The sequence below is a fragment of the Yimella sp. RIT 621 genome (genome assembly GCF_004146205.1).
Taxonomy (GTDB): domain Bacteria; phylum Actinomycetota; class Actinomycetes; order Actinomycetales; family Dermatophilaceae; genus Yimella; species Yimella lutea.
Window position 1 is genome coordinate 226,314 of the sequence record NZ_SEIP01000001.1, and the last position, 54,843, is coordinate 281,156.

Annotated in this window: 61 protein-coding genes (2 of these 61 running past the window's edge); 29 read left to right on the forward strand and 32 right to left on the reverse strand. The window is 67.0% G+C overall.

Annotated features, from left to right (window positions below; all coding sequences use genetic code 11):
- On the forward strand, positions 1-1,134 hold the 3' portion of the coding sequence (gene pknB, locus EU513_RS01150) for a Stk1 family PASTA domain-containing Ser/Thr kinase (protein ID WP_240795864.1). Its footprint begins 813 nt before the window's first position; 1,134 of the gene's 1,947 nt are visible here — the last part of the coding sequence; the start codon falls outside the window, past its left edge; the stop codon is at positions 1,132-1,134.
- A gap of 64 nt (positions 1,135-1,198) precedes the next feature.
- Here pknB and EU513_RS01155 read toward each other — a convergent pair whose 3' ends face one another.
- Together EU513_RS01155 and EU513_RS01160 are read right to left on the reverse strand one after the other, a co-directional pair.
- Entirely contained in the window at positions 1,199-2,527 is a 1,329-nt protein-coding gene (locus EU513_RS01155; protein ID WP_129624149.1) for a class II 3-deoxy-7-phosphoheptulonate synthase, read from the reverse strand.
- Positions 2,528-2,623: 96 nt separating this feature from the next.
- Positions 2,624-3,565, reverse strand: a complete 942-nt coding sequence (locus EU513_RS01160; RefSeq protein WP_275578536.1) for a 1-acyl-sn-glycerol-3-phosphate acyltransferase — start codon at positions 3,563-3,565, stop codon at positions 2,624-2,626.
- A 46-nt stretch (positions 3,566-3,611) separates the two neighbouring features.
- Here EU513_RS01160 and EU513_RS01165 point away from each other — a divergent pair, with 46 nt between their 5' ends.
- Positions 3,612-4,361: a carboxylesterase gene (locus tag EU513_RS01165; protein ID WP_129624009.1), complete on the forward strand. Its 750-nt coding sequence runs from the start codon at positions 3,612-3,614 to the stop codon at positions 4,359-4,361.
- On the forward strand, positions 4,358-4,801 hold the full coding sequence (locus EU513_RS01170; RefSeq protein WP_129624010.1) for a hypothetical protein: 444 nt from the start codon (positions 4,358-4,360) through the stop codon (positions 4,799-4,801). The genes EU513_RS01165 and EU513_RS01170 overlap by 4 nt, the downstream gene beginning before the upstream one ends.
- Positions 4,802-4,804: 3 nt before the next feature.
- Here EU513_RS01170 and EU513_RS01175 read toward each other — a convergent pair whose 3' ends face one another.
- The 8 genes from EU513_RS01175 to EU513_RS01210 are packed head-to-tail and all read right to left on the reverse strand — an operon-like array spanning position 4,805 to position 10,498.
- Positions 4,805-5,497 (reverse strand): endonuclease/exonuclease/phosphatase family protein, encoded by a 693-nt coding sequence (locus EU513_RS01175; protein WP_129624011.1) that lies wholly within the window; start codon positions 5,495-5,497, stop codon positions 4,805-4,807.
- Positions 5,494-6,492, reverse strand: a complete 999-nt coding sequence (locus EU513_RS01180; RefSeq protein WP_240795865.1) for an ROK family glucokinase — start codon at positions 6,490-6,492, stop codon at positions 5,494-5,496. The genes EU513_RS01175 and EU513_RS01180 overlap by 4 nt, the downstream gene beginning before the upstream one ends.
- Complete coding sequence (locus EU513_RS01185; protein ID WP_240795866.1) at positions 6,489-7,448, reverse strand: ROK family glucokinase; 960 nt, start codon at positions 7,446-7,448, stop codon at positions 6,489-6,491. Before EU513_RS01185 ends, EU513_RS01180 begins: the two co-directional genes overlap by 4 nt.
- Positions 7,449-7,453: 5 nt before the next feature.
- Positions 7,454-7,936, reverse strand: coding sequence for a hypothetical protein (locus EU513_RS01190; RefSeq protein ID WP_129624013.1), 483 nt, complete (start codon positions 7,934-7,936; stop codon positions 7,454-7,456).
- Positions 7,933-8,934, reverse strand: coding sequence for a hypothetical protein (locus EU513_RS01195; protein ID WP_129624014.1), 1,002 nt, complete (start codon positions 8,932-8,934; stop codon positions 7,933-7,935). The genes EU513_RS01190 and EU513_RS01195 overlap by 4 nt, the downstream gene beginning before the upstream one ends.
- Positions 8,931-9,374, reverse strand: coding sequence for an SRPBCC family protein (locus EU513_RS01200; RefSeq protein WP_129624015.1), 444 nt, complete (start codon positions 9,372-9,374; stop codon positions 8,931-8,933). The genes EU513_RS01195 and EU513_RS01200 overlap by 4 nt, the downstream gene beginning before the upstream one ends.
- A gap of 9 nt (positions 9,375-9,383) precedes the next feature.
- Complete coding sequence (locus EU513_RS01205) at positions 9,384-10,220, reverse strand: hypothetical protein (RefSeq protein WP_129624016.1); 837 nt, start codon at positions 10,218-10,220, stop codon at positions 9,384-9,386.
- A 41-nt stretch (positions 10,221-10,261) separates the two neighbouring features.
- The gene (locus EU513_RS01210; RefSeq protein WP_129624017.1) at positions 10,262-10,498 is read right to left on the reverse strand and encodes a hypothetical protein; all 237 of its coding nucleotides are present in this window, start codon (positions 10,496-10,498) and stop codon (positions 10,262-10,264) included.
- Between the two features lie 211 nt (positions 10,499-10,709).
- Between EU513_RS01210 and EU513_RS01215 the strand changes: the two genes are divergently transcribed.
- The gene (locus EU513_RS01215; protein WP_129624018.1) at positions 10,710-12,449 is read left to right on the forward strand and encodes a DEDD exonuclease domain-containing protein; all 1,740 of its coding nucleotides are present in this window, start codon (positions 10,710-10,712) and stop codon (positions 12,447-12,449) included.
- Complete coding sequence (locus tag EU513_RS01220; RefSeq protein ID WP_129624019.1) at positions 12,446-12,727, forward strand: Lrp/AsnC family transcriptional regulator; 282 nt, start codon at positions 12,446-12,448, stop codon at positions 12,725-12,727. The genes EU513_RS01215 and EU513_RS01220 overlap by 4 nt, the downstream gene beginning before the upstream one ends.
- A 44-nt stretch (positions 12,728-12,771) precedes the next feature.
- Here EU513_RS01220 and trpD read toward each other — a convergent pair whose 3' ends face one another.
- Together trpD and EU513_RS01230 are read right to left on the reverse strand one after the other, a co-directional pair.
- Positions 12,772-13,830 carry an anthranilate phosphoribosyltransferase gene (gene trpD / locus EU513_RS01225; RefSeq protein ID WP_129624020.1) on the reverse strand — a complete coding sequence of 353 codons (1,059 nt, stop codon included), beginning with the start codon at positions 13,828-13,830 and terminating at the stop codon, positions 12,772-12,774.
- A 4-nt stretch (positions 13,831-13,834) separates the two neighbouring features.
- Positions 13,835-14,278, reverse strand: coding sequence for a response regulator transcription factor (locus EU513_RS01230; RefSeq protein WP_129624021.1), 444 nt, complete (start codon positions 14,276-14,278; stop codon positions 13,835-13,837).
- Between the two features lie 284 nt (positions 14,279-14,562).
- On the opposite strand from EU513_RS01230, the gene EU513_RS01235 reads away from it, so the two are divergent.
- From EU513_RS01235 to EU513_RS01260, 6 genes are read left to right on the forward strand one after another with little or no spacing between them, the layout of a single operon-like run.
- On the forward strand, positions 14,563-15,141 hold the full coding sequence (locus EU513_RS01235; protein WP_129624152.1) for a heme-copper oxidase subunit III: 579 nt from the start codon (positions 14,563-14,565) through the stop codon (positions 15,139-15,141).
- A 46-nt stretch (positions 15,142-15,187) separates the two neighbouring features.
- Positions 15,188-15,976 carry a c-type cytochrome gene (locus EU513_RS01240; protein ID WP_129624022.1) on the forward strand — a complete coding sequence of 263 codons (789 nt, stop codon included), beginning with the start codon at positions 15,188-15,190 and terminating at the stop codon, positions 15,974-15,976.
- Positions 15,976-17,085: a ubiquinol-cytochrome c reductase iron-sulfur subunit gene (locus EU513_RS01245; RefSeq protein WP_129624023.1), complete on the forward strand. Its 1,110-nt coding sequence runs from the start codon at positions 15,976-15,978 to the stop codon at positions 17,083-17,085. Before EU513_RS01240 ends, EU513_RS01245 begins: the two co-directional genes overlap by 1 nt.
- Entirely contained in the window at positions 17,082-18,893 is a 1,812-nt protein-coding gene (locus tag EU513_RS01250; RefSeq protein ID WP_129624024.1) for a ubiquinol-cytochrome c reductase cytochrome b subunit, read from the forward strand. The genes EU513_RS01245 and EU513_RS01250 overlap by 4 nt, the downstream gene beginning before the upstream one ends.
- A 47-nt stretch (positions 18,894-18,940) precedes the next feature.
- Positions 18,941-19,738, forward strand: coding sequence for a 2-phosphosulfolactate phosphatase (locus EU513_RS01255; RefSeq protein ID WP_129624025.1), 798 nt, complete (start codon positions 18,941-18,943; stop codon positions 19,736-19,738).
- Positions 19,735-20,103: a metallopeptidase family protein gene (locus tag EU513_RS01260; protein WP_129624026.1), complete on the forward strand. Its 369-nt coding sequence runs from the start codon at positions 19,735-19,737 to the stop codon at positions 20,101-20,103. Before EU513_RS01255 ends, EU513_RS01260 begins: the two co-directional genes overlap by 4 nt.
- Before the next feature lie 65 nt (positions 20,104-20,168).
- Here EU513_RS01260 and EU513_RS01265 read toward each other — a convergent pair whose 3' ends face one another.
- From EU513_RS01265 to EU513_RS01285, 5 genes are all read right to left on the reverse strand, one after another.
- A complete protein-coding gene (locus tag EU513_RS01265) occupies positions 20,169-20,582 on the reverse strand; it encodes a cytochrome c oxidase subunit 4 (protein ID WP_129624027.1) in 414 nt (137 codons plus the stop codon).
- The gene (gene ctaD / locus EU513_RS01270; RefSeq protein ID WP_129624028.1) at positions 20,579-22,306 is read right to left on the reverse strand and encodes a cytochrome c oxidase subunit I; all 1,728 of its coding nucleotides are present in this window, start codon (positions 22,304-22,306) and stop codon (positions 20,579-20,581) included. The genes EU513_RS01265 and ctaD overlap by 4 nt, the downstream gene beginning before the upstream one ends.
- On the reverse strand, positions 22,306-23,232 hold the full coding sequence (gene coxB / locus EU513_RS01275; protein ID WP_370447328.1) for a cytochrome c oxidase subunit II: 927 nt from the start codon (positions 23,230-23,232) through the stop codon (positions 22,306-22,308). Before coxB ends, ctaD begins: the two co-directional genes overlap by 1 nt.
- Before the next feature lie 125 nt (positions 23,233-23,357).
- On the reverse strand, positions 23,358-24,035 hold the full coding sequence (gene aat / locus EU513_RS01280; RefSeq protein WP_129624029.1) for a leucyl/phenylalanyl-tRNA--protein transferase: 678 nt from the start codon (positions 24,033-24,035) through the stop codon (positions 23,358-23,360).
- A gap of 19 nt (positions 24,036-24,054) precedes the next feature.
- Positions 24,055-25,035 carry a carbohydrate kinase family protein gene (locus EU513_RS01285; RefSeq protein WP_129624030.1) on the reverse strand — a complete coding sequence of 327 codons (981 nt, stop codon included), beginning with the start codon at positions 25,033-25,035 and terminating at the stop codon, positions 24,055-24,057.
- A 76-nt stretch (positions 25,036-25,111) separates the two neighbouring features.
- Between EU513_RS01285 and EU513_RS01290 the strand changes: the two genes are divergently transcribed.
- Positions 25,112-26,605 (forward strand): serine hydrolase, encoded by a 1,494-nt coding sequence (locus EU513_RS01290; protein ID WP_129624031.1) that lies wholly within the window; start codon positions 25,112-25,114, stop codon positions 26,603-26,605.
- Positions 26,606-26,669: 64 nt separating this feature from the next.
- On the opposite strand, the gene erpA is transcribed toward EU513_RS01290, so the two are convergent.
- From erpA to EU513_RS01315, 5 genes are all read right to left on the reverse strand, one after another.
- A complete protein-coding gene (gene erpA, locus EU513_RS01295) occupies positions 26,670-27,047 on the reverse strand; it encodes an iron-sulfur cluster insertion protein ErpA (protein WP_129624032.1) in 378 nt (125 codons plus the stop codon).
- Between the two features lie 122 nt (positions 27,048-27,169).
- Positions 27,170-28,249 carry a glycerate kinase gene (locus EU513_RS01300; protein ID WP_129624033.1) on the reverse strand — a complete coding sequence of 360 codons (1,080 nt, stop codon included), beginning with the start codon at positions 28,247-28,249 and terminating at the stop codon, positions 27,170-27,172.
- Positions 28,250-28,295: 46 nt separating this feature from the next.
- On the reverse strand, positions 28,296-28,985 hold the full coding sequence (locus EU513_RS01305; RefSeq protein WP_168990091.1) for a M50 family metallopeptidase: 690 nt from the start codon (positions 28,983-28,985) through the stop codon (positions 28,296-28,298).
- Between the two features lie 63 nt (positions 28,986-29,048).
- Positions 29,049-30,137 carry a glutathione S-transferase family protein gene (locus EU513_RS01310; protein WP_129624035.1) on the reverse strand — a complete coding sequence of 363 codons (1,089 nt, stop codon included), beginning with the start codon at positions 30,135-30,137 and terminating at the stop codon, positions 29,049-29,051.
- A complete protein-coding gene (locus tag EU513_RS01315; RefSeq protein ID WP_255407400.1) occupies positions 30,130-31,482 on the reverse strand; it encodes a dipeptidase in 1,353 nt (450 codons plus the stop codon). The genes EU513_RS01310 and EU513_RS01315 overlap by 8 nt, the downstream gene beginning before the upstream one ends.
- A 111-nt stretch (positions 31,483-31,593) precedes the next feature.
- Here EU513_RS01315 and EU513_RS01320 point away from each other — a divergent pair, with 111 nt between their 5' ends.
- Both EU513_RS01320 and EU513_RS01325 read left to right on the forward strand, forming a co-directional pair.
- Positions 31,594-32,190 (forward strand): DUF3043 domain-containing protein, encoded by a 597-nt coding sequence (locus EU513_RS01320; protein ID WP_239702018.1) that lies wholly within the window; start codon positions 31,594-31,596, stop codon positions 32,188-32,190.
- Positions 32,191-32,266: 76 nt separating this feature from the next.
- The gene (locus EU513_RS01325) at positions 32,267-33,094 is read left to right on the forward strand and encodes an NAD(P)-dependent oxidoreductase (RefSeq protein ID WP_129624036.1); all 828 of its coding nucleotides are present in this window, start codon (positions 32,267-32,269) and stop codon (positions 33,092-33,094) included.
- 74 nt (positions 33,095-33,168) lie between these two features.
- Here the strand turns inward: EU513_RS01325 and EU513_RS01330 are convergent, their stop codons facing one another.
- The gene (locus EU513_RS01330; RefSeq protein WP_129624037.1) at positions 33,169-33,357 is read right to left on the reverse strand and encodes a hypothetical protein; all 189 of its coding nucleotides are present in this window, start codon (positions 33,355-33,357) and stop codon (positions 33,169-33,171) included.
- A 98-nt stretch (positions 33,358-33,455) separates the two neighbouring features.
- Here EU513_RS01330 and EU513_RS01335 point away from each other — a divergent pair, with 98 nt between their 5' ends.
- Positions 33,456-34,085, forward strand: a complete 630-nt coding sequence (locus tag EU513_RS01335) for a DUF937 domain-containing protein (protein ID WP_129624038.1) — start codon at positions 33,456-33,458, stop codon at positions 34,083-34,085.
- A 59-nt stretch (positions 34,086-34,144) separates the two neighbouring features.
- Here the strand turns inward: EU513_RS01335 and EU513_RS01340 are convergent, their stop codons facing one another.
- On the reverse strand, positions 34,145-35,293 hold the full coding sequence (locus EU513_RS01340; protein ID WP_129624039.1) for an NADP-dependent malic enzyme: 1,149 nt from the start codon (positions 35,291-35,293) through the stop codon (positions 34,145-34,147).
- Positions 35,294-35,588: 295 nt separating this feature from the next.
- On the opposite strand from EU513_RS01340, the gene EU513_RS01345 reads away from it, so the two are divergent.
- Positions 35,589-36,137, forward strand: coding sequence for a bifunctional adenosylcobinamide kinase/adenosylcobinamide-phosphate guanylyltransferase (locus tag EU513_RS01345; RefSeq protein WP_129624040.1), 549 nt, complete (start codon positions 35,589-35,591; stop codon positions 36,135-36,137).
- Between the two features lie 60 nt (positions 36,138-36,197).
- Here the strand turns inward: EU513_RS01345 and gcvT are convergent, their stop codons facing one another.
- Positions 36,198-37,304, reverse strand: a complete 1,107-nt coding sequence (gcvT, locus tag EU513_RS01350; protein WP_129624041.1) for a glycine cleavage system aminomethyltransferase GcvT — start codon at positions 37,302-37,304, stop codon at positions 36,198-36,200.
- A gap of 103 nt (positions 37,305-37,407) precedes the next feature.
- On the opposite strand from gcvT, the gene EU513_RS01355 reads away from it, so the two are divergent.
- Complete coding sequence (locus EU513_RS01355; RefSeq protein WP_129624042.1) at positions 37,408-38,904, forward strand: leucyl aminopeptidase; 1,497 nt, start codon at positions 37,408-37,410, stop codon at positions 38,902-38,904.
- A gap of 82 nt (positions 38,905-38,986) precedes the next feature.
- Here the strand turns inward: EU513_RS01355 and EU513_RS01360 are convergent, their stop codons facing one another.
- A complete protein-coding gene (locus EU513_RS01360) occupies positions 38,987-39,172 on the reverse strand; it encodes a DUF5302 domain-containing protein (protein WP_129624043.1) in 186 nt (61 codons plus the stop codon).
- Between the two features lie 205 nt (positions 39,173-39,377).
- On the opposite strand from EU513_RS01360, the gene lpdA reads away from it, so the two are divergent.
- A complete protein-coding gene (lpdA, locus tag EU513_RS01365; protein ID WP_129624044.1) occupies positions 39,378-40,757 on the forward strand; it encodes a dihydrolipoyl dehydrogenase in 1,380 nt (459 codons plus the stop codon).
- 44 nt (positions 40,758-40,801) lie between these two features.
- Complete coding sequence (sucB, locus tag EU513_RS01370; protein WP_129624045.1) at positions 40,802-42,751, forward strand: 2-oxoglutarate dehydrogenase, E2 component, dihydrolipoamide succinyltransferase; 1,950 nt, start codon at positions 40,802-40,804, stop codon at positions 42,749-42,751.
- A gap of 64 nt (positions 42,752-42,815) precedes the next feature.
- Here sucB and EU513_RS01375 read toward each other — a convergent pair whose 3' ends face one another.
- Positions 42,816-44,330, reverse strand: a complete 1,515-nt coding sequence (locus EU513_RS01375; RefSeq protein ID WP_129624046.1) for a serine/threonine-protein kinase — start codon at positions 44,328-44,330, stop codon at positions 42,816-42,818.
- A gap of 78 nt (positions 44,331-44,408) precedes the next feature.
- Here EU513_RS01375 and EU513_RS01380 point away from each other — a divergent pair, with 78 nt between their 5' ends.
- Together EU513_RS01380 and EU513_RS01385 are read left to right on the forward strand one after the other, a co-directional pair.
- Positions 44,409-44,624 (forward strand): hypothetical protein, encoded by a 216-nt coding sequence (locus EU513_RS01380; protein WP_129624047.1) that lies wholly within the window; start codon positions 44,409-44,411, stop codon positions 44,622-44,624.
- Positions 44,625-44,981: 357 nt separating this feature from the next.
- A complete protein-coding gene (locus EU513_RS01385; protein WP_240795868.1) occupies positions 44,982-45,488 on the forward strand; it encodes a DUF664 domain-containing protein in 507 nt (168 codons plus the stop codon).
- A 195-nt stretch (positions 45,489-45,683) separates the two neighbouring features.
- On the opposite strand, the gene EU513_RS01390 is transcribed toward EU513_RS01385, so the two are convergent.
- The gene (locus EU513_RS01390; RefSeq protein ID WP_129624048.1) at positions 45,684-46,700 is read right to left on the reverse strand and encodes a Gfo/Idh/MocA family protein; all 1,017 of its coding nucleotides are present in this window, start codon (positions 46,698-46,700) and stop codon (positions 45,684-45,686) included.
- A 33-nt stretch (positions 46,701-46,733) separates the two neighbouring features.
- Between EU513_RS01390 and EU513_RS01395 the strand changes: the two genes are divergently transcribed.
- From EU513_RS01395 to EU513_RS01410, 4 genes are all read left to right on the forward strand, one after another.
- On the forward strand, positions 46,734-46,883 hold the full coding sequence (locus EU513_RS01395) for a helix-turn-helix domain-containing protein (protein ID WP_129624049.1): 150 nt from the start codon (positions 46,734-46,736) through the stop codon (positions 46,881-46,883).
- 43 nt (positions 46,884-46,926) lie between these two features.
- The gene (lipB, locus tag EU513_RS01400; RefSeq protein WP_255407402.1) at positions 46,927-47,634 is read left to right on the forward strand and encodes a lipoyl(octanoyl) transferase LipB; all 708 of its coding nucleotides are present in this window, start codon (positions 46,927-46,929) and stop codon (positions 47,632-47,634) included.
- 145 nt (positions 47,635-47,779) lie between these two features.
- Complete coding sequence (gene lipA, locus EU513_RS01405) at positions 47,780-48,805, forward strand: lipoyl synthase (RefSeq protein WP_129624051.1); 1,026 nt, start codon at positions 47,780-47,782, stop codon at positions 48,803-48,805.
- A 5-nt stretch (positions 48,806-48,810) separates the two neighbouring features.
- Positions 48,811-49,578 (forward strand): DUF4191 domain-containing protein, encoded by a 768-nt coding sequence (locus EU513_RS01410; RefSeq protein WP_129624052.1) that lies wholly within the window; start codon positions 48,811-48,813, stop codon positions 49,576-49,578.
- Positions 49,579-49,681: 103 nt separating this feature from the next.
- Here the strand turns inward: EU513_RS01410 and EU513_RS01415 are convergent, their stop codons facing one another.
- Positions 49,682-50,152: an RDD family protein gene (locus EU513_RS01415; protein WP_129624053.1), complete on the reverse strand. Its 471-nt coding sequence runs from the start codon at positions 50,150-50,152 to the stop codon at positions 49,682-49,684.
- A gap of 170 nt (positions 50,153-50,322) precedes the next feature.
- On the opposite strand from EU513_RS01415, the gene glnA reads away from it, so the two are divergent.
- Complete coding sequence (gene glnA / locus EU513_RS01420; protein ID WP_129624054.1) at positions 50,323-51,747, forward strand: type I glutamate--ammonia ligase; 1,425 nt, start codon at positions 50,323-50,325, stop codon at positions 51,745-51,747.
- A gap of 334 nt (positions 51,748-52,081) precedes the next feature.
- Here glnA and EU513_RS01425 read toward each other — a convergent pair whose 3' ends face one another.
- Entirely contained in the window at positions 52,082-52,885 is an 804-nt protein-coding gene (locus EU513_RS01425; protein WP_129624055.1) for a DUF1206 domain-containing protein, read from the reverse strand.
- A gap of 52 nt (positions 52,886-52,937) precedes the next feature.
- On the opposite strand from EU513_RS01425, the gene EU513_RS01430 reads away from it, so the two are divergent.
- Both EU513_RS01430 and EU513_RS01435 read left to right on the forward strand, forming a co-directional pair.
- The gene (locus EU513_RS01430) at positions 52,938-53,372 is read left to right on the forward strand and encodes an HIT family protein (protein ID WP_129624056.1); all 435 of its coding nucleotides are present in this window, start codon (positions 52,938-52,940) and stop codon (positions 53,370-53,372) included.
- Between the two features lie 64 nt (positions 53,373-53,436).
- Positions 53,437-53,700 (forward strand): DUF4031 domain-containing protein, encoded by a 264-nt coding sequence (locus tag EU513_RS01435; protein ID WP_129624057.1) that lies wholly within the window; start codon positions 53,437-53,439, stop codon positions 53,698-53,700.
- Between the two features lie 9 nt (positions 53,701-53,709).
- Here the strand turns inward: EU513_RS01435 and EU513_RS16615 are convergent, their stop codons facing one another.
- Complete coding sequence (locus EU513_RS16615) at positions 53,710-54,078, reverse strand: hypothetical protein (RefSeq protein WP_129624058.1); 369 nt, start codon at positions 54,076-54,078, stop codon at positions 53,710-53,712.
- A 105-nt stretch (positions 54,079-54,183) separates the two neighbouring features.
- Here EU513_RS16615 and EU513_RS01445 point away from each other — a divergent pair, with 105 nt between their 5' ends.
- Entirely contained in the window at positions 54,184-54,642 is a 459-nt protein-coding gene (locus EU513_RS01445) for an SRPBCC family protein (RefSeq protein ID WP_129624059.1), read from the forward strand.
- Between the two features lie 93 nt (positions 54,643-54,735).
- Here the strand turns inward: EU513_RS01445 and EU513_RS01450 are convergent, their stop codons facing one another.
- Positions 54,736-54,843: the end of a S9 family peptidase gene (locus EU513_RS01450; protein ID WP_129624060.1), read on the reverse strand. The gene runs 2,004 nt beyond the window's last position; the window shows 108 of its 2,112 coding nt (coding positions 2,005-2,112); the start codon falls outside the window, past its right edge — the gene reads right to left on this strand; the stop codon is at positions 54,736-54,738.

Genomic DNA, 54,843 nt, shown 5'->3' on the forward strand with positions numbered 1-54,843 from the left:
CTGGTCGCGCTGCGGACGGTGCGACGCGGGCTCGAGTCCGGACACACCGATCACACCGATCACGGCGACCGGCGCACCCGTGCGCTCCCCTCGGACACCGAGACCACCGAGACCACCGAGACCACCGATGCACAGGTCGACCACGAGCCGGTGGACGCCGGCAGGTCGCACACCACTGCCATCCACAGCAAGACCAACCCGCTCGACACCCGCGGCTATCAGGCGGGTGAGAACTCCCGGCGTCCTCGACGCGGTCTCTCGCTGGTCGTCCTGTTCCTATTGGCGTTGCTGCTGCTCGGCGCAGCCGCCGCTTGGGCCTTCACGTCCGGCCCGTTGGGGTCGACAAAGGTGCCGACGGTGAACGGGTTGGCCCAGGGCTCGGCGGTCGAACGGATCAGCAAGGCTGATCTCAAGGCACGCGTCCGACAGACCTTCAGCGAGAGCGTCGCCCAAGGCAAGGTCATCAGGGCCGAACCGGGCGCCGGGTCTGAGCAGCGCAAGAACTCCACCGTCACCCTCACCGTTTCCAAGGGGCCCGAGCGGTTCAGTGCCCCGAAACTTGCGGGGTCGAAGCAGGCTGCAGCGCGGGCGGCGATCACGAAGGCGCAGTTGGGCGTGGGCACCGTGACGCAGGCCTTCCACGAGAGCGTCCCGACCGGCTCGGTCATTTCGTCTACCCCGGCACCTGGCACCGCGCTCAAGAAGGGTGCCAAGGTCAATTTCGTCGTGAGCAAGGGCAAGCAGCCGGTGCCGGTCCCGAACGTTGCCGGTCAACCTCGAGCTGAGGCTGAAGGTTCGTTGACCAGTCTCGGGTTGAAGGTGGCCTACGGCACGGAGGAGTTCTCGGAAACGGTCGCCAAGGGTTCGGTCATCCGCAGCACTCCCGCGAGCGGCGCGAACCTGTACAAGGGCGACTCGGTCGAACTGATCGTCTCCAAGGGGCCGGAGATGGTCCAGGTCCCCAGAGTCATCGACATGAAGAGCGGCGCCGCCAAGACTCTCCTGGAGTCACAGGGATTCACCGTCGAACTCGACCGGTTCTTCGGCGGGCTCTTCGACACCGTCCGGGATCAAAGCCTGCGCCCCGGCACCTCGGTGAAGAAGGGCAGCACGATCACCCTGTCGATCGTCTGACGCGTCAGCCGCAACAGAAAGGGACCGGTTCACCTGTGAACCGGTCCCTTTCTGTTGCTGATCGTCAGCGGCTGCGCTGCGCGAGCATCTCGGCGACCAGGAAGGACAACTCCAGGCTCTGTTGGTGGTTGAGTCGCGGGTCGCACGCGGTCTCGTACCGCTTCTCCAGGTCGGCGTCCAGAATCTGTTCCGAACCGCCGAGGCACTCGGTCACGTCGTTGCCGGTGAGCTCGACGTGCACGCCACCGGGGATCGTGCCGAGCGCGGCGTGCACCTCGAAGAAGCCGCGCACCTCATCGACGATCTGGTCGAACTCACGCGTCTTGTAGCCACTGGGCGACTCGAAGGTGTTGCCGTGCATCGGGTCGCAGACCCAGACGACCTGGGCACCCGACTCGGTCACCCGCCGAACCAGGTTCGGCAACTTCTCGCGGACGACACCGGCGCCCATCCGGGTGATGAACGTCAGGCGGCCGGGAGTGCGCTGCGGGTCGAGACGGTCGATCATCCGCAGCACGTCGTCGGGGTCGGCGTTCGGGCCGAGCTTGACGCCGATCGGGTTGTGGATGCGGGACACGAAGTCGATGTGTGCGCCGTCGAGGTCGCGGGTGCGCTCGCCCACCCAGACGAAGTGGCCCGAGACCGCGTACGGGTTGCCGGTCCGCGAGTCGATCCGCGTCAACGGCTGTTCGTAATCGAGCAGCAACGCCTCGTGGCTGGCGAAGAACTCCACGGTGCGGGCGTTCATCGCATCGAAGTCGGCGCCGCACGCCTTCATGAACTTCATCGCACGGTCGATGTCGCGGGCCGTCGACTCGTAGCGGGCGTACGCCGAGTTGGCGATGAACCCGCGGTTCCACTCGTGCACGTGACGCAGGTCGGCGAAACCGCCGGTGGTGAAGGCTCGCACCAGGTTCAGCGTCGAGGCACTGGTGTGGTAGGCGCGCAGCAGTCGCTGGGGGTCGGGGGTGCGGGATTCCTCGGTGAACGCGAAGTCGTTGACCATGTCGCCGCGGTACGCCGGGAGGGTGACGTCGCCCCGGGTCTCGGTGTCCTTGCTGCGCGGCTTGGCGTACTGGCCGGCGATGCGACCGAGCTTCACGACCGGGGTGCTCGCGCCATAGGTGAGGACTGCGGCCATCTGCAGGATCGTCTTGATGCGGTCGCGGATGTTCGCTGCGGTCGCCGCGGAGAACATCTCGGCGCAGTCGCCTCCCTGCAACACGAAGGCCTCACCTTTCGCGGCCGCGGCAAGGCGATCGCGCAGCACGTCGCACTCCCCCGCAAACACCAGCGGCGGCAGCGAAGCCAGCTCGGAGCGCACATACTCGACGGCATGACGGTCGGGCCAGGTGGGCTGCTGCATGGCAGGCAGCTGCGGCCACTCGGGCATCTCGTTCAGGGCGTCGGGGTTCAGTGCGGTGGTACTCACCCGGCAAGCGTACGCGCCGCTCACCACGTCCGAATCAGGTGCCCGATGCGCGGGACGTCAGCTCTGCGAAGGGGTGTGAGCGGCGTCACCGTCGGCGTCGTGGACAGTGCCAGCAACCGTGTCGGCGTCGGTCTCGAGGTCGATCGCGAGACCGCCCTCGGATGCCTCCGGCGAGGTCTCGTCCTTCGCGCCGGCGTCCTCGCCGGAACGTCGGGACACCTTGTTGCCGATGGCCTGGGCGGCACCGCTGCCGACGGCGACGGCCGCGCCGCCGATCTCCTTGGCCTTGGCCGCGATCCGGTCCTTGACCGTGGACGCGTACACGTCGACGTACTCCTGGCCGGACAACAGCATCAGCTCGTACATCACCTCATCGGTGATGCTGCGCAGCACGAACCGGTCGTCCTGCATGCCTTCGTAGCGCGAGAAGTCCATCGGCTTGCCGATGCGGATGCCGATCCTCATGATCTTCGGGATCTTCTTACCGGTCGGCTGCGCTTTGTCCGTGTCGATCATCGCGACCGGGATGACCGGGCACTTGGCCTCCAGAGCGAGCCGAGCGACGCCGGTCTTGCCCTTGTAGAGACGCCCATCGGGGCTGCGGGTCCCCTCGGGGTAGATGCCGAACAGTTCGCCCCGGCGTAGCACGTTGAGGCCGGACTGCAACGCCCCGCTCGACGCGGATCCGCCGGCGCGGTCGATCGGAATCTGCCCGACCCCACGGAAGAAGGCGGCCGTGAGGCGGCCCTTGATACCGGTGCCGGTGAAGTAGTCGGCCTTGGCGACGAAGGTCATCCGGCGCGGCACGACCAGCGGGAGGAAGAAGGAGTCGGAGAACGACAGGTGGTTGCTGGCGAAGATCGCCGGCCCCTTATCGGGGATGTTCTTCTCACCGTCGACCCAGGGTCGGAACAGCAGATTGAGAATAGGACCGATCAGGACCCGCTTCAAGAACCAGTACAGCACCGCGCCTCCAAGAATTGCTTCGGCCTGAACCATAACGCCCACCGCCACCACCTCGCAGGCATGCGTAAAGATGGACGTCATGCAGATCCGCGAGGGTGCCACCCCGATCGTCCACGACGGCTCCCGCACCGGCGTCCTGGTCTGCCACGGATTCACCGGCTCGCCGGCCGCGGTGCGCCCGTTGGTCGAGCATCTGGTCGACGAGGGGTTCAGCGTTCGCGCTCCCCGACTCCCCGGGCACGGCACCACGTGGCAGGACCTCGACGGCACGACCTGGACCGACTGGTACGCCGAACTCGAGGGCGCGTACGCCGAACTCACGGAACGATGCGACACCGTGGTCGCGTGTGGCCTCTCGATGGGCGCAACGCTGAGCACCCTTCTGGTGCAACGGAACCCGGAGATCGCCGGACTCGTGGTGATCAACCCGGTCATGCGCACCAAGAACCTGAAGTTCCGCCTCATCCCGGTTGCCCGACGGCTGCGCTCGACGGTCTCCGGAATCGGCGGCGACATCAAGAAGGACGGCGTCTCGCACGACGCCTACGAGCGGATGCCGCTGCGTCCGCTGCACACCCAGGCGCAGCTGTGGCACCGCGTGACCCGCGACCTGCCGCAGATCACGCAGCCGGTGTTGGTGCTGCGTTCTCGGGTAGATCACATCGTGCCTCCGGCGAGTGCGCAGCTGTTTCTCTCCCGGATCTCGAGCACCGACGTCACCGATGTCGTGCTCGAGAACAGCTACCACGTCGCAACCCTCGACAACGACGCTCCGCGCATTCATGAAGCGGTCACCGACTTCACCCGACGAGTTGCAGGAAACGCATGAGCGACGAGCGCCCCGACGAGCACCAGCACTCCGACGAGGAGGTCGACCGGCGGTTCGAGGAGATGATGACCGACTGGGACGGCCCAGCCGCCGAACCGATCGATCTCGAAGATCCGGAGCCGTCCGCACCCGCGGCGTTCACCGTCCCGACGCAGTGGCGCGCCGGCACCGGCCCCGGTTTCGTCGAGGAGCACGAGGAGGACTTCCAGCCTCCCGCTCCCCCGCCACTGCCCAAGGACGAAGGTTTCTGGGCGACGATCGCCTGCCTGGTCGGCGGGCCGCTCTGGCTGCTCTACCTGTTCTTCTTCGACCGCTACGCCGCCGGACTCTGGTGGGTCGCGGCGGTGCTCATCACGATCGCCGGAATCGTGCTGATGGTGGTTCGTCAACCCGCCAATCGCGACGAGGACGACCCCTTCGACGACGGCGCCAGGCTGTAGTCCTTACAGGGCGAGCGAACTCAGATCGAAGTCGACATAGAGCGGCAGGTGGTCTGTCGCGCGGGCGAGCTTCGCCGGATCGAGGGAGAACACCGGGCGGCTGTGCGGCAGGGACGCAGAGGCGAAGATCGCGTCGATCCGCTTGACCGGAGCTTTCGAGGGGAAAGTGAACTCGTCCAGTGTCGCCTCGTGCAGCGTCTCGCCGAACATCTTCCAGACGTCGTGCCCGGGGGTCTCGTTGAGATCGCCGCCGATGATCGCCGGGATGACGTCAGGTTGCAGCACGCTCATCACAGCCGCCGCCTGCGGTTTGCGCTCGTCCGAACGCAGCGACATGTGCAGGCTCGCGACGTGCAGCGGCGAGTGTCCGGGCAGGCTGATCGTCGCCAGCGCATACCCGCGCGGCTCGTCGCCCTTGCGGACCTCCAGGTTGCGGTGGACGCTGTCGTGCACGTGCACCCGCAGGCTGGTCAGCAACGTGGTGCTCATCCAGCCGCGCTTGCCGTTCGCCCAGGTCATTTCGACGTCGGCCGCGAACCGCGCGATCCGGTGCCCGGAGAGCGGATGCCGGGGAGCCTCCTGCACCAGCAGCACATCCGGCTCCATCAGCCGGATGATCTCCTTCAACGCGTCCGTGTCGTCCTTGAAGGCGCGGACGTTGTACGACACCACCCGCAGGGTGTGCGCTGCCCTCATGCCTCCAGTACCTCCGTGCGTGCCAGGTCGGCGGCGCCGACCAGACCGGCTTCATTGCTGAGTTCGGCTTTCACGATGCGCGCCTCGGGCCGGTAGCCACGGCCGGACAGGTGCCTGCGGAAGGATGCGCGGGCCGGGTCGAGCAGCATCGGACCGGCCGCGCTGACGCCTCCGCCGATCACGAAGGCTCCCGGGTCGAACGCGTTGGCCAGATTCGCCAGACCCACTCCCAGCCAGGTACCGATCTCGGCCAGGAGTTCCTGGGCAGTCGGGTCGCCGCCTTGCGCGGCCTCGGTGATCATCGGGCCGGTCAGTCTCGAGGCGTCGCCATCGACCATGGCGGCCATGTCGGCAGCCATCGGCGAGTTCGCTGCGATCATCGAACGGGCTTCTCGCACAAGCGCATTCCCGCTCGCGTACTGCTCCCAGCAGCCACGGTTACCGCATTCACACCGGTGTCCGTCGGGGACGACCTGCATGTGGCCGAACTCCCCCGCGATGCCGAACCGGCCACGCTGCATCTGACCGTCGGTGAGAATCGCTCCGCCGATGCCGGTGCCCAGGTTGACCATCACGACATGGGACACCTCGCGCACCGCTCCGAAGCGCCACTCGGCCCAGCAGGACGCGTTCGCGTCGTTGTCGACGAAGACCGGCAAGTCGATCCGTTGCCGCAACGCCTCACGCAGCGGCTCGTGCCGCCAGGACAGGTGCGGTGCGAACACGACCGTGGCCCGGTCCGAGGAGACGAAGCCCGCGGCGCCGATGCCGATCGCGACCGGGCGGCGCTCGGTGTGTCGCAGGAGTTCCTGGACCGCGTCGACGATGACGTCCTCGACGACGTGGGGCGCGGTCGAACGATGCGGGGTGTCCCGGCGAGTCCGGGCGATGACGGTGCCGTCGGAGTCGACGATGCCGCCGGCGACCTTCGTGCCCCCGATGTCGATCCCGATCGCGAGTTCGTCGCTCCGGCCGGGTTTCACGTTCGCGCTCACGCCTTCGCCGGCCGCACCAGGGCCGCTGCGCCGACCATGCCGGCGTCATTGCCGAGCTGGGCGATCTCGAAGGTGGCCGTCGGCCGGTGACCGCGGCCGGTCAACTGGCGGCCGAATGCCTCACGGATGGGTCCGAGAAGCAGGTCGCCGGCATCGGCCACACCGCCACCGATGACAAACCGAGCCGGGTCGAGCACCGAGGTCAACGAGGCGGCGCCTTCACCGATCCAGCGGCCGATGTCGGCCAGCAGCTCGACGGCGGCCCGATCCCCTGCTTGTGCCGCCTCGGTGACGTGTTTGCCCTCGAGTTGTCCGGCGTCCCCCCCGCACTTGTCGGCGAGGCCGCCGGCGTACGGCGAGCCACCGGCGACCAGTGCGCGGGCTTCACGCACGAGGGCGCGACCGCTGCCGTAGCTCTCCAGGCATCCGCGGTTGCCGCACCCGCAGCGAATACCGTCGGGCACCACGCGCATGTGACCGATCTCGGCGGCGATGCCGTAGGAGCCCCGGAAGAGCTCACCGTCGATGATCACGCCACCACCGACTCCGGTACCGATCGTGATCATCACCATGTCGTCGACGTCGTGACCGGCTCCGTGGACGAACTCGCCGTAGGCAGCGGCGTTCGCGTCGTTCTCGATCGTCACTTCGACGTCGACCGACTTCTCCAGTCGTTCCTTGAGCGGTTCGTCGCGCCAAGCGAGGTTGGGTGAGAACAGGACCGTGGTCCCGGACTTGTCGATGTATCCCGCACACGCCACGCCGGCCCGCTCCACGTCCTCGCCCTCGGCGAGATCGCTGATGACGTCGGCGACTGTCGCTGCGATCTCGTCCACGTTCTCCGCCGGGGAGTCGCGGCGGTCGCGCTTGAGGATCGTGCCGTCGGGGGCGATGAGTCCCCCGGCGATCTTCGTGCCGCCGATGTCGATACCGATGGTCGCTCGCGTCGAATTCACGCTGGTCATTCTGCCGAGTCACCGCCGCCGGTTCGGGGACGCGCGGCGTCCGGATCTGTGCCGGCGTCTGTCGTGACCGGAACCTTGTGCGTCCGCGGTGGCTGCTGGGCCTCGGCGGCCGACTTCTGCTCCGGCATGCCGCGCCGTTGCCGTGCCGCTTCCTGCAGGCTCCCGGCGAGCATCCCGATGACATCGGCGATGCGCTCCATCGCGTCCGGGCCGAGGCTCTCGACGAACGAACCGATGCGGCAGACCGGACATACCGCACAGACCTTGGGTGCGTGTGTCGAACTGCAGTCACAGCCACCCGTGGTCGACTTCTCGGCTGACTCCTGCCCTGGTGCTTCCTGCGTGTCCGGAGCACCGGACGACTGAGCCGACGCCTGTGCCTGTGTGTCGGCCCACGCGCCGAGCGATTCCATCAGCTTGATCGCCTCGTCGGCGACCGAGCCGGTCTCGGACGCACGTGGTTCGGACTGCTGGTTCACGAAGTTCCCTCGGGCTGCGTCGGTTCGAATGTCACCCCAAGGATGCCTTGCCGAACCGTGGCACCTGTCGCGACATGGCGCGCAAGCAGTGAGGGAAGCACGAAGGTGCGGCGCGACTCCTGCACCGCAACGGCCAACCGGGTACCTGACTGTTCGAGTTCGACCTCTGTCGGATCGACGAACGGCAAGGGCAACTCCCAGGTGACAGCACCATCTCGCGCGTCCCCCCGGACGCTCGATTCCCGGGGCGGGTCTGCCAGCTTCTCGGCCCAGTTCCGGGGCAGGTCGGACCACATCGGAATTACCGGAGGGCCATCGCACAGCACGACGTCGTCCCCCGCGGTCACGACCGCCCCCAGACGGCACTGGGCAAGAGCGAGGGCGCAGGCGTGGTGCCGCACTTTCGCAGTCGGGCTCCCGTTCCTCGCACACAGAACGGACGCCGTCGCCCGGGACATCACCAGTTCGGACAACCGAACCGCGTCTTCCGCCACCGCCGCCAGTCGACTCGCGCCTGCTTTGTCGATGGCCGATGAACCCATCGCCAGAGCGATCACCGGACGCGTGGCGCGCAACCAGCCGCTGTGCAGGGGGCCCGCCTCGGACAGCAGCCACGGCAGCCGGTGAGCCTGCAGGACGAGTCCGGACAGCTGCGCCCCGGCGTCCACCACCACCCGGTCGAAGCGCTCGAGTAGGCGCGGGAGCTGCCACAGCGCCGGGCCGCCCGTGGCAGACAGCAGCGCCAGCGCCTGGTCCACCACGAACGGATCGAGCCCCCAGGACCGGGCCGCCGACGACAACATCTCCGGAAGGTCCACCTCCGGTCGGACCATCACGGCGTCGCGGTGTGTCGTCAGCGTGTGGGCACCGAATCTCGGGTCGAGTGAAACCACACCGACGCTGAGCCCGCGCGCGGCCCAGTCGTCGGCGAGCGCAGCGGCCCAGGTCGATGAACCGGAGCCTCCGGGGCCGCCGACCAGCAGCAGCCTGGGGCTCACCCCTCGGCGCGCTTCTTCAAGCCGGCGAGGGCCGTGTCGATGATCGTGCGCTCGGCCTTGTTGCGCAGCGCACCGATGAGCGGCATCTTCAAGGCGACCGCCAGCTTGTAGGTGACGGACGTCGTGTCGCCCGACCCGGTGATGCTGTAGGTGCCGTCGAGACCTTTGAGCAGGTCGGACCGCACCAGGTGCCAGCTGACCGATCCGGTGCCGTCCTCCGTGACGTCCCAGTCGTACTCCAGCACGTAGGTGTCGCGGATCGGTGCAGCGTCGAGGGTGAACTCGACCTGTTCCGGCCACCCGAGTTCGTCCTCGGAGAGCACCTTCGCGCTCTTCACCTGGGTCGCCCACTCGGGGTAGGCGTCGAAGTCGGCGATGATGTCGAGAACCGTCGCCGCGTCGGCGGCGATGTCGATCGTGGACTGGGTGCTGTCGGCCATGCGGCCACCCTATCGACGGCCGGATGCAAGTTTCGCCAGATGCTCGGCGAACGATGCACCGAGCGCTCGCTGGGTGGCGGCGAAGGTGGCGTCGAACAGGTCGTCGAAGGGTCGCCCTCCGGCGACCGCGGAAACGACGAAACGGCGGTAGCCCACCGGATCGGTGCGCGTGAGCAGGAAGTCGCTGTAGGCGCAGGCGTGCTGGTAGGCGCGCTGGAGGTCGGCGGCGTCCGAGTCCAGCTGGGCGTCCGACGGTGGCCCGTTTGGCCGGTCACCCGCTCGAACACGACGCACGAAGGTCGGTGCGTACTGCGCGAACGACAGACCGGATGCGTGCCAGGCCGTGAGCTCGGCCGCGCCCTCGGCAACCCATCGAGCAGCCGCGGAGCGAACCCCGAGCCGGACATGAGTGAACTCGTGAGAAAGGACGAAAACCCTGGCTGCTGAGGGAGATTCGAGGAGGGATGGCGAGATGAGGACGGTGCCGTCCTCGGTGGTGGTCGCAGTGACGGATCGTGCGTTGCGGTCCCCACCGGCAGCAACGAACGCGTCGTGGTCTGCGAAGGCGCGGAGGTGCGCGCCTGCCGACGGCCAGGGCGATTGATCACCCCACAAGGACGTGACGATGCTCGCCGCCTTCTCGGCGTCGCGGCTCACTGCTGCTCGCAGTTGCGTCGGCAGTCCTTGGGCGTCGAGCACGATGCGGGCGCGGTTCGTCGAACGGGCGGAGGTCGCCGACGTCTCGAACGACTCGGATTCGACAGATCGACCGCATGACGTCAGCACGGCGACACCGACCAGGCCGGCGAACCCCGTGAGGGCACCGCGACGGTCGACTTCAGCCATGGACACATCGTCGCCGATGGCGAGATCGGTGGAGCGCCAGGTCAGCCGACCGAACGCAGGCCCGTCTCATCCACCTCCACCTCGACGCTCGCGAGGTCCGCGACGTCGACGAGTCCGAGTGAGACGAACATGTCCAGCGCTGCTCGCTCGCCGCGGTCGAGTGCGGGCTGTCGCGGGGCGGGCGGGGTGAGTGCGTACAGATGGGTGACCATGCAGTCGCCACACATCCGGTCTCGGACCGGGCAGGTACGGCAGTCGATGTGCAGTTCGTCGTGCATGTGGTCCTCCTTCGTGTTCGGTCGGATCGCTTGGTCTCCGACTCGGTTTGCACTACGCCGAAGACGCTAGGGGTGAGCACCGACAACCTGCTCGGGCCCAACCTCGGACGAGCCACGGACACGCCTCGAGCACGGCCCTCCCGACGCTGTCCACCGGCTGCGCCGCGCGTCCTACGGGTCGTTGTCGGTGGCGGCACCTAGCGTTCGGAACATGTCCACCAGACCGGTCGCAGTCCAGGCGACACTCGACGATCTCGGCACACCGCTGTCCGATGTCACCTTCGTCGTGCTCGACCTGGAGACAACCGGCGGGGCACCCGCCGGCAGGAACATCACCGAGATAGGTGCGGTGAAGGTGCGCGGCGGCATCGTGCTGGGTGAGTTCCAGACGCTGGTGCGCCCGGGCGAGCCGATCCCGCCGTTCGTGTCCGTACTGACCGGCATCAGCAATGCGATGGTCGCCGGCGCGCCCCGCATCGACGCCGTGCTCGGCCCCTTTCTGGACTTCCTCGGTGACTGCGTCGTCGTCGCCCACAATGCGCCGTACGACGTCGGTTTCCTCAAGGCCGCCTGTCGTGACACCGGCGCGGTGTGGCCGCGGCCGGCCGTGGTCGACACCGCGCACCTGGCTCGCCAACTCGTCACCGCCGACGAGGCGCCCAATCGCAAACTCGGCACGCTCGCCCATCTGTTCGGCGCCGCGACCACTCCCGATCACCGAGCGCTGCACGACGCGCGGGCAACCGTCGACGTCCTGCATGCGCTGATCGGACGGGTCGGCAATCTCGGCGTGCACACGCTCGAAGAACTCCAGACCTACAGCAAACGGGTCAGCCCGCAGCAGCGGCGCAAGCGGGTGATCGCAGACGATCTGCCGTCCGCTCCGGGTGTCTATGTGTTCAAGGACGCGAACGGTCAGGCCCTGTACGTCGGCACCTCCGTCGACATCAAGAAGCGCGTACGCAGTTACTTCACCGAGAGCGAGAAGCGCCGACGGATGCGCGAGATGGTCGGTCTGGCCGAGTCGGTCACTCCCGTCGTGTGTCAGACCGCACTCGAGGCGCAGGTGCGTGAGCTTCGGCTGATCGCGCAGCACAAGCCGCGGTTCAACCGCCGTTCGCGCTATCCGGAGCGGGCGGTGTGGGTGAAGCTGACCCAGGAACCCTTCCCGCGGCTGTCCGTCGTCTCCACGGTCCGCGCCGATGCCCGCTCTTACGTCGGCCCGTTCAACTCCAGGACCGCCGCCGAACAGGCCGTCACCGCGGTCCACGACGTCATCCCGCTGCGCCAGTGCACCAAACGGTTGTCGGCTCGGGGCGGGTTCACCGCTTGCGCGCTCTTCGATCTCGGCAAGTGCGGGGCGCCGTGCATCGGCGAGCAGTCCACCGACGAGTACGCCGACATCGCTGCCGACGCCGAACGGCTGCTGACCACCGACGCACGCCCGGTCGTCGACGTACTCACCGAACGGATGGAACGCCTCAGCGATCAGAGCCGGTACGAGGATGCGGCTGACGTGCGCGACCGGATGCTTTCGTTCGTCCGGGGCGCGGCACGCGCCCAGCGACTCGATCCGCTCGCCCGCACCCCAGAGGTCGTCGCAGCACGCCCCGGTGCGGTCGGAGGATGGGAGGTGGTCTGCGTGCGCTACGGCCGATTCGCCGGCACCACCCTCAGCCCACGCGGCGCAGATCCGATGCCCTACATCGCAGCACTGCGCGAAACAGCCGAGGTGGTCGCCGCGCCGGTGGCACCGGCTCCGGCCGCGCTCACCGAAGAAACCGAGAAGGTGCTGCACTGGCTCGAGCAGCCGGGAGTTCGGATCGTGCACACCGACGGAGTGTGGGTGTGCCCGATCAACGGGGCCGCCGGCACCAGAACCCGATTGGAGAAGCAGATGTCCTTGGCGCAGGGCACCCGCGCCGACGCCGGCGATAGGGTGGCCGGGTGATCTCAGCCATCGTTCTCATCACCGCCGACGTCCACCGCATCCCCGAGGTCGCCCAGGAGATCTCCGAGATCAAGGGCATCGCAGAGGTCTACTCGGTCACCGGCGATGTCGACCTCATCGCGGTCGCGAAGGTCGCACGCCACGAGGACTTCGCCGACGTGATCGCCGATCGCCTCAACAAGGTCGAGGGGGTACTCGACTCACGCACCCACATCGCGTTCCGCACGTACTCCTCGGACGACCTCGGAGCTGCCTTCGCACTCGGCCTCGACGAGTAGTAGCCGCAGCACCGACGTCTGGTGACGTCTGGTGACGCCTGGGGTCAGGCGTTCTGCGTGGAGTTGATCCAACGTTCCAAGGCGGCTTTGGCCGCGCCGCTGTCGATCGACCTCTCGGCGGCGCCGATGCCCCGCGAGAGGGCACCGTCCAGGTCGGAATCGGCGCCGAAGCGTCCACCGCTTCCCGACTCCACCACCGCAAGGGCGATGCCTGCATTCAGCAACACGGCGTCCCGCACCGGTCCGGTCGAGCCGTCCATGACCTCGCGCACCACCTGCGCGTTGTGCATGCCGTCGCCCCCGCGCAGCGCCTCCAGCGGTGCCCGCTGCAGGCCGTGATTCTCCGGATCGATCGAGTGCTCGCTGATCTCACCGTCGTGAATCCACCACACCGTGGACGTCGTCGACAACGTCAGTTCGTCCAGGCCGTCGTCGCCGCGGAACACTGCGGCGTTCTGCCCACGTTCGGCGAAGACTCCGGCGACCAGCGGGGCGACCCGCGGGTCGGCGACGCCGACCGCCCGGTACTTCGGGTCGGCCGGATTGGTCATCGGTCCGAGCACGTTGAACGCGGTCGTGATGCCCATTTCCCTTCGGGTCGCCGCGGCGTGACGCATGCTCGGGTGGAAGGTCTGGGCGAAGCAGAAGGTGATCCCGGCCTCGTCCGCGACCTTCTTGACCTGAGCCGGAGTCAGGTCGAGACGGACGCCGAGCGCCTCCATGACGTCGGCCGCGCCGGACGACGACGACGCAGCGCGGTTGCCGTGCTTGACGATCCTGGCGCCTGCGCCGGCGCAGACGATCGACGACATGGTCGAGATGTTCACCGTGTGTGCCCGGTCGCCACCGGTACCGACGATGTCGAGGGTGTCGCCCTCGACGCTGATCGGCTGCGCGTGCGCCACCATGACGTCGGCCAACCCCCGAAGTTCGACGACGGTCTCACCCTTGGCGCGCAACGCGACCAGGAAGCCCGCGAGCTGGGAGGGCGATGCATTGCCGGACATGATCTCGTTCATCGCCCAGGACGTCTGATCGAGCGAGAGATCGTCGCCGTCCAGCAGCGAGTTGAGGATGATCGGCCAGGTCAGCGGTGCCGTCACCGGCTCAGCCCTGTCGAGCGACGGAGGCAATCGCGTTCGCGAGGACGAGCGGATCGATGGGGTGCGGCACGGCTGCTTCCGCCTGCGACCAGGACGCGAGCCAACCGTCCGCGGCTCGACCGGTCAGCACCAGCACCTTCGGGCAGTTCACGATCTCGTTCTTCAGCTGGCGGGTGAGCCCGAGGCCACCGACCGGAGCGGCTTCACCGTCGAGAATGAGCAGGTCGTACGTCTCGCTCTCGACCGCCTCGATCACGGCCGGGGCGGTGGCGCACTCGCGCCACGCGACGATCTCCACGTCGCGAGCCGGACGGCGACCGACACCGACGCGCACTGCGTCGCGGGTCGCGCTGTCGTCGCTGTAGAGCAGGACGGTCAACTGACGCGGGCCGGAGGACTGCTCCGACCGGGCGGCTTCGGCCGCGGGAACCGGCACGTTCGAACTCATGTCGTTGATGCTACCGACCTCACGGTCGGTGCTCGTTCGCGCCCGACCACAACGAACCGCAGATCACAACCCCATCACGGCCGCATTCGCTTGTGCCGCACCAAATCCCCGCAACGGCGCGGGCACTCAACCCGCCTGATGCTCGTTGAGTCACGGGAAGTTCACGAAACCGGGGGGTCGATGGCGCACGTCGGACCCAATGGGGACATAATGGCGCCGTGGCGACAGCAACTACTGCTCACTCGAGCTCCCCCGGTACCAGCCCCGCGGTGACCCGGCCGAACATGACCGCCGTCGGAACGATGGTGTGGCTCTCCAGCGAGCTGATGTTCTTCGCCGGTCTGTTCGCGATGTACTTCACGATTCGCGCCGTTGCGCCGGATCTATGGGCCGATCGCACTGAAGCCCTGAACGTCCCCTTCGCGACGGTCAACACCCTGATCCTGGTGATCTCCTCGGTCTGGTGTCAGCTCGGCGTCTTCAAGGCCGAGGCCGGCCAGCCCGCTCGCACCGGCTCCCTGCTCCAGGTCGGCAAGTGGGGCATGCGCGAGTGGTACGCCCTCACCTACGTCTTCGGCGCGATCTTCGTGTCCGGTCAGGTGTATGAGTACTCCGAGATGTTCAGCCACGGCATCTCGATGGACTCCGACGCTTACGGCTCGATGTTCTACATGACCACCGGCTTCCACGGCGTCCACGTCGCGGCCGGTCTGGTCGCCTTCCTGCTGATCATCGGCCGCACCTTCACCACGCGCCGCTACACCCACCACCAGGCCACCGGCGCCATCGTGACCTCCTACTACTGGCACTTCGTCGACGTGGTGTGGATCGCGCTGTTCGCGACCATCTACCTGCTCCAGTGACGACTCCCCCGACCGCTCCGACCGCTCGACGACAGGACAAAGCCTCGTGAGTTCCCTCGCCGCCCGCCGCCGGCATCCCGCCGCACTCCTGGTCGTGCTTCTGCTCGGCCTGGTGCTCACCGGTGGCCTGTACGCACTGTTCGCCCCCAAGAACGCCGACGCCTCCAACGCGAGCGTCGCGTCCGCCGACCAGGTGTCCGAGGGCAAGCAGCTGTTCCTGTCCAACTGCGCCAGCTGCCACGGCATCTCCGCCGCCGGTGGCCCCAACGGCCCGTCGCTGGTCGGTGTCGGAGCCGCAGCCGTCGACTTCCAGGTGGCCACGGGCCGCATGCCGATGCAGCAGCCCGGTGTCCAGGCCGGACGAGCCACCCCGCAGTTCGACCAGAAGCAAACCAACGCGTTGGCCGCCTACGTCGCCTCCCTCGGTGACGGCCCGGCCGTTCCGAGCAAGGAGTACACCTCCGGTGGCGGCAACATCGCCAAGGGTGGCGAGCTGTTCCGCGTCAACTGCGCCATGTGCCACAACTTCGCCGGTTCCGGTGGTGCTCTGACCCGCGGTAAGTACGCGCCGCCGCTGATGAACGTCAGCGAGAAGCACATCTACGAGGCGATGCTCACCGGCCCGCAGTCGATGCCGGTCTTCAACGACACGAACCTGTCGCCGAAGGACAAGCAGGACGTCATCGCGTACCTGAAGTACATCGAGACCGAGGCATCGCCGGGCGGCCACAGCCTGGGCAACCTGGGCCCGGTCGCCGACGGCCTGTTCGCCTGGACCATCTTCATCGGCATCCTCATCGGCTTCGCCGTCTGGCTGGGCAAGAAGGCGGCGTGATGACAGACCCCACTCCGCAGGAGGATCCCGCAGTGACGAACCAAGTCGCACGGCACTCGAACGACGCGCACGGCAGCCACGGCACCGCGGTCGCGTCGCACGGGGCCGCCGACACCCCGGAAAATTTCGAGAACCCGGGACTCCCCCCGCACATCCACCGTCACGGTGACCACGACGAGAAGGCCGCGAAGCGGTCCGAACTCCAGGTCGTCACGATGTTCGGTCTGTCGATGTTGTTCACGCTGCTGTTCATCGTGAGCTACTTCGCGATCGGCCAGGACGCCACCGTCACGCTGCCGCTGAGCGGCAAGGTGGGCGCGAGTCACACCGCACTCGGCGTGACGCTCGGTCTGTCGATCCTGTTCATCGGCCTGGGCGCCATCCACTGGGCCAAGACGCTGATGTCGGACGAGGAAGTCGTCGAGGAGCGCCACCCGCTGCGCTCGGACGACGAGACCCGTGCCAGCGTCGTGAAGACCCTCGCCGACGCCGCCGAGTCCACCCACCTGACGCGTCGTCCGCTGTTGAAGATGACCATGGGCGGTGCACTCGGCCTGTTCGCACTCCCCCTCGGCCTGCAGCTGCTGGGCTCGATGGGTCCGATGCCGCGCAACGACCTCGAGGTCACCCTTTGGGGCAAGAAGCTCAACGGCAAGAACCGTCGCCTGATGCGCGACCCCGCCGGCACCGCGATCCGTCTGTCCGATGTCACTCTCGGTTCGGTGTTCCACGTGCTGCCCGAAGGCGTGAACGAGACCGAGCACCCGCTGAACGAAAAGGCCAAGTCCTCGGTCATCCTGGTCAGCCTCGACGAGAACAAGATCAAGTCGCAGAAACAGCGTGACTGGGGCATCGGGGGCGTCGTCGCCTACTCCAAGATCTGCACCCACGTCGGCTGCCCGGTCGGCCTGTACGAGCAGCAGACGCACCACCTGCTGTGCCCGTGTCACCAGTCGACCTTCGACATGACCGAGGACTGCAAGGTCATCTTCGGCCCGGCCAAGCGTCCGCTGCCACAGTTGAAGATCTCGGTCGATGACGAGGGTTACCTGGTCGCCGACGGCGACTTCGCCGACGCTGTCGGCCCGAGCTTCTGGGAGCTTGCATGAGTACCGCTGCACACCGTCCTGCGGACGCCCTGCGCACCGACGATCGCACCGACGCCCCGAAGAAGAGCGGCGGCCCGGCCGGCGCGATCGGCAACTGGGTCGACGAGCGCACCGGCGCTGCGGGGGCTGCCAAGTTCTTGATGAAGAAGGTCTTCCCGGACCACTGGTCGTTCATGCTCGGCGAGATCGCGATGTACTCGATGATCGTCGTGCTGATCACCGGCACCTTCCTGACCTTCTGGTTCGTGCCGAGCATGGGCCACACGGTCTACGACGGCTCCTACGTGCCGATGCAGGGCGTGCCGATGTCGGAGGCCTTCGCGTCCACCATCGACATCTCCATGGACGTGCGCGGTGGTCTGCTGATCCGTCAGATGCACCACTGGGGCGCGCTGATCTTCCTCGTGTCCATCATGCTGCACATGTTCCGTGTGTTCTTCACCGGAGCCTTCCGCAAGCCGCGTGAGATCAACTGGGTCATCGGTCTGCTGCTGTTCATGCTCGCGATGGTCGAGGGCTTCGCCGGCTACTCGCTGCCGGACGACCTGCTGTCCGGTACGGGTGTCCGCGCCGCCCAGGGCTTCATCCTCAGCGTCCCGGTCATCGGCACCTACATCGCCTACGGCCTGTTCGGTGGCGGCTTCCCGGGTGAGGCGATCATCCCCCGCCTGTACACCGTCCACGTGCTGCTGCTGCCGGCGCTTCTGATCGGCCTGTTCACCGCGCACATCCTGCTGGTGATGGTGCACAAGCACACCCAGTACCCCGGGCCGGGTCGCACCGAGAAGAACGTCGTCGGCTTCCCGCTGATGCCGGTCTACACGGCCAAGGCCGGTGGCTTCTTCTTCATCGTGTTCGGTGTCATCGCCCTGGTGTCCGCACTGGTGACCATGAACCCGATCTGGTTGTACGGCCCGTACGAGCCGACGCAGGTGACTGCCGGCTCGCAGCCCGACTGGTACATGGGCTTCGCCGACGGCGCGTTGCGACTGCTACCGGGCTGGCTCGAATTCAACCTGCTGGGCCACACCTACAGCTTCAACGTGATGATCGGCGCCGTGCTGCTCATCCCACTGATGTGGACCGCGATGGGTATCTACCCGTTCCTGGAGCGCTGGGTCACCGGTGACACCAAGGAGCATCACCTGCTCGACCGCCCGCGCAACAACCCGACGCGCACCGGCATCGGCATGGCGTTCATCACGTTCTACTTCATCCTGCTGTTCGCAGCCGGTAACGACCTGATGGCGATCAAGCTGCATCTGTCGATCAACGACATCACCTGGTTCTTCCGCATCATGGTGTTCCTCGGCCCGATCATCGCTTTCTGGGTGACCAAGCGGATCTGCCTGAGTCTGCAGCGTCGCGACCGCGATCTCGTCCTGCACGGACGCGAGACCGGGCGTATCGTCCGCACGGCCGACGGTCGCTTCTTCGAGGCCCACGAGCCGATCGACGAGTACAAGCGTTGGCCGCTGGTGTCGTACAAGTCCTACCGCCCGGTCGAGGCCGGTCCGGACGTCGACGCGAACGGTGTGCGCCGCAAGGGCACCAAGGGCGAGAAGCTGCGCGCCAAGCTGTCGAACTTCTACTTCAGTGACCGCATCGAGCCGGTGACCCCGGCCGAGCTCGCAGCCGAGCACCACACGCACGGCCGCGAAGCCGAACTGGAGCAGGCTGCGATCGCCGCCACCAAGAAGCCGTCCTTCGGGCACTTCTCCGGTGTCGGTACCGCGCAGGAACTCGGCGAGCACAGCGCGTACAACCGTCGCGACACCGACGACCGCGAGACCAGCGACACCCACTGATCTCGCACCCTGTCACCGAACCACACCGACGAACCGGCTGATCACCTATGAAGAATGCGGACAATCCCGCTCTCCTGCAAGGTCATTGGCCGGTTCGTTGTGTCTGGGGTGGCTCGGGCGCGCGGCACATGGCCCTCGAGGCGAAGGCACCGTTGCTCGCCGTCGTGGTGGACGTGTGCAGTTTCAGCACCTGCGTCTCGCTGGCAACCGATCGAGGCGCGGTCGTCTACCCGTACCGATGGCGCGACTCCGGTGCCGCCCGTCTGGCCGAGAAGACCGGAGCGGTGCTGGCCAGTCAACGGCATGAGCGCGGGGTCGGAGATCCGCCCGGACAATTGTCGCTGTCCCCCGCCTCGATCCTGGCCGCAGAACCCTTCAAGGCCCTGGTGCTTCCCTCCCCCAACGGCTCGACGATCAGCGCTGCCCTGGCGGAGACCGGGGCCGAGGTCGTCGTGGGCTGCCTGCGCAATGCGCGTGCAGTCTGCGAGCATGCCGCCACGCACCTGGAGAACGGCGGCGAAGTGCTGGTCGTGCCGGCCGGCGAACGCTGGCCCGACGGCACGATGCGCGTCGCCAGCGAAGATCTCTGGGGCGCCGGCGCCATCCTGTGCGGGCTGCCCGCCGAAGCTCGCTCCCCCGAAGCTGAGGTCGCCGTGGAGGCGTACCGCGCGGTGAAACGTACATTGGCCGGCCGGTTGAAGACCATCAGCAGTGGCATCGAGCTCATCTCCAGGGGTTATGGCGACGACGTCAACCTCATCGGTCAGCTGAACGCCAGTAACGGCGTCCCCAAGCTTGTCGACGGCGCCTTCCAGGCGACGCGTCAGCCACGCCAGTTGACGTGACCGTCCCGCTGTCCCGCGCGGACTTCGAGGACGCCGTCGCCGATGCCCTCGACGAGATCCCGCAGGACCTCTTCGACCGCCTGGACAACGTCGTCATCCTGATCGAGGACGAGCCGACGGACGAACAACGTGGTGAACACGCCGAGCTGCTGGGCCTGTACGTCGGTATCCCGCTGCCCCAGCGCATGGACAGCTACATGTACGGCTCCTTGCCCGACCGCATCTTCCTGTTCCAGGGCCCGCTCACCCGGCACAGCCGTGACCGGGCCGACCTCATCGAACAGATCCGCGTCACCACGCTGCACGAGATCGGCCACTACTTCGGCATCGACGACGACCGTCTGCACGAACTCGGCTGGGGCTGAGCATCACCGCACGCGAGAGCCCCGGCCGAGTGGGCCGGGGCTCGTCGTGTTGTCTTGTGCGTGCGTCAGACGGAGTCCTCACCGCGGAAGAACTCGAAGGTCCAACCGATCGCACCGATGACCAGGACCGGCATCGAGATGATGACGATCCACCAACCGACGGCGGCACCGAACATCACCAGCGCGCACCCGAAAGCCAGGATCAGCGGCCACCACGAGTGCGGCGCGAAGAAGCCGAAGTCACCTTCGACGTCCGAGATCTCGCCGTCGGGGTCGTCGTCCGGACGCGGGTCGCTCTTCTTGCCGGAAAGGGAGAAGAAGAAGCCGCACATGAAACACAGACCGGCGGTCAGCAGCAGGCCGGCAACCCCGACCGGCTCGATACCTCGAGCGTCCCGCATGGTGAAGAAGGTGTAAATCGCGAACACCAGCAGGATGAAAATGCCGATCCCGTAGAAGAGCCTTGCTTCGGTCTTCATCGCACGTCACCTTCCCGTCCGGCGGAGATGTCAGCCAGAACCTTCTTCGATGCCGAGACGGACGGCGGTGCCGCCTCGGGGTGGTTGAGGTCGAACGCCGGACGCTCCGAGCGGATCCGCGGGATGCGGTCGAAGTTGTGACGTGGCGGCGGGCAGGAGGTCGCCCACTCCAGCGAGGCGCCGTAGCCCCACGGGTCGTCGGTCTCCACCATCGGAGCGGTGCGCCAGGTCTTCCACACGTTGTAGAAGAACGGCAGCATCGAGACGCCCAGGATCATCGAACCGACGGTCGAAACCTGGTTCATGAACTGGAAGCCGTCCTCCGGCAGGTAGTCGGCGTACCGGCGCGGCATGCCGTCGACACCCAGCCAGTGCTGGATGAGGAAGGTCATGTGGAAGCCGATGAACAGCAACCAGAAGTGGATCTTGCCGAGGGTCTCGTCCAGCATCCGACCGGTGAACTTGGGCCACCAGAAGTAGAAGCCGGCGAACATCGCGAACACGACGGTGCCGAAGATCACGTAGTGGAAGTGCGCGACCACGAAGTAGGAGTCGGTCAGCGAGAAGTCCAGGGCCGGGCTGGCCAGGATGACACCGGTTAGACCGCCGAACAAGAAGGTCACCAGGAAGCCGAGCGCCCACAACATCGGAGTCTCGAAGGTGATCGATCCGCCCCACATGGTGCCGATCCAGTTGAAGAACTTCACACCGGTCGGGACGGCGATGAGCATCGTCATCACCGCGAAGAACGGCAACAGCACCTGCCCGGTCGCGTACATGTGGTGGGCCCAGACGCTCACCGACAGAGCGGCGATGGCGACGGTGGCCATGACCAGACCCTTGTAGCCGAAGATCGGCTTACGGCTGAACACCGGCAGGATCTCGGAGATGATACCGAAGAACGGCAGGGCGATGATGTAGACCTCTGGATGCCCGAAGAACCAGAACATGTGTTGCCAGAGCATCGCTCCACCCGTTTCAGGGTCGAAGACATGTGCACCGAACACCCGGTCCATGCCGAGGCCGAACATTGCGGCGGCCAGCACCGGGAACACGATCAGCGCCAGGATCGAGGTGATCAGCACCGTCCAGGTGAACATCGGCATGCGGAACATCGTCATACCGGGCGCACGCATGCACACGATCGTGGTGATGAAGTTGACCGAACCGAGGATCGTGCCGAAACCACCGAGGCCGAGGCCGAAAACCCAGAGGTTTCCGCCGAGACCGGGGCTGAAGGTGGAGTTGCTCAGCGGGGCGTACGCGAACCAACCGAAGGCGGCCGCACCCTGCGGGGTCAGGAAGCCGAACGCGGCGATGAGTCCACCGAACAGGTACAGCCAGTAGGCGAACATGTTCAGGCGCGGGAACGCGACGTCCGGAGAACCGATCTGCAGCGGCACCAGCGCGTTGGCGAAGCCGGCGAACAGCGGCGTCGCGAACAACAGCAGCATGATCGTGCCGTGCATGGTGAACAACTGGTTGAACTGCTCGGGGTTGTCGACGACCGACAGACCCGGCGCCCACAACTCTGCGCGGATCATCAGGGCGAGCACGCCACCGAGAAGGAAGAACAGGAAGGAGGAGATGAAGTAGAGGTTGCCGATGACCTTGTGGTCGGTGGAGGTGATCCACTTGACCACGGTGCGGCCGGGGTGACGCTGCGGCGGACCCTTGGGGGTGTCGCCTCCGAGCTGGGCTCCGACCGGAGTGGTGGTTGCCATTACTTGGTTCCTTCCACGACGTCCTGCTGGTCGAACCCGGCGGGCAGGTACTGCTGCTCACCCGGTGCGAAGGTCGAGCCCTTGCGCGCCATCGAGTTGGACAGGAATCCGTTGTAGCCACGGTCCTTGAGCGACTGGATGTGCTTGTTGTAGTCGGCCTCGCTGACGACCTTCACGTTGAAGAGCATCTGCGAGTGGTAGGCGCCGCAGAGTTCGGCGCACTTGCCCTTGTAGGTGCCGATTTCGGACGGGGTGACCTGGAACTTGTTCACCCGGCCCGGAATCATGTCCATCTTCTGCAGGAACTGGATCACCCAGAAGGTGTGAATGACGTCGCGAGCAGTCAGCACGAACTCGACCCGCTTGTTCACGGGGAGGTAGAGCGTCGGGATCGTCGTCTCCGCGCCCGGCTTGCCGTCCATGACGGCCTGGGTGCCCACGTCGTATGCCTTCTCGTCGACGTAGTTGAAGTCCCAGCTCCACTGCTTGCCGACGACATTGACCGTCACGTCGGGCTTCTTGGAGGTGTCGAGCATCTTGTTCTCGATCTCGACCGTCTTGCCGAACAGCACCGCGACCATCAGGATCGGCACGACCGTGAAGAGGATCTCGATCGGCACGTGGTAGGCGATCTGCGGCGGAAGACCGGTGTCGGTCTTCTTACGGCGGTAGCGCGCCATGCACCAGAACATCAGCGCCCACACGAAAACACCGACGCCCATGGCCCACGCCCAGGTCGCGACCCAGAAGTCGGTGATCTCCGGTGAGAGCTCGGTGACGCCCTTGGGCAGGAAGCCCCGCTCTTGGTATTCGGTGCAGCCGCTGAGCAGCAGCGCTGCGCCACCGAGGCAGACCGCGCGGATCATGTGCGTCCGCGTCCGCTGACGTGAAGACCCCACGGAGGGGTTTGTCTTGGTTCCAGGCACGCTGAAACCATATCCCAACCTCGTTCGTTTGCGCGGCCAGGGTGGGCCGGTCGGCCTGTCCTGTCACCGGATCGATGCGTATCCGGCACGTCCTGCTTGGGACGCTCCCGCGGGAATCGGTGCGATCAGACGAAACCGGCGGGCGGACGCTGCAAGAGCGCTGTCTCGAGCAACGCCCGGTACCGCTCACGAGACACCGATCGGACGCCCTGCCTGGCTAGGTGCGGCGTCTGCCACTGCACGTCGAAGAGGCGGTTCTCCCCCGCGTCGTCGAACACCAGATCGACCGCCGCCCAGAGCGCGACCTTGCTGCCGTCGGTGACCCGATGGAACATCGACTCCCCGGAGAACAGCCCGCCGACGGACACCCCGTACAACCCGCCGACCAGGTCGCCGTGCTTCGACCAGACCTCGATCGAGTGCGCCCGACCGAGTGCGTGCAGACGTCCGTAGGCCTGCGCGATGGTGTCGGTGATCCAGGCGCCCGAGCGGGAGGGGTCGGCGCAGCCGGCGACGACCTCGTCGAACGCGGCGTCGACGGTGATCTCGAACTGCGGCCGGCTTCGGCGCAGTGACCGGGACACATGGTGGTCGCCGTGCAGCAGGACGCCGCGCGGGCTGGGTGACCACCAACCCATCGGCGGTGCGCCCCCCTCACTCATACCCATCGGGAAGAACCCGTGCCGGTAGGCGTCCACCAACGTGGCAGGGGCGAGATCCGCACCACCGATGACAAAGTCACCGGAGTGCGGCGGGATGTCGACCTCGAAGTCGTACCGCGAGGGCGGGAGTTCTGCCGGCATCGGACTGACCAGGCCCGGCTCAAGCCTTCTTCAGGTGCGCCTCGATGTCGGCGTGGGCGTCGGCGCCGTACGCCTGCTCGAAACGGTCGAGGAACTCGGCGTGCTTCAGCTCGTACTCCTGGGTGCCGACGGTCTCCACAACGTAGGTGGCGAGCATCGAGCCCACCTGAGCACACCGCTCGAGGGGGAGTTCCCAGGCCAGACCGCACAGGAAACCGGCGCGGAAGGCGTCCCCGACACCGGTCGGATCGGCCTTGGTGCGCTCCCCCGCGACACCGACCTCGATGGGCTCTTCGCCGTGACGCAGCACGACGGCGCCGTCCTTGCCCTGGGTCATCACCTGTACGCCGACCCGACCGAGCACCTCGTCCGCGCTCCAGCCGGTCTTCTGCTGGACCAATTGCGCCTCGTACTCGTTGGTGAACAGGTAGGCGGCGCCGTCGATGAGTTCGCGGATCAGCGGTCCGTCACCGAACGCGAGTTGCTGCGAGGGGTCGGCGACGAAGTCGATGCCGCGGTTGCGGCACTCGCTGGTGTGGCGGCGCATCGCCTCGGGGTCGTTGGGGCCGATGAGCACCAGGTCGAGGCCACCGAGGCGAGCCGCCACGGGCGCCAGTTCGATCTCGCGCGCCTCGGTCATCGCGCCGGCGTAGAAGGTCGCCATCTGGGCCATGTCGTTGTCGGTGGTGCACACGAACCTCGCCGTGTGCTTGGTCTCGGACGTGTGCACCGACTCGCAGTCGACGTCATGGCGCTCGAGCCACGACCGGTAGTCGGCGAAGTCCTCGCCCACCGCACCGACCAGGGCCGGACGCACACCGAGGTTGCCCATACCGAATGCGATGTTCGCCGCCACGCCACCGCGGCGGATCTGCAGGTCCTGCGCCAGGAAGCTCACCGAGATCTTGTCGAGCTGCTCGACCACCAGCGAGTCGGCGAAGCGGCCGTCGAAGGTCATCAGGTGGTCGGTGGCAATGGAACCGGTGACGGCGATCTTCATGGGCTGCAACCTACCGGCCGGCCCATTCGTGATGAGAATCCGGGCGTGGACAGGCTGGTCTGGATAGCGTGGGCGCGTGACTCACGCGATTGCCTTCCCCACCGCACCACCGGCGTCCGTCGGGGTCGACGCCGCCGGGATCCACAGGTTCGTGGACGCCACCGAACGGGCCGGTTGCGACCTGCACTCGCTGATGATCGCGCGTGAAGGAAAGTTGATCGCGCAGGGCCACTGGTCGCCCTACACCGCCGACCGCGTCCATCTCCTCTACTCCTGCAGCAAGATGTTCACCGCCACCGCGGTCGGCCTGCTGGTCGACGCGGGCGAACTCGACCTGCGTGATCGAGTGCTGGAGAAGTTGCCGTGGTGGTTGCTCAAGACCGACCGTTCACGGATCGACCCGGCGTGGTTCGACGTCACGATCGCGCACTGTCTGTCGATGACGGTGGGTCACGACGACGACGCCTGGCGACGCGGCACCGAAGGCGCGTTCGCCGCCGACGGGAAGCCGGCGGACGTCGACTGGATCGACCTGATCCTGCGTACCCGACTCGACCACGAACCGGGGTCTACCTTCGCCTACAACCAGGTCGCCACCTACCTGCTGTCGCGCGTCGTGGCCCACGTCAGCGGCGAGGGCCTGCTGCCGTACCTGCGTCCTCGGCTGCTCGATCCACTCGGCATCGGCCCGGTCATCACACAGACGGACGCTGCTGGAAATGCCTTGGGGTTCACCGGAATTCACGCGGCGACCGATGCGCTGCTCAAGCTCGCTCAGCTCTACCTCGACGAGGGCGTCTGGCGTGGGGATCGGATCCTGTCGGCTGACTGGGTGCGCCGCGCACGAGTGCCGTTCGGGCCGTCCAACCGTGATCCGCAGGCCGACCCGGACTGGGATCAGGGCTACGGGTTCGGCCTGTGGTGCGCCCGGCACGGCTATCGCGGCGACGGTGCGTTCGGGCAGTTCGCGATCGTTCTTCCCCAGCAACGGACGGTGGTCGCCATGACGGCCGAGACGGTTGACATGCAGCGCATCCTCGACCTGCTGTGGGAGCACGTGCTGCCGGCGATCGACCGCCCCGGCGATCCGGAGGCGGATGCGACGCTTGCCGATCGACTGTCGACCCTGACACTCGACATTGACGAAGTGGGTCCGTTCGACGCACCCGCCGGCGAACACCGCTGGGTCCGAGCCGAACTCATCGGCGCGCAGGTCGATCCGTATTCGGGTGCGGGACGGTTCCCTGAGCACTGGAGCGACGCGACGGTGAGCGTGGCGGACGGCCGGACCACCGTCGCGCTGGAGGCACGCGTCGGCGCCTTCGAACTCACCGTCACTGCGGCCACCTGGACGCAGACGACGTGGACCTTCCCGCACGGCGCGTCGATGCCCGTGCTGGCACGCGGTGGGTGGCAGACGCCGACCCGATTCGTCGCCGATGTGATCGCGATCGAATCGCCGCACCGCTTCCGGTTCGTCGCGGATGCCGAAACAGGCACGTTCGACCTCGGGTGGCGCCTGCCACCGCTCACCGGTACCGAACCCGCGTTGCTCGCGCCGAGGACGTGAGAAAACGACCGAGCCCCGGACACCGCGAGGGTGTCCGGGGCTCGATGCTTGCTGTGGAAGCGGCTCAGCTGAAGGAGTCGCCGCACGCGCAGCTGCTGCCGGCGTTCGGGTTGTCGATCGTGAAGCCCTGCTTCTCGATGGTGTCGGCGAAGTCGATCGTCGCACCCAGCAGGTACGGCGAGCTCATCCGGTCGACGACGACCTCGACACCGCCGAAGTCGCGCACGAGGTCACCGTCGAGGGTGCGCTCGTCGAAGTACAGCTGGTAGATCAGGCCGGAGCAGCCGCCGGGCTGCACGCCGACACGGAGGCGCAGGTCGTCGCGACCCTCCTGTTCGAGCAGGCTCTTCACCTTGGCCGCGGCGACATCGGTCAGCTCCACACCGTGCGTTTCCGTCTGCGTGTCGGTCTGGGCCTCGGTCGCATTGCTGTCGATGCTCATGTCTCACATTTCCTTTGCGGGCGAGTGCATTCGGGCTGAACCGCCGGTTTCGGCGCCGGTCCAGGCGTCCGGGGTGTGTAACGAGAAGGTCGGCCAGAATCTTCCCGTTCGTTCGGACGTACCTAGGGTACGTCGGTTCTCGGGGGTGGTGTCCACGTGCCCGCCACTCGGCGAGCCAGACCCGGCAGTGATTCGGCGAGCTCGGCCGCCGACGCGGGTACGGGACGCATCCAGCCGGACTTGTTGACCGAGTACGCACCTTGGACACCGAGCGACATCTGTTCCCGGCGGCCGACATGCACCTCGTCGGCGAGCACCACGGCCGGGGTCGCTGCCGTAGCGGCGGCCGAGGTCACCTCGGCCAGCACGCTGTGTTCGAGCACCCGCCAGTCGAAGACCTGGGTCGCTGTGACCACGAGGTCACAGTGCGTGATCTTCTCGGCGAGGCCGGTCTGCCCCGCGACGTAGGTAGGACCGGCGACCAGCTGTGCGCCCAGCGCGAACAACAGGAAACCCAAACCACCGGCCGCACCGGCCCCCCGCTCCTTCTCCGGGCGAATCGGCTTGCCCTGCAACAGGTCTCGCCGTGCGGGTATTGCCGCGCGGACGACGTCCAGCCACTCGCCCATCGCCTGCTCGGCGGCTTGGGCATCGGTCTTGTCGAGTCCCAGTTCCTCGATCGCCGGGTAACACGCCCCGTGGAAGCCGAGCAGTTGCCGGTCTGTGTTCGCGACGGCGGTGACCGTCGTGTCGGCGAGCAACTCACGGGCCCGGCGCACACCGTCCGCGTCCGCCGACCCGGCAAGAGCCCGGACGAATCCGCGGCCGCCGTCGAGACTGCGAACACCGCCGAGTCCGATGACCAGCGTCCGCACGCCGTCGGCGAGCAGCGAGGCCACCGCAGCACCGAGCGGCGCGGAGTCTTCTCCCCCGGCAGCCTCCGCCTCGGCCGAGTCGATCCAGGCTCGCGAGCGGTCCGCAGACAGGAAGGCCGCAACCGCGGCTGCCTCGGCGTCGACCACGATCGGTTGTGCGTGCTGCGCGGAGCCGAGCACCTGGGCTGTTCCGATGCCGCCGTCCGCCTGCGGTGCGGTCACCACCTCGACGTGTGGGCTCGCCTCTCGCCAGGCGTTGGCGATCGCCGATGCAGCCTCACCCGCTCCGAGCCGGCCGAACGGTCCGGGTGCCACGAGTACTCGCATGACCGCTATTCCACCGCACGGCAGAGCCGACCGTTCAACGGGTGACTCAGGCGGTCAACCGCAGACCGCCGACGACGCCGGTCGCCACGGTCACCAGCAGCATCAGCGTCCACCAGATGACAGCGGGAACGGGCGTGATCGCGGCGAGTTGGTCGACGTCGGTGCGGCTACGGTCGCGTCGGCGCGCCTTCCACAGGCCGACCATCCCCCAGGGTCCGCTGAGCAGCAGGAACCAGGCCAGGGTGCCCGCCACCGTCGACCGCACGAGGTCCGTGCCGAACCAGGTGATCAACCCGAGCCCGACGCCGAACGCGAGCACCACCCACAGGCCGTGCAGGTTGCGTATCTGCAGCAGGATCGCTGCACAGAGCAGGACCACACCCCACAGGTAGGCGTTCGACCATCCGTTCGGCACCGCGTACGCGCCGGCAAGCCCGACCAGGCCAGGGGTCACATATCCGGCGAAGAGGGTGGCGACCATGCCCGCGCCGGACGGACGGCCGCGGGAGACCGAGACGCCCGAGGCGTCGGAGTGCAGGCGGATGCCGTGCAGAGATCGCCCCGCGGCGATCGCGACGAACGCGTGACCGCCCTCGTGCATCAGGGTCACCAGGTGACGGGTCAGGGCAGAGACCTCCCGCACCAGCAACGCCGCCAGCGCCACCGCGGCGCACACGAGAAGGATCGTGCGGTCGGGCGGCGTCGTGGCGGCGATCCGGTCGAGAAGGTCGTTCACGAACCGCTCAACGTCGATGAATCGCGTTGAGTGCCGATGTGATCCGACTGTGGGTCAGCTGTGTCAGGCCCCCGGGGTTCGCACCAGGAGCTGTCCGTCGTCACCCAGCAACGGGTTGTGCGCCACCGGCACGCGCTCCGCAACAGGCACCTCACCCGGGGCGGTGCCTTCGCCGTACGGGCTGCCACCGAGTCCTTCGCGGCCGTGCGGCTCGCCCCAGCCGAGCAGGTTCGGCCCCTTGGGGACGATGCCCGTCGGGTTCACGTCGTTGTGCACCACGTAGTAGTGCTGCTTGATCTGCTGGAAGTCGACGGTGTCGCCGAAACCGGGCGTCTGGAACAGGTCGCGCGCGTATGCCCACAGGATCGGCATCTCGGTCAGTTTCTGTCGGTTGCACTTGAAATGGCCGTGGTAGACGGGGTCGAAGCGGACCAGCGTGGTGAACAGCCGGACGTCAGCCTCGGTGATCGTGTCGCCCATCAGGTACCGCTGGTCCGCCAGGCGCTCGCTGACCCAGTCCAGGGCGGTGAACAGCCGGTCGTACGCTTCCTCGTACGAGCTCTGCTCCCCCGCGAATCCGCACCGGTACACACCGTTGTTGATCTCGGTGTAGATGCGCCGCATCACCGGCTCCATCTCTTCGCGCAGCGCCTCGGGGTAAAGGTCGGGCGCACCCTCGCGGTGGTACTGCGTCCACTCGGTGGAGAAGTCGAGCGTCATCGGCGGGAAGTCGTTGGTGACGACCTTGCCGGACTCAATCTCGACCATTGCGGGGACGGTGATGCCGCGCGGGTAGCCGGGCTCGCGCTTGTCGTACGCGTCCTTGAGCTTGGGAATGCCCAGGACCGGGTCGACCTGACCTTCGTCGAGGTCGAAGGTCCAGCTGTCGGAGTCGTGGGTCGGGCCGGTCAGACCCATCGACAGCACGTCCTCCAGACCGACCAACCGCCGCACGATGATGGTCCGGTTCGCCCACGGGCAGGCGCGCGCGGCGACCAGGCGGTAGCGGCCGGGTTCGACCGGCCACACCTCGACGCCCGCGTCCTTGATCTCACGGGCGAGGTCACTGTCGGTGTCGGCCAGGATGCGGTCGCCGATGTAGCGGGTGTCCCGCTCGTAGGTGCTCTCGATGTATCCCTTGCGTTCAGTCATCACGACCTCCAAGTCGTTCCAGCAACAAAGCTTCGGCCAGGCAGACGCGTTCGAACTCGCCCAGGTGCAGCGACTCGTTGGCTCCGTGGGCACGCGAGTCGGGATCCTCGACGCCGGTCACCAGGATCGCCGCATCCGGGAACTTCTCGGCGAACGCGGCCACGAACGGGATCGATCCGCCGACCCCGATGTCTACCGGCTCCTGTCCGTCCCACGCGTCCTGGAACGAACTGCGGGCGATGTCGTAGATCGGCCCCTGCGCGTCCGCGGCGAAACCGGCGCCCTCGTCGTCCAGGCTCACCTCGACGACCGCGCCCCAGGGCGTCGTCTTCTCGATGTGCTGTCGCAGCAGGTCATAGGCGTGCCGCGGGTCCTCGTCGGCCGCCAGGCGCATCGAGACCTTGGCGCGCGCCGACGGCACGAGCGTGTTGGACGCGGTGTCGACGGACGGCGCGTCGATGCCGATCGTGGTGATGCTTGGTTTGGTCCACAGCCTCGACAGGATCGAGTCCGAACCGATCGGCGAGACCGTGTCGAGCAGACCGCTCTCGGCTCGCAGACGAGCCTCGTCGTAATCGAGTTCGGCGGCCAGCCCCTGCGAAAGTCCTTGCACCGCAACGTTTCCTTGGTCGTCGTGCAACCCGGCAAGGATACGGACGAGCGCGGTGATCGCGTCCGGGACGGCACCGCCGTACATACCGGAGTGGATCGCGTGGTCGAGGGTCTCGACCTGGATCGCGACACGGACCATCCCGCGCAGGGTGGTGGTGAGGGCCGGGACACCGACCTCCCAGTTGGTTGAGTCGGCGAGCACGATCGCGTCGGCGCGCAGCAGGTCGCCATGCTTGTCGAGGATCGTCGCGAGCGAGTCGGAGCCGATCTCCTCCTCACCCTCGACGAACACGTTGACCCCCACCGGCGGCTTGCCGTCGTGGGCGCGGATCGCGGCGAGGTGCGCCATCACGCCGGCCTTGTCGTCGGCTGCACCACGGCCGAACAGACGTCCGTCACGTTCGGTCGGCTCGAACGGCGCAGTATCCCAGTCCTTGTCGTCACCGGGTGGCTGGACGTCGTGGTGGGCGTACAGGGTGATGGTCGGAGCGCCTTCGGGTGCGGCCAGCCGTCCGATGACCGCCGGACGCCCACCCTCGCGGACGATCTGCACCTCCAACCCCTCGGCTCTGAGCAGATCGGCGACGGCGTCCGCGCTCTTTTCGACCTGCGCCTGGTCGAAGGAATCGAGCGAGACGCTCGGGATGCGGGTCAGGGCTTCGAGATCGGCACGCACCTGCGGCATGAGTTCTCGGACGCGGTCACGCAGGGATTCGACTCGATCAGTGGTCACCCTTCCACCGTATCCGCCCGGAAGTCCGCGGTCCGGCGAGGTCAGCGCCACGAACCTGGACTTGCGGGTGTGGTCGGGCGCATCGTCGAACGCACCGTAAGATCGTGGATTGTGTTCGGCCGTAAGAAGGAATCCCAGCAGCCCACCGTCGAGGATCACGAGATCCGGGAGTCGGTGAGCGAGAACGGCGTCCCCGGCAAGAAGGGCCGGCCGACCCCGAAGCGCCGCGATCAGCAGGCCGCCCGCCGTCAGCCGTTGGTACCGGCCGACCGTGATGCCGCCAAGAAGAACGCCAAACAGGAAGCACGCCTCGAGCGGATGAGGCAGAAGGACGCGTTCGCCCGCGGCGAAGAGAGCGCACTGCCCAAGCGCGACCGTGGTCCGATCAAACGGTTCATCCGCGACACGGTCGACAGCCGCTGGAACATCGGCGAAATCCTGCTCCCGCTCATGCTGATCGTGCTGGTGATGACGGTCATCCCGAACCGCAACTTCCAGATCGCCTCGCTGATCCTGGTCTGGCTGGTCATCGTGGTCGGCATCGTTGACTGCGTCCTGTTGTGGCTGCGCCTGAAGAAGAAGATCCGTGCCCGGTTCGGCGAGGACCCGCCGAAGGGTTCGAAGTCCTACGCGATCATGCGCGCTTTCCAGATGCGCCTGTCGCGCATGCCGCGCCCGCAGGTCAAGCGCGGCGAAGCTCCCCGCTGAGTCCGAGCCTCCGGCCGGGCGGACATTTGTTGAACCGAGTTCTCGAAGAGAACCGCTGAACGCCAAGGAGACTCACATGGCAAGCACCACCATCGCCGGACGCACCATCCTGATGTCCGGCGGTAGCCGCGGCATCGGGCTCGCGATCGCACTGCGGGCAGCGCAGGACGGCGCGAACGTCGTCCTGCTGGCCAAGACCGACCAACCGCACCCCAAACTCGAGGGCACCGTTCACACCGCTGCCGCCGAGATCGAGGCGGCCGGTGGCCAGGCGTTGGCGGTCGTGGGCGACGTCCGCGACGAGAACTCCGTCCGATCGGCCGTCGAGCAGGCGGTGTCGCGGTTCGGCGGCATCGACATCGTCGTCAACAACGCGAGCGCCATCGACCTGTCACCGGTGAGTTCGTTGCCGATGAAGAAGTTCGATCTCATGCACCAGATCAACGCTCGCGGCTCATACCTGCTCGCAGCCGCGGCGCTCCCCCAACTTCAGCGCTCCGAGCACGCCCACATCCTGACCCTCTCGCCGCCGATCAACCTCGACCCGAAGTGGGCCGGGCGGCACCTCGGCTACACGATGGCGAAGTACGGCATGAGCCTGGTGACCCTCGGCCTGGCCGAGGAACTGCGCGGCGCCGGGATCGCGGCGAACAGCCTGTGGCCGCGCACCCTCATCGCAACTGCAGCCGTCCAGAACCTGCTCGGCGGCGACGAGGCGATGACCAAGAGCCGCTCCCCGCAGATCGTCGCCGACGCCGCACACGCGATCCTGGTGCGCGACCCGCGCGAGTGCACCGGCAACTTCTTCATCGATGAAGAGGTGTTGCGCGAGGAGGGCGTCACCGACCTGCTGCAGTACGGCGGCACCGACGACCAGCTCGAGCTGGACATCTTCCTCGACTGATCAGGCGCGCGGGGTCTCGGGATCTACGGGCGTCCTGACGCGCGCGGATCTCGATACCCCTGGCGTCTGGGTAATCAGTTCTGCGACAACGGCATCGGGCCGTACACGTCGAACTCACCCTGCCGCAGCGTGACCGCGGTGACGCCTTGGTCGGCGAGTTCCTGCCAACTCTCCGACAGCCACGCCTCGGCCTCGGCCTGCGTCGGAAAGGCGGCGGATGCGTCCTGCTCGCCACCGGTGTAGGTCCACGTCCATTCGTTCATGAATCGACCGTAAACGTTCGCGCTACCCACACGGGTGGCAGCGCACTAGGGTTGCTCGGAACGTCGTCGACGGCGACGACACCGGACCAGGAGTTTCCATGGACGCACGCCAGGACATCCTCTCCCAGCTCCCGATGGACCGCCTCGCGCAGCAGATCGGCGCCGATGAGGCGAGCACCCGTCAGGCGGCCGAGCAACTGATCCCCACCCTTCTCGGTGGCATGCAGGTCAACGCCCAGGACGAACGCGGCGCACAGTCATTGCTCGATGCCCTCGGCGAGCACCAGGGCACTACTCCCTCACTGGACGCCGTGGACCCGCGCGAGGGTCAGAAGATCGTCAGCCACGTCTTCGGTCCGAACCAGGACGAGGTAGCCAACCGCCTCGGCGGGCTCGAGGGTGGGGCGAGCAGCGACCTGATCAAGAAGCTGCTGCCGATCCTCGCGCCGATCGTGCTGAACTACATCGCCGGCAAGGTGCTCGGCGGAGGTGGACTCGGAGGTGGACTCGGCGGCGGACTCGGCGGCGGTCAGCCCGCACCGCAGCAGCCGGGTCAGTCCGCACCGGACGCGGGTCAGAGCCAACCGGGTGGTGGCGGACTCGCCGACATCCTCGGCAGCATCCTGGGCGGCATGGCCGGCGGACAGGGCGGTCAGGCCGGCGGGTCGAGCCTGCCGGGCGGACTCGGCGACATCCTGGGCGATCTCCTCGGCGGCGGACGCCGCTAGAACCCCACACATGCAAAATCCGGGTGAGCCGCTGAGGCTCACCCGGATTTCGTTGTGTCTCAAGCCAGGTCGGCGACGGCCTTGGCGACTGTCGGGGCGACGCGGTCATCGAACGCACTCGGCACGATCTCGGTCGCGGACGGCTCGTCCACCAAGGACGCGATCGCTTCTGCCGCAGCGATCTTCATCGCCTCGGTGATCTGCGGAGCCCCGGAGTCGAGCGCGCCGCGGAACAGTCCCGGGAACGCGAGCACGTTGTTGATCTGATTCGGGAAGTCCGACCGGCCGGTGGCGACGACCGCTGCGTACTTCTGCGCGACCGTCGGGTGCACCTCGGGATCGGGGTTGGCGAGCGCGAAGATGATGCAGTTGTCGGCCATCTTGGCCACGTCCGACTCCGGCACAGTGCCACCGGAGACGCCGACGTAGACGTCCGCGTCGAGCAGGGCGTCGCCGAGCTTGCCGCGCAACCCGAGGGGGTTGGTCGTCGCGGCGAGCTTGCGCTTGATGTCGGTGAGGTCGGTGCGCTGCGGCTCGATGATCCCGCGCGAGTCGCACACCACGAGGTCGTCGATGCCGGCCCGCCGGAAGATGTTCGCGATCGCGACACCGGCCGCGCCCGCACCACCGATGACGACGCGCAGACTCGACAGTTCGCGTCCGACGACCTTCGCGGCATTGATCAGCGCAGCCAACGCGACGATCGCGGTGCCGTGCTGGTCGTCGTGGAACACCGGGATGTCCAGGCGCTCCTTGAGCTGGCGCTCGATCTCGAAGCAGCGAGGCGCCGAGATGTCCTCGAGGTTGATGCCGCCGTAGGTCGGTGCCAGGCGGACGACGGCCTCGACGATCTCCTCGACGGTGCCCGTCTCCAGACATACCGGCACGGAGTCGACGTTCGCGAAGTGCTTGAACAACACCGCCTTGCCCTCCATCACCGGCAGGGCCGCGACCGGCCCGATGTCACCGAGACCCAGCACCGCGGTGCCGTCGGTGACGACCGCGACGGTGTTGCGTCGCGTCGTGTACTCGAACGACAACTGCGGGTCCTGGGCGATGGCGCGGCACACGTCGGCAACGCCGGGGGTGTACAGCAGAGCAAGGTCCTTGCGGTCACGCAAGGGCTTGCTCGGAACGGACTCCAGCTTGCCGCCCTCGTGGGCGGCGAACACGGGTCCAGAGGTATCGGGGCGTGAGGGATGAGTCATAGCAGACAAAGGTCTCCACCTTCGAAGATCGGCTCGTCGATGAGCACCGGCTTGGGAGCCGGACTGTTGAGCGGTCGATCGCCGGGGTGGCGGCGCACTTCCGTGAGATTCGAAACGCGAGGTTGGCCCGCGTACGTCCCGTCAGTGTTTCACAGGGATGCCCGAGCTGTCAGTCGGGACACGACATATACCCGCGTGCTGACGCAGGCCTTTGCCGGAGGCTGCACCACCGGAAGTACCCTGTACGACGCAGCCCGCGACCGGTGCTCCACCGGTGCACTCAGGAGGGGAACGAATGACGACCACACTCGTACTCGGCGGAACGCGCAGCGGCAAGGCCCAGTACGCGCGGCGTTTCCTACCTGCGGACGGGGCGGTCACCGTCATCAACGCCGGCGGCGAGGCAGCACGTTCGGGACGGGCGGCGCATATCCACGGTCCGCGCGAACAGGTGCACGTGAGCGACTCCTGGAACGTCACCGACTCCCTCGACGTCACCCGAGCGATCCTGCGCACCCGCAACCCGGTACTCGTCGACTGCCTGGGCACCTGGGTGGTCGGTCTGCTCAACGAGTGGCAGACCTGGGACGACCCGCAGCAATCACTCGAACGGATCGAGCAGGCTGCGTACGAGTTGGCCGCGCTCTGGTCGGACGCCCCGTACGACGCCGTCGCCGTCTCGCACGAGGTCGGTTTCTCGCCGCTGTCGCCCGACCCGCAGGCCCGCGTCTACCAGGAGTGCCTCGGTCGGGTGAACACCATCATCAGCCAGGCCAGCCGGCGAACGCATGTGGTGATCGCCGGACGCGTCCTTGACCTGTCGGACGCTCCCGCCATCCACTGACCTCCCGAAAAAAATCCGCGCACCCGGTTGCGGGTGCGCGGATTTCTCGTACTGACGTGCTCAGTCGGTCTCGACCTGGACGAACGGCGGCTTGACCACCTTCGCCTCGACGCCGCGGCCGCGGACGTCGATGGTGACCTGGGTGCCCTCGGTGATGTCGCGGTCGAGCAACGCGAGCGCGATGCCTTGCTTCAGCGTCGGTGACATCGTGCCGGAGGTGACCTCACCGATGACCTTCCCGTCGGAATCCTTCACCTCGCAGTGCGCACGCGGGATGCCGCGGCCGGTGACCAGCAGACCCCAGGTGAGGCGGTAGTCCTTCGCGGCCTTCTGCTTCTCGAGCACGTCCTTGCCCCAGAACGCGTCCTTCTTCCACCCGACGGCCCAGCCGGAGCGCGCCATGTTGGGGGTGATGTCCATCGACAGATCGTTGCCGTGCAGCGGGTACCCCATCTCGGTGCGCAGCGTGTCGCGGGCGCCGAGCCCGCACGGCAGACCACCGAACGGCTCCATCGCCTCGACGAGGGCGTCCCAGACGGCGGGAGTGTCCTGCCAGCGCGGGACGAGTTCGAAGCCCTTCTCGCCGGTGTATCCGGAACGCAGCACGATGACGGGCTTGCCGTTCCAGTCGGCCTCGGCGAACGACATGTACTCCAGGTCGGTCGGCAGGCCGAGCGCCTCGACGACCTCGAATGACTTGGGACCCTGGACGGCGATGACGCCGTACTCGGTGTGCTGGTCGGTGACCGTGACGCCTTCGGGCAGCTTCTCGTTCAAACGGCGCACGACCTCGGCGGTGTTGGCCGCGTTCGGGACCAGAAAAACCTCGTCGTCGCTGCGCAGATACTGGATGAGGTCATCGACCACGCCGCCGGTCTCCTCGTCGCAGCACATCGTGTACTGGGCCTTCGGCGGGGAGATCTTGCGCAGATCGTTGGTGAAGCAACTGTTGACGAAGTCGGCCGCGCCGGGACCCTTCACCAGCGCCTTGCCGAGGTGGCTGACGTCGAAGATGCCGACGGCCTCACGGACCGCGGTGTGCTCGCGCAGCACTCCGCCGCCGGGATACTCGATCGGCATCTGCCAGCCACCGAAGTCGGCCATCTTCGCGCCGAGCGCCTGGTGGCGGTCGTGCAACGGGGAAGCTTTCAAGGATGCGTCACTCATGGGGCGAACCTACCGGTGGTTCGCCCGCGTATTGTCGCGGGTGGGCAACCGAGCAGTACGCCGACAACACCACCGTAGAAGTACTCCGAGAGGACACTCACCCGTGACCACAGTGACCCTGACCGACCGTCCCGCCGACAAGGTCTCGGCGCCCGTCCTGGTCGTGATGACCCTCGCCGTCGACGGCAAGGCGAGCGTTTCCGGCGCGAACCTCGACCCGGCGGTGGCCGAGTCCGTGAACCAGGCGCTCTCCGTCCTCGGCGCCTCCGGTACGGCCGACGAGATCGTGAAGCTGACCGGCATCGCCGGCACGAGCGGGTACGTCGTCGCAGCCGGGTCCGGTCTCGACCACGAGCCGGTCGACACCGACGTCGAGGCGGTCCGTCGCGCCGCCGGTTCGGCCGCTCGCGCCCTGCCGGACGTGGCCCACGCGTCCTTCGGTTTCCCCAGTGACACCGCGGCGCTGACGGTCGCGGCCGTCGAGGGTCTGCGCTTCGGCGCCTACGAGTACACCTCCTACCGCGCCACCGGCGCCAAGCCCAAGCCGCTGGCGAAGGCGTCCGTGTCCTCGTCGGTCGCGAAGGCGTCCACCACCAAGACCGGGGTGAAGCGCGCACAGATCCTCGCCGACGAGCAGGCCTGGGCCCGCGACCTGGTCAACATGCCCCCGCTCGACCTCTACCCGGCCTCCTTCGCGGCCGAGGCCAAGCGGCACTTCGCCGGCACCGAGGTCAAGGTGCAGGTGCTGGACGAGAAGGCGCTCGCCCGTCAGAACTGCGGCGGCCTGGTCGGTGTCGGACGCGGTTCGTCGCGTCCGCCGCGCCTGGTCACCCTCACCTACAAGCCGGCCAAGGCCAAGGCGCACATCGCGCTCGTCGGCAAGGGCATCACGTTCGACAGCGGTGGCCTGTGCATCAAGCCGGCGACCGGCATGGTGACGATGAAATGCGACATGGCGGGAGCCGCATCGGTGGCTGCGGCGACCGCTGCGATCGCGGCGCTCGGTCTGCCGATCGCGGTCACCACCTACCTGTGCCTCGCCGAGAACCTCACCGGCTCGGACGCCCAGCGCCCTGGTGACGTCGTGACCATGCCGAACGGCAAGACCGTCGAGATCATCAACACCGACGCCGAAGGCCGCCTGGTCATGGCCGACGGTCTGTGCTTCGCCTCGAAGGCCGACCCCGACCTGGTCGTCGATGTCGCGACCCTCACCGGCGCCGCCGTCCTGTCGCTCGGTCCGCGCACCACGGCCGTCCTGTCCAACGTCGACGGCGTGCGGGACGAGGTGTTGAACGCTGCCGCCACCGCCGGTGAGGCGATGTGGCCGATCCCGCTGCTGGACGAACTGCGTCCGCCGATGAAGTCGAACGTCGCCGACGTGAAGCACACCGGCGAGCGCATGGGCGGGATGATCACCGCCGCGTTGTTCCTGCGCGAGTTCGTCGGTGACGACACGTCCGGCGCGCAGCTGCCATGGGCTCACCTCGACATCGCCGGTCCGGCGTACAACGAGGCGGGCGCCTACGGCTACACCCCCGTCGGAGCCACCGGACACAGCGTCCGCACGCTGGTGGCGCTGGCCGAGGGACGCGCCTGATCGCTGTTTTCCGAACGACGAAGGACGCGCCACGGACATCCGTGGCGCGTCCTTCCTTGTTTCGGCCTGTTTGCCCGGTCTGTCAGCCGCCGGACTTGCGGCGGAACATCTGCTGCGTCCCCGAGGTCTCGGCGTCGTGCGTGCCGGCAACCTTGGAGTGCGCCGAGTGATCGGACACGTCCCGTCCGCCGTGCGCCTTCTTCTTGTCGAGGGCCTCGCGGAACTTCGCCTTCATCTCATCGCTGGGTGACGGCTTGTCGCCTGACATGTCCACTCCTTCTGCTCGGCTGGAAGACCATCGCGCAAGGTCTCCCGTGTCGGAACACTCTCGCACGGACGTGGCACCCGTTCCAGTGATTACTCTCCAGTTGACAACCACCTGTTCGGCGAATTCGGCGGCAGTGCCAAGATTGTCGGCGTCGACGATCTCGACGCGGTCCCCTGTGCGCAACCCCGTGAGGAGCTACGAGCCAATGGCGCGATCCACCGACCAGACCTACGACATCGTGATCCTGGGCGGAGGCAGCGGCGGTTACGCATGCGCGCTGCGGGCCGCCGAACTGGGTCTGAGTGTCGCGCTGGTCGAGAAGGACAAGCTCGGCGGCACCTGCCTGCACCGCGGCTGCATCCCGACCAAGGCGCTGCTGCATGCCGCCGAGGTCGCCGACTCCGCACGCGAAGGCGCGAAGTTCGGGGTCAATACCGCCCTCGAATCGATCGACATGGCGGGCGTGCACAAGTACAAGGACGGCGTCATCTCCCGTCTGCACAAGGGCCTGCAGGGCCTGGTGAAGTCGGCCGCCATCGACTACGTCGAGGGTGAGGGACGCCTGTCATCCCCCACCACGGTCACCGTCGGCGACCGCACACTGACCGGCAAGCACGTCGTCCTCGCCACCGGTTCGTACGCCAAGAGCCTGCCCGGTCTCGAGCTCGGGCCGCGGATCATGACCAGCGACCAGGCCCTGACGCTCGACTTCGTCCCGGAGAAGGTCGTCGTGCTCGGTGGCGGCGTGATCGGCGTCGAGTTCGCTTCGGTGTTCAACTCCTTCGGTGCTCAGGTCACCATCGTCGAGGCGTTGCCCCGCCTGGTCGCGGCCGAGGACGAAGCGATCTCCAAGCAGCTCGAACGCTCCTTCAAGAAGCGCAAGATCACCTCGAAGACCGGTGTGAAGTTCGCCGCTGCCACGGCGAGCGACGACGGCGTGAGCGTGCAGTTGGAGTCCGGTGAAACGATCGATGCCGACCTGTTGCTGGTGGCCGTCGGCCGCGGCCCGGTCACCGACGGGCTCGGCTACGAGGAGGCCGGCGTGAAGGTCGACCGCGGATTCGTCGTGGCCGACGAGCGCTGCCGCACCACTGTGGAGTCCGTGCGCGCGGTGGGCGACATCGTCCCCGGTCTGCAGTTGGCGCACCGCGGGTTCGCCCAGGGGATCTTCGTGGCCGAGGACATCGCCGGTCTCGAGCCTGCCCCGCTCGTGGAGAGCACCATCCCGCGCGTCACCTACTGCGACCCCGAGATCGCCTCGGTCGGCCTGACCGAGGAGCAGGCGAAGGCCGAGCACGGCGAGATCAGCACCTACGTGTACAACCTCGGCGGCAACGGCAAGAGCCAGATCCTGCAGACGCAGGGTTTCGTGAAGCTCGTCCGCGCCAAGGAGGGCGCCGTGGTCGGCGTCCACATGATCGGCGCCCGTATGGGCGAACAGGTCGGCGAGGCGCAGCTGATCGTCGGGTGGGAGGCACTGCCCGACGACGTCGCGTCGATGATCCACGCCCACCCCACCCAGAACGAGGCTCTCGGCGAAGCGCATCTCGCACTGGCCGGAAAGCCCCTGCATGCGCATGCATGAGACGAAGATGGACTTGAGCCACCCAACACAAGGAGACTGCACACATGTCTGAACGCGTGACGATGCCCGCACTCGGCGAATCCGTGACGGAAGGCACCGTCACCCGATGGCTGAAGAGTGTCGGCGACGAGGTGGCCGTCGATGAACCGTTGCTCGAGGTCTCGACCGACAAGGTCGACACCGAGATCCCTTCGCCGGTTGCCGGCACCCTGCAGGAGATCCTGGTCGAGGAGGACGAGACCGTTCCGGTCGGCGCCGACCTCGCAGTGATCGGCGACGGTGAGGCATCCGGCTCGTCCGACTCCTCCGACTCCGGCGAGGAGAGGGAAGAGCCGAAGGCGCAGGAGAAGACCGAGGAGAAGTCGGACGACTCGTCCGCCGGCTCCGAGGAAGCCGCGGCAGCCGAGGGCAAGGAAGAGGCCTCCGAGGAGACGGCCAAGGAAGAGGGCGCCGACCAGGCCGAGTCCGACTCCTCGTCGGAGTCGTCGTCGGAGTCGTCCGGCGGCTCTGGTGATGGCGACGTCGAGGGCGGCGAGACCATCAAGATGCCGGCTCTGGGCGAGTCGGTCACCGAAGGCACCATCACCCGCTGGCTGAAGGCCGAGGGCGATGACGTCGCTGTCGACGAGCCGCTGCTCGAGGTCTCGACCGACAAGGTCGACACCGAGGTGCCCTCCCCCGTGGCGGGCAAGCTGACCAAGATCCTGGTGCAGGAGGACGAGACCGTTCCGGTCGGCGCCGACCTCGCCGTCGTCGGCGGAGAAGCCGGCGGATCCCAGCCCAAGAAGGACGAGGCGCCCGCGAAGTCCGAGGAAAAGTCCGAGGAGCCGAAGCAGGACGCCCAGGAAGAGCCGAAGGCACAGGAGGAGTCGGGCGACACGCAGGACAAGGCCGCCGCTGCTGCCGAGAACAAGGAAGAGACTCCCGAGCCCGAGGCCGCCCCCGGCAAGGAGGACGAGGTCAAGGAGCAGAAGCAGGAAGCCGCACAGCAGCAGGAGCAGGCTCCCAAGCAGGACAAGAAGCCGGAGAGCACCGACGCGAAGCCCGCTTCGACCGCCGGTGACGCCGGGTACGTCACCCCGTTGGTGCGCAAGCTTGCCGAGCAGGCCGGAGTCGACCTGTCGTCGATCAAGGGGTCCGGTGTCGGTGGACGCATCCGCAAGCAGGATGTCCAGGCTGCCGCGGAGGCCGCGAAGGCGCCCGAGCAGCAAGAGGCTCCGGCCGCTTCGCAGGACGCACCGGCACCCGCCGCGTCCGGTGGCCAGTCGGCTCCGGCTGCGGTCTCGCCGAAGCGCGGCACGACCGAGAAAATGACCCGTATGCGCAAGCTGATCGCGACGCGCATGGTGGAGTCGCTGCAGGTTTCGGCCCAGCTGACCACGGTCGTCGAGGTCGACGTGACCAAGATCGCGCGTCTGCGTGACAAGGCGAAGGCCGGTTTCCAGCAGCGTGAAGGCGTCAAGCTCAGTTTCATGCCGTTCTTCGCGCTGGCGGCGGTGGAGGCACTCAAGGCGTACCCGCAGCTCAACGCGAGCGTGCAGGACGACTCGATCGTGTACCACCCCGCGGAGAACCTCGGCATCGCGGTCGACACCGAGAAGGGTTTGTTCGTCCCGGTCATCCAGAACGCCGGCGACCTGAACATCGCCGGTCTGTCGCGCAAGATCGCCGACCTCGCCGACCGTACCCGCGGCAACAAGATCACGCCGGACGAACTGGGCGGTGGCACGTTCACCCTCACCAACACCGGCAGCCGTGGTGCGCTGTTCGACACCCCGATCATCAACCAGCCGCAGGTCGGCATCCTGGGCACCGGCTCGGTGGTCAAGCGTGCGGTCGTGGTGCCGGACGGTGACGGTGGCGAGACGATCGCGATCCGCTCGATGGTCTACCTGGCCCTGTCGTACGACCACCGCATCGTCGACGGCGCCGATGCTGCGCGGTTCCTGACGCACATGAAGGAGCGCTTGGAAGAGGGCGCCTTCGAGGTCTGAGCAGCACCCGCTTGAGGCCGGTCCCGGCGACGGGGCCGGCCTTCGCGTTTGCCGGACGGGTTGTTCATCGCCACGAGTGGATCAACCATGACTGACCCGACCGCACCAGTTCGAGAGTCACGCGCTGGGAGTTGGCCGGTCGGTCATGTGTGACGGAGGCTGTGGTGACCACGTAGTCGGATCGTTGCACCGTGGTGATCACCGTCATCCGGCTGGCCGACCTCTTGGTGACCGAGACCTGCCCCACGTCGAACCTCACCTGCCCGTAATCGGCACCCTGCCTCTGCGCCGTCGCGAGTGCGGTCCGATCTGCTTTGTCCGCGGGTGAATTCGGGGCGAGGGCATGGACCAGAAGTTGGGGGTCCTCCTGGTTCCATGCCCTCGCTCGAGCCGCCACCAGGTCGCTGACGATCTGGGACGGGGTCTTGAGCGCCACAGCCGGCTTCGGGACCGGCTTCGGGACAAGCTTCGCGGCGGGTGGAGCGGCAGCCGACGGCTGCTGGACCGCCGGCGGCGCAGAAGTCGGCGTGGACGGATCGACGTGGCCGGTGGCGTACGTCGGTTCGTCGGGCACGAGCGCCCAGACTCCCGTCGCGACGACCGAGGTAACCAGTGCCGCACCCGCTCCGGTGACCAGCGCGTGCCGCGCGGGAAGCTTCGAGGCGAGCCGTGACCGCAGAGACGGTTCGAGTTCGGTCCCGGCATCCTCCACGGCCTTGGCCGCACGGATCATCCGGCGCGTGAGCAGCACCGGTTCTTGGGCGTCTGCTGCTCGGCGCGATCCTCGACTGCCGGCCACCGGCGCCGGTCGCGCTTCGGCGCATCGCCACAGGCGCAGCGCGAATTCGCCTGCGCTGGGACGTTCTTCCGGATCGAACGACATCGCCTCGTCGATCAACTCGATGACCGACCCATCCAGGTGCGATGCCACACCCTGAAGGTCGGGGCGCTGGAGCAACGGCGGTGGCGGAGTGCCGGTCACGCAGGCCCAAGCCACCGCGCCGAGTGCGTAGACGTCGGACGCCGGTCCCGCGGGCTGTCCCGCGAGTACCTCGGGCGCGGCCCACGCATCCGTGGCCCAGGTGGTGTCGTCATAGCTGCCGGCCAGCCTGGCGACGCCGAGGTCTGCCAGCAACGGTTTGCCGGCGTCGGTGAACAGGATGTTGCCGGTCGAGATGTCGGCATGGACGAGTCCGGAGCCGTGGAGGTCGTGCAGGGTTCGCGCGATCGGGGTCAGCACGGTCACCAGTTCACCTGGGGTGAGGGTGCGCCGGGCTTCGATCGCATCTGCCAACGATCCACCTTCGGCCAGATCGAGGATGAGCACGGTGCGTTCGTCCCCGCCTTCCTCCCGCACGGTGTCGCGCAACCGGACCACATGATCGTGATCCAGTCTGCGCAGGAAGTCCTCCTCCCCGACGGTGCGCTCGTGAGACGAGGGAATCAGTTTGGCTGCCAAACGAATTCCGTCCGGACGTCGCACCACCCAGACCTCGCCCGATCCCCCGGCGCCCAGCCGGTCGATCACCTCGTAACCGGGAATCACCGGCTTCCCGCTGCCGTCCATGAGCTCGTCCATGCCGACACCGTGCCACCGATCGACAACGCCGTCGGAAGTTATCCACACCACCCTGGCCCGAGCAGTGATGATGTAACGGTGAGTGAGTTCCTCGGCGTCGGCCCCCGCACGTGGCGCTTCCTGCTGGTGCTGGGTGGGCTCGCCATGCTGTTCACGGCGGTGGGCGCCGTGTCATCAGCGCTCGATCACGATTGGTATCACACGGCGTACTTCACAGCCATGAGCGCGGTGTTCGCCGGGGCGGTGTGGCGCAATCGCACCCGTGCCCGCTCGGACGCCCCCTGCGCTGATTGAGCCCGTGGGACTGACAGGCGCGATATCGCCCCGGTAGGTAATCGGGTCCCCACGATCGCTGATTGAACCGGGCGACTGACACTCGCAACCCTCGCCACCGCTGGAAGGTAACCGGCGCGCCACAATCGCTGGTTGAGCCCGGGACTAGGTACGAATTCACCCGCGCCGAAACAACGGCAAGATCGACGCAAAGCCGACCACATTTCCCGTCCACGGAGGTTTACAAGCGGTCCAAGCCATAGCCATGGCGCGGTAAGCCGCGATAGACGAGGAGTTGGTCGATTCCGACACCGGGGTCACCTCGAAGGTCGAGCACGCCCTCGGGCACCAATCGTCGCGCCGGTGACAGTCATTCCGATGCCCCATAAGTTGGGCGGCATGATCGATGAACGCACGCTGCTTTTCGCTCACCTGGATGCCCAGCGAGCACACGTGCTGGCGACGACGGACGACCTCGGCGATGACCACTTGCTCCAGCCGGTGGCACCGTCCGGATGGTCGATCGCCCGAATGATCAACCACCTCACCTACGACGACGAGATCTTCTGGGGTGCAGCGGTTCTCGGCGGCGACGAGGAAGCGATCGGGCTCGTCCAGGACGGGTGGCAGGTGCCGGTGACGCGCGGCGCTGATGCGATCGCCACCTACCGACGCTGGACCATGCGCGTCGACGATCTCCTCGCAGACCTCGATCTCGACAGTGCCCCGAAGTGGTGGCCCGGCTCGGATGTCTTCCCCTTCCCTGCGTTCGAGACGTCGCGAGAAGTCGTCCTGAGATTGCTCACCGAAACGGCTACGCACGCCGGCCACCTCGACCTCGCCCGCGAGCACATCGACGGTCACCAGCACCTCGTCGTGGAGTGACGACCGTGGCGAGGACCGACCGGGTCGAGGTTCGCCCGGCGAACCAGGTCAGCTGTGCCGAACTCGACCAGGTCTTCGGCACGAAGGCATCAGCGGCCGAATGTCGTTGCCAGCGTTACCGACTCGCCCGGGTTCGCGGTCATTCACGAACCCTCGAAGCGACGGGCGGTGGTCTCGATCGATCTCTGAGCGACCTCAACCGCGCGCCACATCGACCGCTTGCCAATTCTCGGCCGAGCGCCGGGCCGCATCGATCACCCGCGCCGTGTGGACCGCGTCCCACGGGTCCACCGGCATCGCCGCCTGGACGTCACCGCTGCGCAGCGCGGCCGCGACCTGCTGGTAGAAGGTCGTGGAGGCCTGCACTTCGCGGACCGGTTCCCTGGTCTCGCCACGAGCGATCCAACCGATGTGGCCCTCGGAGTTCTCGAACCCGAGATAGGCGTTGGGTTCGGTCTCGAACTCGGTGACGACGTACGCCGCCTTCGTCCCGCTCACTCGCAACCGTGGTCCGGGAGCGCCCGCGAGCGAGGTGGTCGACAGCTCGGACACGACACCCGAGGCGTGTCGACACAGGAGCACCGCAGCATCCTCGGCGACGGTCGTGTGAGCCGAGACCGTCGCGAAGACCGACTCCACCGGTCCGAAGAGATCGACCGCCGAGTCGACCAGGTGCGTCCCGAGATCGAGCAGCAGTCCCCCTCCGTCGGCGGCCGACGCCTGCTCACGCCAACGATCCTTGGGTTCGGGACGCCAACGCTCCCAACGGAATTCGTAGCGAATGACGTCGCCGATGGCGCCGTCCGAGATCAGCTTCTTCGCGGTCAGGTGCGGCGGGTCCCAGCGACGGTTGTGGAAAACCGTCAACGGGCAACCGGCATCCTCAGCAGCCTCGACCACCTCTCGGGCAGCCGAGGAATCGACCGCGATCGGCTTGTCGACGACAGTTGGGAAGCCGGCCGCGATGCAGGCCATCAGGTGTTCGAAGTGCTTCCCGCTCGGTGTCGCGAGCACGACGAGGTCCAAGCCCGACACCTCGAGAAGGGCGTCCAGATCCGGCACGACCACGGCGTCCGGCTCGTCGGCACGCGCCGCATCCGAACGCTGCGCCGAAGACGTCGCCACAGCCGCGATCTCGAACCCGGCAGCTCGCAGCTGCGCTCGATGGATTCCACGTCCTGCCATGCCGTACCCGGCGATTCCAACGCGCATGCGAACACGGTAGTGCTGCCCTACGGTCGAACCATGAGCGGCGAGTTGATCACGACAGCGCAGGCAGCCGAAATGCTCGGCGTGCAGCCCGCGACGATCTACTCCTACGTCGCCCGCGGCGTACTGACCCGAGCCACCGCCACCAGCCGGCACGAGGGGTTCGCTCTTTCGTCGCAGCGATGAAGGTGTTCATTGTCTGCAGCGTGAGCCTCTCGGTCCGCGCCTTCTGTATGGACGCAGTCCGTCTACCCGCGCGTACCGAACCGCGCACGTCGAGGGTCCAGCTCGGTTCTACGCTGAGTCAATGCGCATCGAACACGTCGGTTTCGACCCCGATCTCGTCGACTACCAGCACGCCTGGGACCTGCAGAAGCAGGTGCATGCGCAGGTCGTCGACGGCACCCGCGAGGACACCGTCCTGCTGCTCGAGCACGCTCGGGTCTACACCGCCGGAAAGCGCACCGAACCACACGAGCGCCCGTTCGACGGCACCCCGGTGATCGACGTGGACCGTGGGGGCAAGATCACCTGGCACGGCCCGGGCCAGTTGGTCGGTTACCCGATCGTCCGACTCGACGACCCGATCGACGTGGTCGCGTACGTGCGACGGCTCGAGCAGATGATGATCGATGTCTGCGGCGATCTCGGGCTGGATGCCGGACGTGTCGAGGGACGCAGCGGCGTGTGGTTCCCGGCGTCCGACGGCAGGCCGGAGCGCAAGGTCGGAGCGATAGGCATCCGGGTCAGCCGGGACGTGACCATGCACGGTTTCGCACTCAACTGCGACTGCGACCTGTCCTGGTCGACCACCATCGTCCCGTGCGGGATTCCGGACGCGGGTGTCACGAACCTCACCCGGGAACTCGGTCGCGACGTCACGGTCGCCGAGGTGCTGCCCTACGTCGAGAAGCGGCTGGACTCGATCCTGGGCTGAACGCTCAGTGCTTTGACCCGAGCCCCCTACGCGGCAGTAAGCCCATTCCGGGCGAGACGACTGAACCCGGCCGCGTACGCTGGTACGAACCGTGTCACCGCCGCCACGCGCGTGACTGTCTGTTGATCGAGGGAGCCGTTCGAGGATGACCATCGCACCGGAGGGACGCCGCCTGCTGCGCGTCGAGGCCCGCAACGCCGAGACGCCGATCGAGCGCAAGCCCGAATGGATCCGCACCACCGCGAAGATGGGTCCGGCCTACACCAAGCTGCACACGATGGTGAAGAGCGAAGGGCTGCACACCGTCTGCCAGGAAGCCGGTTGCCCCAACATCTTCGAGTGCTGGGAGGACCGCGAGGCCACCTTCCTCATCGGTGGTGACGTCTGCACCCGTCGCTGCGACTTCTGTGACATCGCGACCGGTCGCCCGACCGAACTCGACATGGACGAGCCGCGCCGCGTAGCGGAATCCATCCAGCAGATGAACCTGCGGTACGCCACAGTCACCGGCGTCGCCCGCGACGACCAGCCGGACGGCGCCGCACGCCTGTATGCGGAGACCATCCGCAAGATCCACGAACTCAATCCGAACACCGGCGTCGAGATCCTTCCGCCCGACTTCGGCGCCAAGCCGGACCTGGTCGGTCAGGTCTTCGACGCACGTCCGGAGGTGTTCGCGCACAACTTGGAGACGGTGCCGCGCATCTTCAAGCGGATCCGTCCGGCGTTCACCTACGACAAGTCGCTCAAGGTGCTCACCATGGCCAAGGAACAGGAGCTGGTCACCAAGTCCAACCTCATCCTCGGCATGGGCGAGGAGGAGCACGAGATCGAGCAGGCGCTCACCGACCTGCATCAGGCCGGCTGCGACATCATCACGATCACCCAGTACCTGCGTCCCTCTCCCCTGCATCACCCGATCGACCGATGGGTGAAGCCACAGGAGTTCGTGCACTGGAGCGACGTGGCCCGTGACCTCGGCTTCGTCGGGGTGATGGCCGGACCCCTGGTCCGATCGTCCTACCGCGCCGGACGCCTGTACTCCACAGCCATGGCCGCACTCGGACGCGAGGTGCCGGAACACCTCAGCCACCTGGCGCAGGCAGCATCCGAGCCCGCCCGTCAGGAAGCGGCGTCGCTCATGGCCAAGCTCGGCCCGCAAGTATCCTGAACCGCATGTCCACCTCCTCCACCGCGAAGGCGCCGAAGAAGTCGCGCCGCGAACGCAGGCCCAAGGACCCCAACAAGCCGGGTCGGTTCAGCCAGATCTCTACCCTCTACAAGGGCGCCGTCAAGCAGAACCCGCGGATCCCGTTGTGGATGGCCCTCGCGTTCCTCGTCGGCTTCCTTCCCCTGCTGCTGATCGGCCTGGCATGGGGACACCCGTTCTACCTGGGCTTCATCGGCCTGATGGTCGGACTGCTGCTGATGATGATCGTGTTCGGCCGGTTGGCCGAGCGGGCCGCGTACAGCCAGCTCGACGGGCAGCCGGGGGCGTCCGGTGCTGCGTTGGGTGCGCTGCGTCGAGGGTGGTTCGTGGAGCAGGAGCCGGTCGCGGCCGACGCGGGCCGTGCCCGTAACCCTCGCGACATGGGTTCTGCCGCAATGGTTTTCCGCGCAGTCGGACGCCCCGGTGTCGTGCTCATCGGTGAAGGTCCGAAGGCCAATGCGAGCAAGCTGCTCAACTCGGAGAAGAAGCGGGTCGAACGGGTCGTCGGTCCCGAGGTTCCGGTCACGATCTACCGCGTGGGCCAGGGCGACGACACCGTCGCGGTCAGCGAGATCACCAAGCGCATGGGCAAGCTGGACAAGAAGCTCACCACCGCTGAGGTAACTGCCGTCAACAAGCGCCTGCGCGCGCTCGGCACGAAGCGTCCGCCGATCCCCCCGGGCATGGACCCGCGCAACGCGCGTCCGGACCGCCGCGGGATGCGCGGCCGCTGACGTACACACCTGCTGCAGTTCGTAACCCCACGACCTCGATGGTCGTGGGGTTACGACGTTTCTGACCGGATGCTTCCGGTGAACTGCAGCGCGGGTGAGCGCCTCAGCGGGTGCGGACGATCATCGTGCGAGCGATCCGGTCATGGAAGCCGCGCTCGTCCTTGTCCCAGATCACTGCCGGCAGAACCAGGGCCAGCAGCAGGGTCCGGATCGTCGCAGGCACCAGGCCGGCACGTTCGCCGTCGACCCGCAGCACCATCAACCCCATGATCCGGTGGCCGACCGTCATGCCGAGAGTGCCGACGAGCAGGATGTTCTCGATCACGAAGACCAGCAACGGCTTGAAGCTGCCAGCTCCTGGTTCACCCCAGCTGAATCCGAGGAGACCGGCGGCGATCAGCGAACACAGCGCCCAGTCGATGACCAGTGCGATCGCGCGGGGGCCGGTGCGGGCGATCGAACCCGGTCCCGACTCCGGCAAGCCCAGGTCGCGTCCCGGATAGTCACCCTCGGCCCGCTCGCGGACCGCTCCGGGACCCTCCAGCCAGCTGCCTACATCACGACGATCAACCACGTCCCGAGCCTAAGCCAGCCGTGATGCCGCGAAATGTTCGGGCTCATCGGGGCCAAGACGTAACACGGGCGAAACAATCGGGTCACTGCCGGGAAACCGCGCCCCGATAAGGTCGACTCAGTCGAACGGCCGAGGAATACCCCGGCTGTGACATTCCAGATGGAGGTTCCATGTTCAACAACGCCGACGAGGTCCTGAAGTACATCAAGGACGAAGGCGTCGAGTTCGTCGATGTTCGTTTCTGTGACCTGCCGGGCGTGATGCAGCACTTCAATGTGCCTGCCAAGACGTTCGACCACGACGCGTTCGAGACCGGCCAGATGTTCGACGGCTCGTCGATCCGCGGTTTCCAGGCCATCCACGAGTCCGACATGAAGCTGATCCCGGACCCGAAGTCGGCTTACCTCGACCCGTTCCGTGAGCGCAAGACGCTCATCATGAACTTCTCCATCGTCGACCCGTTCACCGGTGAGGCCTACAGCCGCGACCCGCGCAACATCGCCGCGAAGGCGGAGGCCTACCTGAAGTCAACCGGCATTGCCGACACCGCGTTCTTCGGTGCCGAGGCCGAGTTCTACATCTTCGACGACGTGCGCTTCGAGACGAACTCGCACTCGGGTTACTACTACGTCGACTCCGTCGAGGGTGCATGGAACACCGGCCGCGTCGAAGAGGGCGGCAACCTGGGCTACAAGCCGCGCGTCAAGGGTGGCTACTTCCCCGTCCCGCCGGTCGACCACATGGCCGACCTGCGCGACCAGATGTGCGTCAACATGGACAAGGTCGGCCTGAACGTCGAGCGCGCGCACCACGAGGTGGGCACCGCCGGTCAGCAGGAGATCAACTACACCTTCTCGACGCTGCTCGGCTCCGGCGACGACGTCATGAAGTTCAAGTACATCATCAAGAACACCGCCTTCCAGGCCGGCAAGACCGCCACCTTCATGCCGAAGCCGCTGTTCGGCGACAACGGTTCGGGTATGCACACCCACCAGTCACTCTGGAAGGACGGCGAGCCCCTCTTCTACGACGAGAAGGGGTACGGCGGCCTGTCCGACATCGCCCGCTGGTACGTCGGTGGCCTGCTCAAGCACGCTCCGTCGCTGCTGGCCTTCACCAACCCGACGGTGAACTCCTACCACCGTCTGGTGCCGGGTTACGAGGCTCCGGTCAACCTGGTGTACTCGGCGCGCAACCGTTCGGCCTGCGTCCGCATCCCGATCGCCGGCACCTCGCCGAAGGCCAAGCGCATCGAGTTCCGAATCCCCGACCCGTCGGCGAACCCTTACCTGTCGTTCGCGGCTCAGCTGATGGCCGGTCTGGACGGAATCAAGAACCGCATCGAGCCGCCGGAGCCGGTCGACAAGGACCTCTACGAGCTGCCGCCGGAGGAGCACGCGAACATCGAGCAGGTGCCCGGTTCGCTGCCCGAGGTGCTGGACGCGCTCGCGGCCGACCACGACTACCTCACCGAGGGCGACGTGTTCACCGAGGACCTCATCGAGACCTGGATCGACTACAAGCGCCTCAACGAGGTCGATCCGATCCGCTTCCGTCCGCACCCGCACGAATTCGAGATGTACTACGACCTGTGATCCGTCAGGTCACCTGCACATCGAGCGAGCGCCGTCCCCGTCATCGGGGGCGGCGCTCGCTTTGAGCTCTCAGTGACGCGGACCTTGCGTACAGATGCCCGCGTCACATCCGGGTGCGCACGCCATGACCTGCGCGTCCGGACGCAGCGTGGGCGTGGGTACGTTCACTGCGCAAACTCTCGGGTCGCCCCCAGTCAGGTCGGTGAGGTTGCAATCCCCAGGGCGCAGCACGTCCTCCCATGCCTTGCCAGAAACCACGCCCAACGAGAGTCAACCGCCGCAGGGCGATACATAGCCGCCTGTGCCGATGACTGCCCGGATTGCTCGGGTCTCGTCAGACCTTCGCGAATTTCGCGCACGCGAAGGAGTAGATGCCGTAACAGGCGATGCCGAGAGCGACGACGGTGAGCAGGATCTTGCCGAACGGCTGCTCGAGCAAGGTGCGCAGCGCACCGTCGAGGCCCGTCGTCTCCTTCGTGGAGCCCTTCGCTCCCCCGACGACGAACAACCCTCCGACGATAGCCAGTGCAATTCCCTTGGCGACGTAGCCGATTCGACCGGCATGGATCACCGCATCACCGGGGTTGCCCTGCAGGTCCTCCCGGAACTTCTCGGTCCAGCCCTTGTACAAGTGGTACGCACCGACACCCAGGATCACCAAACCGATGATGGCCACGAGGACGCGTCCGAAGGGCTGATGCATCAGCTTCGCGGTGAAGTCACGGGTGTTGCCACTGCTGGAGGACGAACCGCCCGAGGCGAACTTGTAGGTGGTCCAGGCAAGACCCATGAACAACACCGTTTTCGCGACGTCCTGGACGGCGTCCTTCGCCCGGTCCTTGGCCTCCGTCCCGGGCGAGCCGGTGGCCGCCTCGGTCAGATGCCACAGCGCGAGCAAGACGAATCCGACCACCAGGACCCACAGGATCACTTTCCCGCCGGGCTGACCGGACAGGTTGCCGAGGGCGCCGGTCTGGTCGGCACTGCCGCCGCCCTTCGACCACGCGATACGGACCGCGATCCACGCCATCAGCAGATGCAACAGACCGCTCGCGGCGAACCCGACCCGTGCGCCGCACTCGACGACTTTGGAGTCACCGACCTGACGTGCGGCACCTTCGACATCGCGTTGGTTCATTCCACAGATACTGCCCTGTCGCAGTTGCGGAACGGGTGGACCTGCCCATCAGATGAGGGATACTCGCCCGATGAGCGACTGCGTGTTCTGCCAGATCATCTCGGGCGAGACTGCGGCCTTCGTCGTGCACGAGTCCCCCGGCACCATCGCCTTCCTCGACACCCGCCCGGTCTTCAAGGGACATGTGCTCGTCGTGCCTCACGAGCACCACGAGACACTCGCCGACCTGCCGTCCGGCCAGGTGCCGCCGTTCTTCGACGTCGTGCAGCACATCGCCGCACGGATGCCGCAGGCCCTGGACTCACAGGGCACGTTCGTCGCGATGAACAATGCTGTGTCGCAATCAGTTCCACACCTGCACTGCCACGTCGTCCCGAGGACCAAGGGCGACGGGTTACGCGGATTCTTCTGGCCACGAACGAAGTACACCGACGGGGAGGCCGCCGAATACGCGCAGCAGCTGGGCGCCGCACTCCAGGAGCGATGAGTCAGGGCGCCGCATATGGCCCGGTAGTTGCGCCGCGGCGTCCGACGTGGTGAAGTCACTGCCCATGACCGTCCTGATCGACCCGCCGTTCTGGCCTGCATACGACCGCCTGTGGTCGCATCTGGTCAGTGACGAGTCGTACGCGGAGTTGCACAGCTTCGCGCGGTCCGTCGGTCTTCCGGATCACCTGTTCGACGGTGACCACTATGACATTCCGCAGGACCGTTACGCGCAGGTCGTCGCCGCCGGCGCGGTCGAGGTGAGCGGCGGTCAGCTGATCCGCCGGCTGATCGCCAGCGGACTTCGAATCCCGGCCAAGAAGCGCTGACGGCGAGCGTCAGTCCAGGCGGCGGGCACCGTCGCCGGCGCTCGCAACGAACGCCGTCGGGGTCGGATGACCGGCGAGTCGAGATGCCTCTGCGCAGCGCGCCAGAACCGTTGGCCCACGTCCCTTTTCGACCGTTGCAATCACACTTTCGCCGAATCCGCCGCCGGTCATCCGGGCTGCGATCGCGCCGGATTCGACTGCAGTCCGCTGAATCAGGTCGACGGTCGGCGCGGATCTCGTAGTCGTCCCGCATCGAGCGGTGTGATGCCTCGAAGAGGGAACCGACACTGCGCAGGCCTCCTGCCGACAGCAGTTGCGCGGCGCGCACCGCTCGGGCGCTGTCGGTGACGACGTGTCGTGCCCGTCGTCGCAACACATCGTCCAGTTCGTCTGCTCGGGCGTCGAACCCCTGCGGGCTCAACGAGCACAGTTCGTGCGCATAACATCGCGAGCAGATCACCCGAAGACGTCCAGGAGTTGTTCATGCCCGCGAACCTGTCCACCTCGATCGACATCGACGCACCGCCGGCGAGGGTCTGGGCGATCGTGTCCGACCTCAAGCGCATGGCCGAATGGAGCCCGAGCACGGCGAAGGTCATCGTGCGCGGTGGCAAGATCAAGCAGGGCGCCACGATGATGAACATCAACCGGATGGGTCTGAAGGTCTGGCCCACCCAGAGCAAGGTCACCGCTTACGAGCCCGAGCGCAGGATCGCGTTCAAGATCCGTGAGAACCACAGCACCTGGATCTACGAACTCGAACCCACCGCGGACGGCGGCACCCGCCTGACCGAGACCCGCGACGTCTCGAACGACACCACGAAACTGTCGAAGGTGCTGATCGACAAGGTGCTCGGCGGCGAGCCGACCTTCGAGGCCCACCTGATGACCGGCATGAAGCAGACCCTGGCGAAGATCAAGTCCGAGGCGGAGACGGCCTGATCCGAACGCACCGAGTGGCCGGGCTGTGAACCGGTGGCCGGGATATAACCCGGACGCTGGTTCATAGCCCGGCCACTCGGCGTCAGGAAAGTGTCAGAGGGCCTTGATCTGGTCGAGCAGGAACGCGATCTCGAACGCGTCCTGCTTCCAGGCGTCGTAGCGTCCGCTGCTGCCGGCGTGCCCGGCGACGATCTCGGTCTT

Excerpts from the sequence above, each read along its gene's own strand:
- EU513_RS01330 (WP_129624037.1), bottom strand. The coding sequence starts at position 33,357 with ATGAACGAATGGACGTGGACCTACACCGGTGGCGAGCAGGACGCATCC.
- aat (WP_129624029.1), bottom strand. The coding sequence starts at position 24,035 with ATGCCGGCAGAACTCCCGCCCTCGCGGTACGACTTCGAGGTCGACATC.
- sucB (WP_129624045.1), top strand. The coding sequence starts at position 40,802 with ATGTCTGAACGCGTGACGATGCCCGCACTCGGCGAATCCGTGACGGAA.
- EU513_RS01435 (WP_129624057.1), top strand. The coding sequence starts at position 53,437 with ATGACCGTCCTGATCGACCCGCCGTTCTGGCCTGCATACGACCGCCTG.
- EU513_RS01250 (WP_129624024.1), top strand. The coding sequence starts at position 17,082 with ATGAGTACCGCTGCACACCGTCCTGCGGACGCCCTGCGCACCGACGAT.
- EU513_RS01410 (WP_129624052.1), top strand. The coding sequence starts at position 48,811 with ATGTCCACCTCCTCCACCGCGAAGGCGCCGAAGAAGTCGCGCCGCGAA.
- ctaD (WP_129624028.1), bottom strand. The coding sequence starts at position 22,306 with ATGGCAACCACCACTCCGGTCGGAGCCCAGCTCGGAGGCGACACCCCC.
- lipA (WP_129624051.1), top strand. The coding sequence starts at position 47,780 with ATGACCATCGCACCGGAGGGACGCCGCCTGCTGCGCGTCGAGGCCCGC.
- EU513_RS01425 (WP_129624055.1), bottom strand. The coding sequence starts at position 52,885 with ATGAACCAACGCGATGTCGAAGGTGCCGCACGTCAGGTCGGTGACTCC.
- lpdA (WP_129624044.1), top strand. The coding sequence starts at position 39,378 with ATGGCGCGATCCACCGACCAGACCTACGACATCGTGATCCTGGGCGGA.
- EU513_RS01430 (WP_129624056.1), top strand. The coding sequence starts at position 52,938 with ATGAGGGATACTCGCCCGATGAGCGACTGCGTGTTCTGCCAGATCATC.
- EU513_RS01235 (WP_129624152.1), top strand. The coding sequence starts at position 14,563 with ATGACCGCCGTCGGAACGATGGTGTGGCTCTCCAGCGAGCTGATGTTC.
- EU513_RS16615 (WP_129624058.1), bottom strand. The coding sequence starts at position 54,078 with ATGTGTTGCGACGACGGGCACGACACGTCGTCACCGACAGCGCCCGAG.
- EU513_RS01340 (WP_129624039.1), bottom strand. The coding sequence starts at position 35,293 with ATGACTCATCCCTCACGCCCCGATACCTCTGGACCCGTGTTCGCCGCC.
- EU513_RS01155 (WP_129624149.1), bottom strand. The coding sequence starts at position 2,527 with ATGCCCGAGTGGCCGCAGCTGCCTGCCATGCAGCAGCCCACCTGGCCC.
- EU513_RS01360 (WP_129624043.1), bottom strand. The coding sequence starts at position 39,172 with ATGTCAGGCGACAAGCCGTCACCCAGCGATGAGATGAAGGCGAAGTTC.
- EU513_RS01265 (WP_129624027.1), bottom strand. The coding sequence starts at position 20,582 with ATGAAGACCGAAGCAAGGCTCTTCTACGGGATCGGCATTTTCATCCTG.
- EU513_RS01300 (WP_129624033.1), bottom strand. The coding sequence starts at position 28,249 with ATGCGAGTACTCGTGGCACCCGGACCGTTCGGCCGGCTCGGAGCGGGT.
- EU513_RS01200 (WP_129624015.1), bottom strand. The coding sequence starts at position 9,374 with ATGGCCGACAGCACCCAGTCCACGATCGACATCGCCGCCGACGCGGCG.
- EU513_RS01255 (WP_129624025.1), top strand. The coding sequence starts at position 18,941 with ATGAAGAATGCGGACAATCCCGCTCTCCTGCAAGGTCATTGGCCGGTT.
- EU513_RS01160 (WP_275578536.1), bottom strand. The coding sequence starts at position 3,565 with ATGGTTCAGGCCGAAGCAATTCTTGGAGGCGCGGTGCTGTACTGGTTC.
- EU513_RS01345 (WP_129624040.1), top strand. The coding sequence starts at position 35,589 with ATGACGACCACACTCGTACTCGGCGGAACGCGCAGCGGCAAGGCCCAG.
- EU513_RS01210 (WP_129624017.1), bottom strand. The coding sequence starts at position 10,498 with ATGCACGACGAACTGCACATCGACTGCCGTACCTGCCCGGTCCGAGAC.
- gcvT (WP_129624041.1), bottom strand. The coding sequence starts at position 37,304 with ATGAGTGACGCATCCTTGAAAGCTTCCCCGTTGCACGACCGCCACCAG.
- EU513_RS01170 (WP_129624010.1), top strand. The coding sequence starts at position 4,358 with ATGAGCGACGAGCGCCCCGACGAGCACCAGCACTCCGACGAGGAGGTC.
- EU513_RS01165 (WP_129624009.1), top strand. The coding sequence starts at position 3,612 with ATGCAGATCCGCGAGGGTGCCACCCCGATCGTCCACGACGGCTCCCGC.
- EU513_RS01335 (WP_129624038.1), top strand. The coding sequence starts at position 33,456 with ATGGACGCACGCCAGGACATCCTCTCCCAGCTCCCGATGGACCGCCTC.
- EU513_RS01395 (WP_129624049.1), top strand. The coding sequence starts at position 46,734 with ATGAGCGGCGAGTTGATCACGACAGCGCAGGCAGCCGAAATGCTCGGC.
- EU513_RS01310 (WP_129624035.1), bottom strand. The coding sequence starts at position 30,137 with ATGACTGAACGCAAGGGATACATCGAGAGCACCTACGAGCGGGACACC.
- EU513_RS01205 (WP_129624016.1), bottom strand. The coding sequence starts at position 10,220 with ATGGCTGAAGTCGACCGTCGCGGTGCCCTCACGGGGTTCGCCGGCCTG.
- EU513_RS01445 (WP_129624059.1), top strand. The coding sequence starts at position 54,184 with ATGCCCGCGAACCTGTCCACCTCGATCGACATCGACGCACCGCCGGCG.
- EU513_RS01375 (WP_129624046.1), bottom strand. The coding sequence starts at position 44,330 with ATGGACGAGCTCATGGACGGCAGCGGGAAGCCGGTGATTCCCGGTTAC.
- EU513_RS01390 (WP_129624048.1), bottom strand. The coding sequence starts at position 46,700 with ATGCGCGTTGGAATCGCCGGGTACGGCATGGCAGGACGTGGAATCCAT.
- EU513_RS01245 (WP_129624023.1), top strand. The coding sequence starts at position 15,976 with ATGACAGACCCCACTCCGCAGGAGGATCCCGCAGTGACGAACCAAGTC.
- EU513_RS01230 (WP_129624021.1), bottom strand. The coding sequence starts at position 14,278 with ATGAGTTCGAACGTGCCGGTTCCCGCGGCCGAAGCCGCCCGGTCGGAG.
- EU513_RS01325 (WP_129624036.1), top strand. The coding sequence starts at position 32,267 with ATGGCAAGCACCACCATCGCCGGACGCACCATCCTGATGTCCGGCGGT.
- EU513_RS01285 (WP_129624030.1), bottom strand. The coding sequence starts at position 25,035 with ATGAAGATCGCCGTCACCGGTTCCATTGCCACCGACCACCTGATGACC.
- EU513_RS01385 (WP_240795868.1), top strand. The coding sequence starts at position 44,982 with ATGCCCCATAAGTTGGGCGGCATGATCGATGAACGCACGCTGCTTTTC.
- erpA (WP_129624032.1), bottom strand. The coding sequence starts at position 27,047 with ATGAGCATCGACAGCAATGCGACCGAGGCCCAGACCGACACGCAGACG.
- EU513_RS01215 (WP_129624018.1), top strand. The coding sequence starts at position 10,710 with ATGTCCACCAGACCGGTCGCAGTCCAGGCGACACTCGACGATCTCGGC.
- glnA (WP_129624054.1), top strand. The coding sequence starts at position 50,323 with ATGTTCAACAACGCCGACGAGGTCCTGAAGTACATCAAGGACGAAGGC.
- EU513_RS01175 (WP_129624011.1), bottom strand. The coding sequence starts at position 5,497 with ATGAGGGCAGCGCACACCCTGCGGGTGGTGTCGTACAACGTCCGCGCC.